The sequence below is a fragment of the Pseudoalteromonas sp. GB56 genome (genome assembly GCF_054923835.1).
On the sequence record NZ_JBPCHK010000001.1, the window covers coordinates 1,847,672 to 1,905,342 of the forward strand.

At 44.5% G+C, this 57,671-nt stretch carries 52 protein-coding genes, 2 pseudogenes and 1 riboswitch (2 of these 55 running past the window's edge); of the genes and pseudogenes, 26 read left to right on the forward strand and 28 right to left on the reverse strand.

Annotated features, from left to right (window positions below):
- Window positions 1–988, reverse strand: partial view of a DUF481 domain-containing protein gene (locus ACH19P_RS08785; RefSeq protein WP_462158213.1) — the 5' portion only. It extends 101 nt beyond the left edge of the window; the window shows 988 of its 1,089 coding nt (coding positions 1–988); its start codon is at window positions 986–988; its stop codon lies beyond the left edge, outside the window.
- Between the two features lie 211 nt (window positions 989–1,199).
- Window positions 1,200–2,492, reverse strand: a complete 1,293-nt coding sequence (locus ACH19P_RS08790) for an anti-phage deoxyguanosine triphosphatase (protein WP_462159331.1) — start codon at window positions 2,490–2,492, stop codon at window positions 1,200–1,202.
- A gap of 162 nt (window positions 2,493–2,654) precedes the next feature.
- Here ACH19P_RS08790 and ACH19P_RS08795 point away from each other — a divergent pair, with 162 nt between their 5' ends.
- On the forward strand, window positions 2,655–3,470 hold the full coding sequence (locus ACH19P_RS08795) for a glucosaminidase domain-containing protein (protein ID WP_462158214.1): 816 nt from the start codon (window positions 2,655–2,657) through the stop codon (window positions 3,468–3,470).
- A complete protein-coding gene (locus tag ACH19P_RS08800) occupies window positions 3,460–4,104 on the forward strand; it encodes a DUF2987 domain-containing protein (RefSeq protein ID WP_462158215.1) in 645 nt (214 codons plus the stop codon). The genes ACH19P_RS08795 and ACH19P_RS08800 overlap by 11 nt, the downstream gene beginning before the upstream one ends.
- Window positions 4,105–4,201: 97 nt before the next feature.
- On the opposite strand, the gene ttcA is transcribed toward ACH19P_RS08800, so the two are convergent.
- The 11 genes from ttcA to ccoN all read right to left on the reverse strand — a co-directional run bounded on the left by ttcA (window position 4,202) and on the right by ccoN (window position 14,045).
- A complete protein-coding gene (ttcA, locus tag ACH19P_RS08805; RefSeq protein WP_462158216.1) occupies window positions 4,202–5,074 on the reverse strand; it encodes a tRNA 2-thiocytidine(32) synthetase TtcA in 873 nt (290 codons plus the stop codon).
- Window positions 5,075–5,189: 115 nt separating this feature from the next.
- Window positions 5,190–6,113 carry a universal stress protein UspE gene (uspE, locus tag ACH19P_RS08810; RefSeq protein ID WP_462158217.1) on the reverse strand — a complete coding sequence of 308 codons (924 nt, stop codon included), beginning with the start codon at window positions 6,111–6,113 and terminating at the stop codon, window positions 5,190–5,192.
- A gap of 103 nt (window positions 6,114–6,216) precedes the next feature.
- Entirely contained in the window at window positions 6,217–6,972 is a 756-nt protein-coding gene (locus ACH19P_RS08815) for an FNR family transcription factor (RefSeq protein ID WP_462158218.1), read from the reverse strand.
- A gap of 36 nt (window positions 6,973–7,008) precedes the next feature.
- A complete protein-coding gene (locus tag ACH19P_RS08820; RefSeq protein ID WP_462159332.1) occupies window positions 7,009–7,680 on the reverse strand; it encodes a sulfite exporter TauE/SafE family protein in 672 nt (223 codons plus the stop codon).
- Window positions 7,667–7,840 carry a cbb3-type cytochrome oxidase assembly protein CcoS gene (gene ccoS / locus ACH19P_RS08825; protein WP_347391873.1) on the reverse strand — a complete coding sequence of 58 codons (174 nt, stop codon included), beginning with the start codon at window positions 7,838–7,840 and terminating at the stop codon, window positions 7,667–7,669. The genes ACH19P_RS08820 and ccoS overlap by 14 nt, the downstream gene beginning before the upstream one ends.
- On the reverse strand, window positions 7,837–10,215 hold the full coding sequence (locus ACH19P_RS08830) for a heavy metal translocating P-type ATPase (protein ID WP_462158220.1): 2,379 nt from the start codon (window positions 10,213–10,215) through the stop codon (window positions 7,837–7,839). Before ACH19P_RS08830 ends, ccoS begins: the two co-directional genes overlap by 4 nt.
- Complete coding sequence (locus tag ACH19P_RS08835; RefSeq protein ID WP_462158221.1) at window positions 10,216–10,710, reverse strand: FixH family protein; 495 nt, start codon at window positions 10,708–10,710, stop codon at window positions 10,216–10,218.
- 113 nt (window positions 10,711–10,823) lie between these two features.
- Window positions 10,824–11,792 (reverse strand): cytochrome-c oxidase, cbb3-type subunit III, encoded by a 969-nt coding sequence (gene ccoP / locus ACH19P_RS08840; RefSeq protein ID WP_462158222.1) that lies wholly within the window; start codon window positions 11,790–11,792, stop codon window positions 10,824–10,826.
- Entirely contained in the window at window positions 11,789–11,974 is a 186-nt protein-coding gene (locus ACH19P_RS08845; RefSeq protein ID WP_347391877.1) for a cbb3-type cytochrome oxidase subunit 3, read from the reverse strand. Before ACH19P_RS08845 ends, ccoP begins: the two co-directional genes overlap by 4 nt.
- A gap of 5 nt (window positions 11,975–11,979) precedes the next feature.
- The gene (gene ccoO / locus ACH19P_RS08850; RefSeq protein WP_462158223.1) at window positions 11,980–12,600 is read right to left on the reverse strand and encodes a cytochrome-c oxidase, cbb3-type subunit II; all 621 of its coding nucleotides are present in this window, start codon (window positions 12,598–12,600) and stop codon (window positions 11,980–11,982) included.
- Between the two features lie 11 nt (window positions 12,601–12,611).
- Complete coding sequence (gene ccoN, locus ACH19P_RS08855) at window positions 12,612–14,045, reverse strand: cytochrome-c oxidase, cbb3-type subunit I (RefSeq protein ID WP_347391879.1); 1,434 nt, start codon at window positions 14,043–14,045, stop codon at window positions 12,612–12,614.
- A gap of 314 nt (window positions 14,046–14,359) precedes the next feature.
- Between ccoN and ACH19P_RS08860 the strand changes: the two genes are divergently transcribed.
- The 3 genes and pseudogenes from ACH19P_RS08860 to ACH19P_RS08870 all read left to right on the forward strand — a co-directional run bounded on the left by ACH19P_RS08860 (window position 14,360) and on the right by ACH19P_RS08870 (window position 19,601).
- A complete protein-coding gene (locus ACH19P_RS08860; RefSeq protein WP_462158224.1) occupies window positions 14,360–14,803 on the forward strand; it encodes a hypothetical protein in 444 nt (147 codons plus the stop codon).
- Window positions 14,804–15,420: 617 nt separating this feature from the next.
- Entirely contained in the window at window positions 15,421–18,114 is a 2,694-nt protein-coding gene (locus ACH19P_RS08865; protein ID WP_462158225.1) for a TonB-dependent receptor, read from the forward strand.
- Between the two features lie 120 nt (window positions 18,115–18,234).
- A pseudogene (locus ACH19P_RS08870) lies at window positions 18,235–19,601 on the forward strand (hypothetical protein).
- Window positions 19,602–19,679: 78 nt separating this feature from the next.
- Here the strand turns inward: ACH19P_RS08870 and bamE are convergent.
- The 8 genes from bamE to ACH19P_RS08910 form a co-directional block, all read right to left on the reverse strand.
- Entirely contained in the window at window positions 19,680–19,931 is a 252-nt protein-coding gene (bamE, locus tag ACH19P_RS08875; protein ID WP_462158226.1) for an outer membrane protein assembly factor BamE domain-containing protein, read from the reverse strand.
- 14 nt (window positions 19,932–19,945) lie between these two features.
- Entirely contained in the window at window positions 19,946–20,812 is an 867-nt protein-coding gene (locus ACH19P_RS08880) for a CsiV family protein (RefSeq protein WP_462158227.1), read from the reverse strand.
- Window positions 20,812–24,285: a transcription-repair coupling factor gene (gene mfd / locus ACH19P_RS08885; protein WP_462158228.1), complete on the reverse strand. Its 3,474-nt coding sequence runs from the start codon at window positions 24,283–24,285 to the stop codon at window positions 20,812–20,814. The genes ACH19P_RS08880 and mfd overlap by 1 nt, the downstream gene beginning before the upstream one ends.
- A gap of 13 nt (window positions 24,286–24,298) precedes the next feature.
- Window positions 24,299–25,192: a carbon-nitrogen hydrolase gene (locus ACH19P_RS08890; protein ID WP_462158229.1), complete on the reverse strand. Its 894-nt coding sequence runs from the start codon at window positions 25,190–25,192 to the stop codon at window positions 24,299–24,301.
- Between the two features lie 2 nt (window positions 25,193–25,194).
- A complete protein-coding gene (locus ACH19P_RS08895; protein WP_462158230.1) occupies window positions 25,195–26,232 on the reverse strand; it encodes an agmatine deiminase family protein in 1,038 nt (345 codons plus the stop codon).
- A 109-nt stretch (window positions 26,233–26,341) separates the two neighbouring features.
- Window positions 26,342–26,938, reverse strand: a complete 597-nt coding sequence (locus ACH19P_RS08900) for a PilZ domain-containing protein (protein WP_462158231.1) — start codon at window positions 26,936–26,938, stop codon at window positions 26,342–26,344.
- Window positions 26,939–27,071: 133 nt separating this feature from the next.
- Window positions 27,072–30,245, reverse strand: a complete 3,174-nt coding sequence (locus ACH19P_RS08905; protein ID WP_462158232.1) for an efflux RND transporter permease subunit — start codon at window positions 30,243–30,245, stop codon at window positions 27,072–27,074.
- 7 nt (window positions 30,246–30,252) lie between these two features.
- Complete coding sequence (locus ACH19P_RS08910; RefSeq protein ID WP_462158233.1) at window positions 30,253–31,437, reverse strand: efflux RND transporter periplasmic adaptor subunit; 1,185 nt, start codon at window positions 31,435–31,437, stop codon at window positions 30,253–30,255.
- A gap of 329 nt (window positions 31,438–31,766) precedes the next feature.
- On the opposite strand from ACH19P_RS08910, the gene ACH19P_RS08915 reads away from it, so the two are divergent.
- Window positions 31,767–32,357, forward strand: a complete 591-nt coding sequence (locus ACH19P_RS08915; RefSeq protein ID WP_462158234.1) for a TetR/AcrR family transcriptional regulator — start codon at window positions 31,767–31,769, stop codon at window positions 32,355–32,357.
- On the opposite strand, the gene ACH19P_RS08920 is transcribed toward ACH19P_RS08915, so the two are convergent.
- The gene (locus ACH19P_RS08920) at window positions 32,339–33,625 is read right to left on the reverse strand and encodes a Glu/Leu/Phe/Val family dehydrogenase (RefSeq protein ID WP_462158235.1); all 1,287 of its coding nucleotides are present in this window, start codon (window positions 33,623–33,625) and stop codon (window positions 32,339–32,341) included. The two genes, ACH19P_RS08915 and ACH19P_RS08920, sit on opposite strands and share 19 nt — an antisense overlap.
- 169 nt (window positions 33,626–33,794) lie before the next feature.
- Between ACH19P_RS08920 and ACH19P_RS08925 the strand changes: the two genes are divergently transcribed.
- The 3 genes from ACH19P_RS08925 (at window position 33,795) to secF (ending at window position 37,106) form a co-directional block, all read left to right on the forward strand.
- The gene (locus ACH19P_RS08925; protein WP_462158236.1) at window positions 33,795–34,247 is read left to right on the forward strand and encodes a hypothetical protein; all 453 of its coding nucleotides are present in this window, start codon (window positions 33,795–33,797) and stop codon (window positions 34,245–34,247) included.
- A gap of 116 nt (window positions 34,248–34,363) precedes the next feature.
- Complete coding sequence (gene secD, locus ACH19P_RS08930) at window positions 34,364–36,214, forward strand: protein translocase subunit SecD (RefSeq protein WP_462158237.1); 1,851 nt, start codon at window positions 34,364–34,366, stop codon at window positions 36,212–36,214.
- Window positions 36,207–37,106, forward strand: coding sequence for a protein translocase subunit SecF (secF, locus tag ACH19P_RS08935; RefSeq protein WP_462158238.1), 900 nt, complete (start codon window positions 36,207–36,209; stop codon window positions 37,104–37,106). Before secD ends, secF begins: the two co-directional genes overlap by 8 nt.
- A gap of 70 nt (window positions 37,107–37,176) precedes the next feature.
- On the opposite strand, the gene ACH19P_RS08940 is transcribed toward secF, so the two are convergent.
- The 4 genes from ACH19P_RS08940 to ACH19P_RS08955 form a co-directional block, all read right to left on the reverse strand.
- Window positions 37,177–37,716 carry a cytochrome b gene (locus ACH19P_RS08940; protein ID WP_462158239.1) on the reverse strand — a complete coding sequence of 180 codons (540 nt, stop codon included), beginning with the start codon at window positions 37,714–37,716 and terminating at the stop codon, window positions 37,177–37,179.
- A 330-nt stretch (window positions 37,717–38,046) separates the two neighbouring features.
- Window positions 38,047–40,833 carry an ATPase gene (locus tag ACH19P_RS08945; RefSeq protein WP_462158240.1) on the reverse strand — a complete coding sequence of 929 codons (2,787 nt, stop codon included), beginning with the start codon at window positions 40,831–40,833 and terminating at the stop codon, window positions 38,047–38,049.
- The gene (locus tag ACH19P_RS08950) at window positions 40,834–41,388 is read right to left on the reverse strand and encodes a condensin complex protein MksE (protein ID WP_462158241.1); all 555 of its coding nucleotides are present in this window, start codon (window positions 41,386–41,388) and stop codon (window positions 40,834–40,836) included.
- Window positions 41,385–42,665 carry a hypothetical protein gene (locus ACH19P_RS08955; RefSeq protein WP_462158242.1) on the reverse strand — a complete coding sequence of 427 codons (1,281 nt, stop codon included), beginning with the start codon at window positions 42,663–42,665 and terminating at the stop codon, window positions 41,385–41,387. The genes ACH19P_RS08950 and ACH19P_RS08955 overlap by 4 nt, the downstream gene beginning before the upstream one ends.
- 308 nt (window positions 42,666–42,973) lie before the next feature.
- On the opposite strand from ACH19P_RS08955, the gene nhaD reads away from it, so the two are divergent.
- The 4 genes and pseudogenes from nhaD (at window position 42,974) to lysC (ending at window position 47,716) form a co-directional block, all read left to right on the forward strand.
- The gene (gene nhaD / locus ACH19P_RS08960) at window positions 42,974–44,221 is read left to right on the forward strand and encodes a sodium:proton antiporter NhaD (protein WP_462158244.1); all 1,248 of its coding nucleotides are present in this window, start codon (window positions 42,974–42,976) and stop codon (window positions 44,219–44,221) included.
- Window positions 44,222–44,379: 158 nt separating this feature from the next.
- The gene (locus ACH19P_RS08965) at window positions 44,380–44,832 is read left to right on the forward strand and encodes an energy transducer TonB (RefSeq protein ID WP_462158245.1); all 453 of its coding nucleotides are present in this window, start codon (window positions 44,380–44,382) and stop codon (window positions 44,830–44,832) included.
- Between the two features lie 170 nt (window positions 44,833–45,002).
- Window positions 45,003–45,985: pseudogene (locus tag ACH19P_RS08970) on the forward strand (2-dehydropantoate 2-reductase).
- A gap of 122 nt (window positions 45,986–46,107) precedes the next feature.
- A riboswitch (Lysine riboswitch) is annotated at window positions 46,108–46,281 on the forward strand.
- Between the two features lie 79 nt (window positions 46,282–46,360).
- Window positions 46,361–47,716, forward strand: a complete 1,356-nt coding sequence (gene lysC / locus ACH19P_RS08975; protein WP_462158246.1) for a lysine-sensitive aspartokinase 3 — start codon at window positions 46,361–46,363, stop codon at window positions 47,714–47,716.
- Here the strand turns inward: lysC and ACH19P_RS08980 are convergent.
- On the reverse strand, window positions 47,676–48,395 hold the full coding sequence (locus ACH19P_RS08980; protein ID WP_462158247.1) for a 4'-phosphopantetheinyl transferase family protein: 720 nt from the start codon (window positions 48,393–48,395) through the stop codon (window positions 47,676–47,678). The two genes, lysC and ACH19P_RS08980, sit on opposite strands and share 41 nt — an antisense overlap.
- A gap of 91 nt (window positions 48,396–48,486) precedes the next feature.
- Between ACH19P_RS08980 and ACH19P_RS08985 the strand changes: the two genes are divergently transcribed.
- Window positions 48,487–49,809 (forward strand): sodium-dependent transporter, encoded by a 1,323-nt coding sequence (locus ACH19P_RS08985; protein WP_462158248.1) that lies wholly within the window; start codon window positions 48,487–48,489, stop codon window positions 49,807–49,809.
- Between the two features lie 105 nt (window positions 49,810–49,914).
- Here ACH19P_RS08985 and ACH19P_RS08990 read toward each other — a convergent pair whose 3' ends face one another.
- Complete coding sequence (locus ACH19P_RS08990; protein WP_462158249.1) at window positions 49,915–50,901, reverse strand: integron integrase; 987 nt, start codon at window positions 50,899–50,901, stop codon at window positions 49,915–49,917.
- A 365-nt stretch (window positions 50,902–51,266) separates the two neighbouring features.
- Here ACH19P_RS08990 and ACH19P_RS08995 point away from each other — a divergent pair, with 365 nt between their 5' ends.
- The 12 genes from ACH19P_RS08995 to ACH19P_RS09050 all read left to right on the forward strand — a co-directional run.
- A complete protein-coding gene (locus tag ACH19P_RS08995; protein WP_462158250.1) occupies window positions 51,267–52,052 on the forward strand; it encodes a DUF2071 domain-containing protein in 786 nt (261 codons plus the stop codon).
- A 127-nt stretch (window positions 52,053–52,179) separates the two neighbouring features.
- The gene (locus ACH19P_RS09000) at window positions 52,180–52,917 is read left to right on the forward strand and encodes a TIR domain-containing protein (RefSeq protein ID WP_462158251.1); all 738 of its coding nucleotides are present in this window, start codon (window positions 52,180–52,182) and stop codon (window positions 52,915–52,917) included.
- 109 nt (window positions 52,918–53,026) lie between these two features.
- The gene (locus ACH19P_RS09005; RefSeq protein ID WP_462158252.1) at window positions 53,027–53,395 is read left to right on the forward strand and encodes a DUF6869 domain-containing protein; all 369 of its coding nucleotides are present in this window, start codon (window positions 53,027–53,029) and stop codon (window positions 53,393–53,395) included.
- A 123-nt stretch (window positions 53,396–53,518) separates the two neighbouring features.
- A complete protein-coding gene (locus tag ACH19P_RS09010) occupies window positions 53,519–54,124 on the forward strand; it encodes a DUF2314 domain-containing protein (RefSeq protein WP_462158253.1) in 606 nt (201 codons plus the stop codon).
- Between the two features lie 90 nt (window positions 54,125–54,214).
- A complete protein-coding gene (locus ACH19P_RS09015) occupies window positions 54,215–54,574 on the forward strand; it encodes a hypothetical protein (protein WP_462158254.1) in 360 nt (119 codons plus the stop codon).
- Between the two features lie 143 nt (window positions 54,575–54,717).
- A complete protein-coding gene (locus ACH19P_RS09020; RefSeq protein ID WP_462158255.1) occupies window positions 54,718–55,086 on the forward strand; it encodes a hypothetical protein in 369 nt (122 codons plus the stop codon).
- Window positions 55,087–55,195: 109 nt separating this feature from the next.
- Entirely contained in the window at window positions 55,196–55,513 is a 318-nt protein-coding gene (locus ACH19P_RS09025) for a hypothetical protein (protein WP_462158256.1), read from the forward strand.
- A 110-nt stretch (window positions 55,514–55,623) separates the two neighbouring features.
- Window positions 55,624–55,842, forward strand: coding sequence for an Imm27 family immunity protein (locus tag ACH19P_RS09030; RefSeq protein ID WP_182396567.1), 219 nt, complete (start codon window positions 55,624–55,626; stop codon window positions 55,840–55,842).
- 124 nt (window positions 55,843–55,966) lie between these two features.
- Entirely contained in the window at window positions 55,967–56,428 is a 462-nt protein-coding gene (locus ACH19P_RS09035; protein WP_462158257.1) for a hypothetical protein, read from the forward strand.
- Window positions 56,429–56,535: 107 nt separating this feature from the next.
- Window positions 56,536–56,730 (forward strand): hypothetical protein, encoded by a 195-nt coding sequence (locus ACH19P_RS09040; protein WP_462158258.1) that lies wholly within the window; start codon window positions 56,536–56,538, stop codon window positions 56,728–56,730.
- Window positions 56,731–56,866: 136 nt separating this feature from the next.
- A complete protein-coding gene (locus ACH19P_RS09045) occupies window positions 56,867–57,208 on the forward strand; it encodes a hypothetical protein (protein WP_462158259.1) in 342 nt (113 codons plus the stop codon).
- 121 nt (window positions 57,209–57,329) lie between these two features.
- On the forward strand, window positions 57,330–57,671 hold the 5' portion of the coding sequence (locus ACH19P_RS09050) for a hypothetical protein (RefSeq protein ID WP_462158261.1). The gene runs 222 nt beyond the window's last position; only the first 342 of its 564 coding nucleotides appear in the window; it begins with the start codon at window positions 57,330–57,332; the stop codon falls past the right edge of the window.

A 57,671-nucleotide genomic window follows, 5' to 3' on the forward strand; every position in this document is an offset into this window, starting at 1 on the left:
ATGAGATATCAAAGTCTATGTCTTTGGTGATATCTATTGAGGCGCCTGCCAGGGCATGTTGAGCATTGCCCCCAGCTTCTTCTTGCGCGAAAGTGAATCGGTAATCGAATGTCAGGTCGATGTCTGATGTGAGCTCATAATCTAAATTAGAAGCAATGTAAAAAGAGACCGATGAATTGGTATCGTCTTCACCCGGTGCGACTGTGTCAAAGTCAGTGCGTTGATAAGCAGGGCCCGCACCTACGTCCCATTCAAGTTTGTCGGTATCAATTACGTAATAACCCAGACCTGCACCGAGTGTGTATTTATTGGCGATGTTTTGAAATGGGTCGCGATAATATTCGAAGAATACTGGGCGAAAATACAATCTTTGCGTATAAAACCAGTCAAAAGTACCGTTAGCACGGATATTATTCTCTGTAACTTCTTCATCATTGGAAGTGCGTGCAGCTAGGGCGTTGATTAACAATCGATTGGTCGCTGTTCGTCTTTTAATATCCACCGTCGCAGAATATTCAGTTTGTTCCGTGTTTCCCCTACTCAGATTGGCACCGAGCCCTACTTTGGCGTACCATGCGCCACCTTCGTCTTTGGCGCTAGGTGCGATAGAAACAATATCATTTGGAATAAAATCGGTTTTATTATCTGAGATGGACACTGTTTCTGGGCCAATCATCAAGTTGCCTTCGCGTACAGTGCCATCGTTAAAGCGAATACTTAACACTTTTTTAGATATCAGCATCTGTACGTCATCTCTGTCGATGAACAAGGTGTCGAGTATATCACTTTCAAACTCGACATTTTTGTCATACATGGCTTTGAACTCGCCTTTCAACCACTCACCTGAAGTCAAGCGTAACCAATCAAACTCGTCGTTGGCTTTGATCAAAACATCACGTTCGTTCTCATACAAAGTGGACGAGGATTGGCTAATAGCGCAGGCACTAAATAGTAGAGATAAAAATAGAGTTAAATACACAGCGGGCATATGAATTTCCTTTGCACATATGTTGAATTTAAAAACAATTTAGGTCATTCATTCTTAAACATAGTCGATGACATGACCGATACCAAGAAACAGCGTACAACAGTCCTTTTGAAGGTCTCGCCGAAGAGTGTCACCAGTTTGGTGTTATATCTGTTGGTACGTTGATTTTACACAACAGCGTCCAGATTTTGTATAGGTTTTAGGTTCATAATTAATACGCATTGCTGCTAAATAGACGTTGATGCGTGCGATACGCATATTCATCGGTCATGCCACTTAGATAATCACATAATACGCGATAAGTGCTATGTCCATTGTGTTCTGCTTCACGCAAGGCAACTGCTGTTGTTTCCGGAAGTAACCTCAGCGGATCACTGGCAAATGCCTCGAACAGCTCAATAATGAGCTTTTGACCATTGAACTCGATTTGTTGCATGTGTGGCGCGCGAATAAGGCGGTTATAGATAAAACCTTTGAGTACATCGAGAAGCTCTTGATACGGAGTAGGTAACACTACTTGATAGCGTAATATATCGCACTCGAATTGCGGGTCTGTCGCCGTCAATTGAGTCTGAGTAATAAAGAGGTTAACAAGCTCGCCGATGATATCTTTTCGGTCTGCTTCGCTTTTGAAGAATAATCGATTCGCCATATCCGCGTGTTGTAACCATGGACACTGCAATTGCACTAACATTGGCTCTGCGTGCGACTGCCAATCATGGATCGTTATTTGTTCAGTAGCGATAGCGTCTTCAAGGTCATGAACGGCATAAGCAATGTCGTCCGCCAATTCCATAATTGACGCGTCAACGGATTTGAATCGTGTTTTTGAACGAAAGCTGTCGTAGCTTTGATAACTTTGGAATAATATTCGGTCAGCATCACTCAAAGGCTCCATGATCCAGTCAACTAGGCTGCGATCATCATCATATAAGCCCTTAGCAGGGCGCCATTCATTAGCTCGAATGTATCTTTGTTGCGCCGGAACAGAAGGTTTTGTGTGCCACAACTCATCAAGCATCGCCGGGTATTTAATAAAGCCAAGTAACGTACGTCGAGTTAAGTTCATGCCGAAGCCATGGGTATAAGGTTCTAACTTGGCGACTATTCGCAGTGTCTGGGCATTGCCTTCAAAGCCACCATGTTCACGCATCATATAGTTCAGCGCGATTTCACCTCCGTGTCCAAAAGGCGGATGGCCAATATCGTGCGCGAGACACAAGGTCTCTAATAATGATTCATCAGGTAGGCAATTTACTTCCGGATGTTGCCTTAGTAAATGGCGCAGTAAGCCACTGCCGATTTGAGAGACCTCAAGAGAATGAGTGAGGCGAGTTCGGTGAAAATCATTGAGACCGATCCCCATAATTTGTGTTTTTGCTTGTAGGCGCCTGAATGCGGCGGCATGAATAATTCTGGAGCGGTCAATTTGCCATGAAGAACGATTGTCATTAGGTCTGAATTTGTCTTCACCAGTACGTCGTTGTTGCCAGATATTACTCATAAACTGCTTACCTTCCACATTGCGCTCCTCTCAGTGTAAACAATAAATAAATCATTGTCTTGTCAGCGAGGATTGAATTAGGAACAAGTCATTTTTCAAAGCGACTTGTTCGCGATATAATACCCCGTTTATTTGACTGCCAAGTGTTCTGGTGGAGGCATTATGATGAAAAAATTAGGACTGTTGTTTGTTGTCGTCCTAAGTGTAGCCGGGTTACTTTACCCCTTTATGTGGGGCCAAGGTGATGTAGAGGAAACACCTGAAATAGCAAAGAAGTTACCGGTTAAAAAGCAGGTTGTTGAGAAGCCTTTGCACAATGTAAATCTTCCACAATTTGCAAAAATTAAAGATGTGAAAGAGAAGAAAAGTCGTTTCTTTGATTTTATTCGCGGACCGGTAGAACGCGCTAATGCGCGGGTAAGGGACCAACGTGCGAGTTTAGAAATTGCGCAGATGATGCTGCAATATCAACAGCCTTTGTCACAAACACAAGAAGACAAAGTGACAGACATTTTTGCAGCATATGGGCTCGAAGACGAGGAGATCAGTGAACTGTCTCTGATGCATGCACTGCGCCGTGTTGATGTTATTCCAAAAGAGCTGGTCATGATGCAAGCAGCAAATGAGTCTGCGTGGGGGACATCTCGTTTTGCTCGCATCGGCCTAAACTTCTTCGGGCAATGGTGCTTTAGCGAAGGGTGTGGTCTTGTACCGAATAGAAGAAATGACGGTGCAAAACATGAGGTGGCAGTGTATCAGTCTGTACAAGAAGCGGTTGATTCGTATTTCTATAACATTAATACCCACAATGCGTATCGCGAATTACGTGATATCCGAGCGTCGTTGCGAGAAGCACAACAACCTTTGAGTGCTAAAGAATTGGCGTATGGTTTGATGTCTTATTCAGAGCGCGGAGAAGCGTATATAGAAGAATTGCATGCAATGATGGATCATAATGAGGCCTATTTTGAAGAGTAAATTTTTTGCATTGATGGCATTGAGCCTTCCGTTAAGCGTAGTTGCTGAACCAGTGGTGATGTCATACGACGGTTTTTATGACCGCATGGAGGTTATCAACGATGGCGAGTACCAATACGCGCGTGTTGGTTTTTATTTAAAAACCTTTGAAGGTGCAAAGGACTGTCCGCTTGAAAGTGGCAAAATCATGACCGAAAAGCAAACGTACCCGTTGACTTATAATGAGCATGGGCAGTTGTTTTTACCCTTTGACAAGGAATTAGATACGCACAAAGCAGTGGTGGTTGCTACGCCTAAATCAGCTGCTGGCTGTCAACTCAGTATGCAAATAGAAGCAAAAATGCCACAGCAGCCAATCACAGCTGCTCAGCTGTATAAAGTGCATCAAGAATTTGAAGAGTTGCTCCCTGATCTTTCAGGTTTCTTTGTTGGCAAGTTGATGTCGTTTTTATTGCCTGATCAAGAAGGTATTCAACTGCATTTTAACACTGCAGTACCGATAGATGTTCCGTCTGACTGGCAGTGTGTTGAGATGCGCTGTAAAGTAAAAATTGACGATAATTGGCCAGTGAACGACAGCAAGCTGGTCGATGGCAATAAGCTGGCTCGCATCACGCCTTGGATAGCCAAATAAAACGATTACAATTATAGAAAAAGGCGCCTATTGGCGCCTTTTTCGATTCAATTAAATTTAGTTCAACTCAATTGCTTGGATGTTGACTACATTGTCGTCATCTTGCGACTCCAGTACAGGCGTGTCGAACTCTGGTTGATTCCATCGCGATATCACCACCGTCGATCACTTCTCCTGTTTGCAAGTCTGCAAAGTTAAAAATCTGTGTGTCTGCAAGGTGTGATGGGACTACGTTCTGCATAGCAGTAAAAATACTTTCGATTCGACCCGGGTGTAGTTTGTGCCATTGTTGTAGCATCGCCTTCACGTTTTGACGTTGAAGGTTTTCCTGAGACCCGCACAGGTTACACGGAATGATAGGAAATTCTTTTTGCATGGCATATGCTTCGATATCAACTTCTTTGCAGTAGGCAAGCGGGCGAATAACCATGTGTTGACCATCATCACTCATTAGCTTGGCAGGCATGCCTTTAAGCTTGCCACCGTGGAACATGTTTAGAAACATGGTTTCAATCATGTCATCGCGATGGTGACCTAGCGCGATTTTCGTTGCGCCCATTTCTTTTGCTGTACGATACAATATGCCTCGGCGTAAACGTGAACACAACGAGCATGTCGTTTTACCCTCAGGAATTTTATCTTTAACGATAGAGTAGGTATCTTCTTCAACAATCTTGTATTCGATGCCCAGCGTATCTAAATACTGAGGAAGAATATGCTCAGGGAATCCTGGCTGCTTTTGGTCCAAGTTAACAGCAAATAGCTCAAAATTCACAGGCGCAGAACGTTGAAGGTTTTGCAAAATATCGAGCATGGTATAGCTGTCTTTGCCACCCGATAAGCACACCATGATACGGTCGCCTTCTTCAATCATGCTAAAATCGGCAATGGCTTGACCCGTGCTACGGCGTAAACGCTTTTGCAGTTTATTGAAGTTGTATTGCGCTTTGGCTTGGACTGAATGCGACACCTGTGCACCTATGTTGCGGCTAAATTAAAGGCGCGTATTATAGGCGTACATGCTAATAGCATCAAGAAAAAGGCAGCGAAGGCTGCCTTGGTTCTGTTTATCTACAATTGATACGTTAGTTATCGAGAGGGCTCTTATAGCCATCTGGCTTGAGCGCCAACACATCACAATCCAAACGGTCTATAACATGCTCAGCGGTATTACCCATCAATGCCGCGCTTAGGCCTGTACGTCCAACTGTGCCAATGACGACCAGTTCACTATCAAGTTTTTTTGCGATTCGGGGTAGTACGTCTTCCGGCAGGCCTTCTTCTACGTGGAGGTGGTCATGATCTATGCCAAATTGTTCACTTAACTGGTGTGTGGAAGTAATGTGGTGATCTCGCACCGTCTCATTGTACTGAGTGGGGTTGAACTCGGGTATCTCAATCGCAATGTTCACGGGCGTTGCAGGGTAGGCATTCACTAAATGTAAGTCGCCATGTGCCATATTCGCAATAAACTTAGCATCTTTGATAATGCGTTGGCTGAGTGCTTGATGTTGTTCATCATCACTGGAGGCATTCACTGCCGCGATGATTGCGCCACCTTCTAACCATTTATGGTCTTTGACTAATAATAGTGGTGTAGGGCATTTGCGAATAAGGTGCCAATCTGTAGGGGTAAAGATGACAGACTTCAACGTATCATGTTGATGAGTACCTTTAATGACTATGTCATATTTATCGGTGAGCACTTCGCGAATAATTGCTTCAAATGGACGGTTGTGCCACACCACCTTAGTGTCAAATTCGATGTTATCTGAACTCTTCGCCAAGGAGGTTAACCATTTTTCTTTATCGGCCAAGACCGCATTACGCATTGCTTCACGCTCGTCGGCACTGAGCATGGTCGTCATTTCATATGAAAAGTCATAAATGGATAGAAACGCGGTAATTTTCGCGCCCGTCGCTTTTGCTATTTCAATAGCGCGAGAGAGACTTTGCTGTTCCTCTGCGGATGGGTCAATAACAGCGAGTATTCGTTTAATTTTATCCATGATGCGCCTCCATGATACCTTTAGTGAGAGTATAGATTACACATTTGAGTGTAACCTATATCTTTGATACTTAAAGGCGCATTTAATTAAAGTTTGAGTGAGATCAAGAGGTTGGCAAAGACATCGCCGCTGCTTGAGCAAGCTCTTCGTGGTTATTAATCGTGATGAATTTACCATCAACACTAATAAACCCAGCTTTTTGGAAGCGGCTCAATAGACGGCTGATGGTTTCAACAGTCAAACCTAAGTAATTACCTATCTCTCCACGCGTCATGGTAAGACGGAACTCACGTGATGAGAAGCCACGCTCACTGAAGCGACGAGAAAGTGAGAATAAGAATGAAGCCAATCGCTGCTCGGCCGTTTTTTTATTCAATAACAGTAACATTTCTTGATCGTAGTTAATCTCGTTACTCATTAATCGCATGATTTGTTGGCGCAATTTAGGTAGGCGACCAGCAAGTTCATCAAGTGTTTCGAATGGAATTTCACACACCATCGACGTTTCCATCGCTTGCGCAAAGCTCTGATGTTGAAAATTGTGAATACCGTCAAAGCCAACCAAATCGCCTGCAAGATGAAAGCCCGTGATCTGTTCTTCACCTTGTTCAGATAAAGTGAAGGACTTAAATGAACCACTGCGAACTGCGAAAATTGATTTCAGTTTGTTACCTGATTCGAATAGGTAATCACCTTTATGCAGAGGCTTTTTTCGTTCAATGATTTCATCAAGGCGGTCCATTTCATCGCCATTTAAGCTGTAAGGCAGGCACAACTGAGAGATAGAGCAGTTGGTACAGCTGATAGTGCAATTTGATTTGCCTGCAAATTTACCAGAAAGTTTTGTTTTTACGTCCATCGTACATTCCAAGGTAAGCAATGAATGGGGTTAAATCTACGTGTTTAGGGATACAGTTGCAATAACTAAACTATACAGACCATACCAAAGTAATAGATTGCCGAGCACAAGCCTGACCCATGGATAGTTCATCGTACGTTTAACTGCATTGACACCCAGTCCTAAAGCGAGCAATGCCGGCATCGTTCCCACAGCGAATAATGCCATAAATAGGGCACCTTGAGCAGCACTTTGGCTTAATATAGACCACGTTAATGCACTGTATACAAGCCCACATGGTAACCAACCCCATAAAGCGCCGTATAGCAGAGCTTTGGGGTAGGAGTTGACTGGCATTACGTGCTTATTTAGTTTTACTAAGTGTCGCCAGATAGCCCAGTTTCCGAGCTTCTCTACTTTAGCTAGGGTATTGAAAACCCGCATGACGTATAGTCCTACCAGCACCATAAACACTGCGCTGACAACACTTAAAATTTGGCTGATCATTGTACTTTGCTTGGCGAAAACGGCACTGAGACCGCCCACCAACGCGCCCGCAGCGACATAACTGCTTAGACGACCAATATTATATGCAAAGGCACCACCAATAGGAGAGAGCTCTTTACTGGCGAGTTGGAAACTACCAGCAATACCTCCACACATGGCAACGCAATGCCCACTACCAGCTAGACCCATTAACAAGGCAGCGACAAAATTAATCTCGTTCATTGCTCTTGTCATGTTCCTCTTTGTCATCTTCAAAGAGAATGCTGTGTCCTTGCTTTTCTAAATCAGAAAACTGCTCGCTACGTACTGCCCAAAAAAAGATGCCAATGGCTATCAGCACAAACAAAATAGCAATTGGGATCAGAACAAAGATGATACTCATATGCGTAACAACCTTAATGAATTCGTAATAACGATGATAGAACTGGCAGACATACCAATTACCGCCATCCAAGGTGCGACCCAACCCATTGCTGCCAATGGTAAAATTGCACCGTTATAGCATAAGGATAACGCTAAGTTTTGGCGAATGATACGACGAGTTTGTTTGGCTACGATGATCAACTGCGATACGGAGCGTAAATCGCTGTTAAGGAGGACCACATCGGCTGTGTTCTTTGAAATATCAGCGCCACTGTCCATGGCGATTGACAAGTGTGCAGCGTTAAATACTGGGCTGTCATTAACACCATCACCGACCATGGCACACACTTCACCTTGGTCATGCCACTGTTGCATCAAGTGGAGTTTGTCCTGAGGAAGCAGCGCGGTGTGACACGCATCAAGTGAGAGTTCTCCAGCAAGCTTTTCACCAGCCTGAGACGGATCGCCCGTTAACATGATGCGTTTTAGACCTTGAGAGTGTAACGATGTTTGGAGTTCTTGGGCATGGTCGCGAACTTGGTCTTGCAAATAGAACGCACAGACAGGCTTTTCATCGATAAATAAAACAGCTTGGGCATTGAGGTTCAAATCATTGGCAAACCAATTTGCTTTGCCAATGTGTACAGTGTGATTTTGCCACGTACCAATAACGCCAAACCCTGTGATCACTTCGACATTCTCAGGCAATGGATGAATTTGCGTGATATTCGAAAATGCTTTGGCGATAGGGTGTTCCGAGTAGCGCTCTAGACTTGCAGCAAGGCTGGTCATTTGCTCGATGTCAAAGTCATCATTGAGCAGTTCTTTGTTACTGATAGCGAAGCGACCGAGTGTCAAGGTCCCAGTTTTATCAAAACCAACGGTGGTGAGTTTGGTTGCTGTCTCCAGTACGTGTGCTTCTTTGATCAGTACGCCGCGTTTAGTGAGATTCGCAACAGCACATGTAAGCGCGGTAGGGATCGCCAAACTCAGCGCACAAGGACAGGTAGCCACAAGCACAGCTATGGTGATCCAGAATGCATGCTCTGGGTCAATTTGATACCAGGACAGGGCGGTAATAGATGCAAAAACTAATAAGCAGGCAACGAACCACTGCGCGACTTTGTCGGTGATTTGTGCGATGCGTGGGCGTTTACTCAACGCGTTATGTTGTAGGCGAATAATTTGATTTACTAAGGTATTCTGGCCAACTTTGTTAACACGTATAGTGAGTACGCCATCATGGTTGACTGTGCCGGCATGAACTTGTGAGCCAACGACTTTGCCAACTGGGTGGTGTTCACCCGTCATCATTGATTCATCAACGCTTGAGCGACCCTCAATCACTTCACCGTCTGCTGCGATTGTTTCTCCCGCTTTGATCCGCACCACATCGTCAAGTTTTAGTAATTTAGCGCTGATCAGCTGCTCTTCGCCATCGTTCACCACGCGAGCAGTGAGTGGCAGCAGTTGTTGTAAGTTTGCAGTAAATTCACTCGCTTTTAGGCGGGCTCTGAATTCCAAATACTTACCGAGTAATAACAAAAAGGTAAACATACAAATGGATTCAAAATATACCTCGCCGGTACCTGTCAGCGTGGCATAACAACTTGCAAAGTAGGCGCCGAAAATAGCCAAAGACACGGGCACATCCATGTTTAACTGCTTGGCTTTTAGCCCTGTTATGGCGTTACTTAGAAAGGGCAGTGCTGAGTAGAAAATCACAGGTGTTGCGAGGGTGAGACTGATCCATCTGAAGTATTCCTCAAATCCCTCTTCCATCCCCGAAAACATGCCAAAGTACATGGCAAATGCAAACATCATGACCTGCATAGTCATCAAGCCGGCAACACCCAAACGACGGATGAAACTTTTTGCTTGGACTTGCTTTTGCGCTGCTTCGTTGTCCGCTTGGAATGGATAGCTCTTGTAGCCTATTTCTGCCAAACTTTGAATAAGTGCACTGAGTTTAACCTGTGCGTCATCCCAGACAATCATGGCGCGATGCGTGGAAGTATTTACATCAACACGTTTAACGCCTGCATGAGCGAGGAGCTGCTTTTCAATGAGCCAAGCACACGCAGCGCAACTGATCCCTTCAACGCTCAGCAACACTTCTTTGTCTTCGCCATGGTGGGAGATAAATTCTTGCTGGATCGTCTCGTTGTCGTAACTTTTGATTAATGCGAGTTGTTCAGGAACGAGTTGCTGTACCTTGCCAGCGGATTCGGTGCGATATTTGTAGTAGTCGCTCATGCCTTGAGCAATGATAGTTTCAGCGACCGCTTGGCAGCCGATGCAGCATACGGGTTGCGCGTTGTTGTTAAATTCTACAATTTCATTGAAGCCAGTAGGGACTGGCTCCAAACAATGAAAGCACTGCTTATTGCTCATTTATTTATACTCAGGACTCACTTTTACCAGACTAGAAAGCGGAAGCTGAATGTTTTCTTTTAACTTCCATGTGTCATCAAACGGAGTAATGAATACGGTATATGCTCCCACAGGCACAGGCTGATCAAGCAGGGTAGTGAACTGTCCGCGGGCATTTTTAGTTAAGCGAAATGCGATGTCTTTGTCGCTGATGGTACGGTGATATAAGCCAATGTTTAGGGCTGCAACTGCAGACGCATCGCCTTTAGTGAATGTAAACGTAATTCGCTCGTCGGAAATATCTAAGTCGCCGTGTAGATACAGCGCTTTCGCTTTATCGAATTTGGTCAGTTCGAGATTGATGGCTTTACCTTTTTTGTAATAGTCGTCGACGACCATGTCTGGGCCATTGCCCACGGCTAAGGTGATTAAACCGACACAGGCAATGATAGTTGCCAAAGGAAAGAAGAGAAGAAACCAGGGCCAAAACTGCTTATACCAGGGAGTTGCGTTCATAATACCAATTAAATTGCCGTAGTGTGGGCGACATTTTACGGCATTGAGGAACAAAAACCTAAAAAAAAGCCTCCAAATAGGAGGCTTTTTTGATTTCGATTAATATCGAGCGATTACTTGTCTTGAGACAGGCTGTAAACGTACGCAGTCAGTAGGTGAACTTTGTCTTCACCTAAGATGTCTTTCCACGCTGGCATCACACCAGCACGTCCATTACGTAGCGTTTCTTCAACCGCACGAGCTGAACCACTGCCGTATAACCACGTGTTATCAGTTAGGTTAGGTGCACCGAATGGTAGGTTGTGAGCCAGTGAACCTTTACCATCCATACCGTGACACGCTGCACACATCGCAAACTTAGCTTTACCTGCTTCGGCATCACGTTGGTTAACAGTACGACCAGATAAACTTAGTACATAAGCTGTCATCTCTTTGATACCTTGGTCGCCTAAAGCAGCTTCCCAGCTAGGCATCGCCGCGATACGACCATGAAGTAATGTTTCCTTGATTTTGTCTGGTGTACCACCGTACAACCAGTCTTTATCAGTTAGGTTAGGGAAGCCATCACCACCACGTGCATCTGAGCCGTGACATTGCGCACAGTTTTGCAGGAACAAACGTTGACCAATTTCAAGCGCTTGTTCGTCTGACGCTAGGTCTAGCACGTCACGCTTCGCAAATGACTCAAAGATTGGACCAAACTTTTCGTCTGCCGCGCGGTACTCGCCATCTAATTGGATGCGGTAACCGTTTGCATGCATGTCTTCAACTGCTTTTTTAGACTCTTCCAAAGATGTTACACCTTGGTTAGAGCTCTTCCATTTTAAAAACCCTTCAAAGTTACCTAAGCCAGGATACATGGCAAGGTAGTATACAGCCCAAACAAACGTTGCTAGGAACATGTATGTCCACCACTTAGGTAGTGGGTTGTTAACTTCTTCAATGCCATCGAACTCGTGGCCACAGCTCTCGCCTTCTTTAACACCAACGTAGTTCTTTAAGTTCCACATTAGTAGGCCGAAGATTAGAACTAGACAGGCCAAAGTTAAGACGATGACCCAAATACTCCAAAAGCTAGTCATTTCTCAGACTCCTTTTCCTCATTAGTGATTGTGTTTTGGTGTTTATTTTCGTCTTCAAACACTGCGTTTGCGGCATCGTCGAAGCGCTTTTTGCTACGCTTACTAAAAGCCCACAACACAATCACGATAAAAAGTACCATTATTACCAGAGTCAAAATGCCTCTGAATGTGCCGTAATCCATAATAATTACTTCAAGTGTGTACCAAGTTGCTGCAAGTAAGCGATAAGCGCTTGCATTTCAGTCTTACCTTTAACCGACTCTTGGGCGCCTTGGATTTGTTCATCCGTGTAAGGTACGCCGAAGTCGCGGAAGACTTCCATTTTCTTAGCAGTTAACTCGCCATCAAGTACGTTTTCATCCAACCAAGGAAAAGCTGGCATGTTTGACTCTGGAACCACTGCACGTGGGTCCATTAAGTGAGCGTAATGCCAATCGTCAGAATAACGTTCGCCAACACGAGCTAGGTCAGGACCTGTACGCTTAGAACCCCACTGGAATGGGTGATCCCATACGCTTTCACCCGCTACAGAGTAGTGGCCGTAACGCTCAACTTCGTCACGGAAAGGACGAATCATTTGTGAGTGACAGTTATAACAACCTTCGCGCACATAGATGTCGCGACCTTCAAGTTCTAACGCTGTAAGTGGGCGTAAGCCGTCTACTGGCTCAGTGGTGTCTTTTTGGAACATCAAAGGTGTGATTTCCACAAGTGCACCGAAGCTAATAGCGAACACAGTTAGAATAGCCATTAGGCCAACGTTCTTTTCAACAATTTCGTGTTTGTTAGTAGAGTTATTATTACTCATCATCCTACTCCTTACGCTACTTGTGCTTGTGCATCGTCAGCAATTGAGCCTTTTTTAGCTGCAATAGTGCGATAGGTGTTGTAAGCCATTACAAGCATACCCGCTACGATGAATACACCGCCTAGGAAACGCATGATATAGAAAGGATGTGAAGCTTCTAGTGACTGTACGAAGCTGTACATTAACGTACCGTCTTCGTTTACTGCACGCCACATTAGACCTTGCATAACACCAGAAATCCACATAGCTACGATGTACAGAACAACACCCACTGTGTGTAACCAGAAGTGTGTGTTAACAAGTTTAACGCTGTACATACGGCTGTGACCGAATAGTGCAGGGATTAAGTGGTATGTCGCACCGATAGAAATCATTGCAACCCAACCTAGTGCACCTGAGTGTACGTGACCCACAGTCCAGTCAGTGTAGTGTGAAAGCGCATTTACTGACTTGATAGCCATCATCGGGCCTTCGAACGTAGACATACCGTAGAAAGACAGTGATACAACTAGGAAACGAAGTACTGGATCAGTACGTAGTTTGTGCCATGCGCCAGATAGCGTCATGATACCGTTGATCATACCACCCCAAGAAGGTACGAATAGAATCACTGACATAACCATACCTAGTGACTGAGTCCAGTCAGGTAGAGCTGTGTAGTGTAGGTGGTGAGGACCAGCCCAGATATAAAGAGAAACAAGCGCCCAGAAGTGAACGACTGATAAACGGTATGAATAAACCGGACGACCTGCTTGTTTCGGTACGAAGTAGTACATCATCCCAAGGAAACCCGCTGTAAGTAGGAAACCTACCGCGTTGTGGCCATACCACCACTGAACCATCGCATCAACCGCGCCCGCGTAGATAGAGTAAGACTTGGTCATCGATACAGGCACCGCCATGCTGTTTACAATGTGCAGAACAGCAACGGTAATGATGAAGCCCGCGTAGAACCAGTTTGCTACGTAGATGTGCGACACTTTACGTTTAATCAATGTGCCAAAGAATACTACAGCGTAAGAAACCCATACGACGGCGATTAAGATATCGATTGGCCACTCTAGCTCTGCATATTCTTTTGAGGTAGTGATACCCATAGGCAGAGTAATAGCTGCTAAAACGATAACAAGCTGCCAGCCCCAGAAGGTGAATGCTGCAAGTTTATCGGAGAAAAGGCGCGTTTGGCAGGTGCGCTGTACAACGTAGTAAGACGTTGCAAATAAGGCACTAGTACCGAATGCGAAGATAACTGCGTTCGTGTGTAACGGACGTAGTCGAGAGTAAGTTAGCCATGGGGTATCGAAGTTCAATGCTGGCCAGGCTAGCTGGGCAGCAATCAAAACACCAACACTCATGCCAACGATGCCCCAAATCACTGTCATAATAGCGAATTGGCGAACAACTTTATAGTTGTACTCAGTTTGTGATGCTACTGTTTGGCTCATTGTCAGGTTTCCGCTGCATTATTATGCGATTAGAAATGAAATACCTATCCTTGCGAATAGGGCCTACTGATGGTGTAAAAGCCGGCTACCTAAAACTCTCATATGACTAAGCGTTTCAGAAAGCAAACTCCATACACTCTTATTATTTGCGGTCGAAATGATAAAATTTTTGACCTTAAAAAGATAGCGCAAATGGCTAAAATAATGACTTCAATCAAATTATCAGCCGAAGTTGGAGATTTTTTAACTAATGCCTAGCCAGCTATCCAGCCATCCGTTAAGATCGACGTTCACTAAACGCTCAATAATCAAACATGTTACATTTCAAACATACTCGCTTGGCCGTTAAATCCTTACCTTATTTAACAGCGGCGTTTTTGCTAACTGCATGTGACGACGCAGCCATGAGTATAGACGATAATATGGTCGATGCGTGTTGCAGTTACTACCCTCAACATGATGAAAATGCAGAGTTTGCTCTGAGTAGACAAACAATTCATCCAGAGTCACCTTTCTTCGTGTCGATATCGATAGCAGAGGGAGCGCAAGTAGTTAGCGCGAGCATGAGCGGAGTGACGATGTATATGGGCTCAATTCCAGTGGTGTTTGAAAAGCAATCTCAAACTAAATGGGTTGCTCAAATCATGGTGGGTGCTTGCTCCGAGCCGACGATGATTTGGCATCTAGATGTTGATGTTGTCCAAGAAGGTATCCTTTCCCATTATATTTACCCTATTACTGTTACGCACCCTCTATAAACATCCTTCATTTGCAGTGTATTAACTAACACACGCCTAATTTGAATAGCAGACTACCCGCAGGGGGGGCTGCACATACGCATGTTCGTTTTGTTCTTTTGCTCTGTTTAGAGCTCAATTACCTCAAAGAGTATTCGGTGCACAGTGCCGAATATAAATTCATCAAATTGATTATTAATTAATCTCAACTTCGTGTTTCTTTTCCGTGGTGTGAACATCGACACAGCCATAACCTATTAATTTATCCTGTGTATTTTTAAATGTATCACTAACCGCCTGTGTATAAGTTGTAAATTTTAGTTTAAGTAAATCCTCTAACGCTTGATTACGTTTGATTACAAATATCGACACTATGGTTTCATGTATCAATTTGTGTGACATTTTATGTTTCCATAGTCGCTATTTATGCGTGTTGCAGACAGATACATTTATTACATTTATTTACATAGCTCAGCTATATATTCAGTGAAGCTATGTGGTGTTTTAATTTTAATCTACCATTCAGTTTTCATTCAGTTAATTCCGCCTAAGTTGCTGCTCGTTATGCAGAAGCTTCATATAAAAATGACCTGCATACCTACCTAAATAGGGTAAAAATTCAACAAGTAGGGTTTATTATGAAAAAGACACAACTAGGGCTAGCTGTATTAGCAGCATTGCCTATGTTCTCAAGTGTTCAAGCAATCGCTGCAGATTCTTCAGCTGAAGCGATTGAAAAAATTCAAGTAACTGGTTCACGCATCAAGCGTGCAGACATGGAAACTGCAAGCCCAGTAACTTTGATCGGTGCAGACGACATCAAAGCGATGGGCGCAACAAGTATCGACAGCGTTCTACAAAAAATGACTGCCACTGGCGGTGCGATGACCAACCCTGGTATCAATAACGGTTCTGGCGGTAACGCGCGTATCGACCTTCGTGGTCTTGGTGCTCAGCGTACGCTTGTACTAGTTAACGGCCGTCGTATGATCAACTCAGGTACTGGTGCAGCAGCAACAGTTGACCTTAACACTATCCCTGTTTCTATGATCAAACAGGTTGAAGTACTTAAAGACGGCGCATCAGCTGTTTACGGTACTGACGCTGTTGCAGGTGTTGTTAACATCATCCTTAAAGATGATTTCGAAGGTCTAGACATGAACGTTAACACGGCAATGTCTGGCGAAGGTGATGCAGAAGAAAGTTCATTCGACATCACTCTTGGTAGTTCTTTTGACCGTGGTAACGTAGTTATTGGTCTTCAGTACACTGACCGTGGCGATGCTTCTCAAGCAGACCGTGAATTCTCAAAATGTCCTCTAGCTGAAGGTGCAAACGGCCTTTACTGTGCGGGTTCTGCATACTCTGCAGGCGGCCACATCTGGAACGCTAACACAGGTAAAGTACTTGTTGACGGTGAAGAATCAACAACGGGTCTTGCTGTTGACGGCGGTATTTCAGGTCTAGGCGGCGATTATCACCGTTTCACTAACGCTGATCGTTACAACTACGCAGAAACTAGTTACCTATTCACTCCAATGGAGCGTATCAACCTAACTGGTCTTGCTAACTTCGAAATCAACAACAATACAAACTTGTTCTCTGAATTCACGTACACTAAGCGTTGGTCAGAGCAGCAGATGGCTCCACAGCCTGTATGGTTCGATTTCACATACACTGACGGCATGGACTCTTCACTATTGAGCCAAACTTATGACCGAGGTGTTGACGTAGATGGTGACGGTTACGTTGATCTAGATGCTGATGGCAACTTCGTTCAAACTGAAACTGTAAACTACGCTTACGGTGATGCAATCTCATACGGTCGTCGTATGACTGACACTGGTACTCGTAACTTCTCACAAACTGTTGATACAGTACGTGCAGTTATCGGTGTTGAAGGTTTCGTAGGCGACTACGCATGGGACGTATCTGCAAACTTCGGTCGTAACGACTCTGTAGACCGCCTTGAAAACCTACACAACATGGGTTCAATCCAAGATGCAATTACTGCTGGTAACTTCAATCCAGTAGCTCAGTCTTCTTGGCAGTACGACAACATGCAAGAGTACCTATACACTGAACAAAACTCAGGTGGTAGCCAACTATTCATTCTTGCAGCTTCACTATCTGGTGAAATGTTCGAAATGCCAGCTGGTTATGCAGGTTTCGCGGTAGGTATCGAGCGTCGTCAAGAAAAAGCATGGTACATTCCTGATTCACTAACAGCTCAAGGTCTTGCAAACGACCCTAAAGTTGAACCTACATCAGGCGGCTTCGACGTAAACGAAGCATATGTAGAATTCGCAATTCCTCTACTAGCTGACGCGCCATTTGCACAAAACGTAGACCTAAGCGCTGCAATCCGTGCATTTGACTACAGCACATTCGGTTCAGACGAGACGTGGAAAGTAGGTCTTACTTGGAAAGCAAACGACGAACTAATGTTCCGTAGCGTAGTGTCAACTGCGTTCCGTGCGCCAACTGTTGATGAGCTTTACTCAGGTAACTCACCATCATTCGAGCAAGTTACTTTCCCTGGTGCACAAGACCAAGCAGAAGTAACTGTTGGTGGTAACCAACTTCTTACTCCAGAAGAAGCTGACACGTTCACTGCTGGTATCGTATACGAGCCAGAGTGGTTTGAAGGTTTCAGCATGACAGTTGACTACTACGACATCGAAATCGAGAACGCGATTGCTTCTGTAAACGAGCAGTACATTGTTGACCAGTGTCTTGCTACTTCAGCAAACTCAGGTTCAGTTCTATGTCAATCAGCTAACATCAGCATGGACACAACAGGCCGTATCAAGTTCAACAACCAGCTTCAAAACATTGGTGCTGAGCAAACTTCAGGTGTTGATATCAACTTATCATACACATTCGAAGCTGCTGGCCTAAACTGGAGAGCAGGTCTTGATACTACTTACCTAGATGAGTACGTAGTAACTGTACTAGACAACACAACTGATTACTCAGGTCTTATCACAGCTGGTATCGGTGGTTACGCTGATATCAAGTCTAACTTCACGCTAAATGTTGCTGGCGAGAAGTGGGATGCACAGTACCAAGCGCGTTACATCGCAGGTATGGATAGCTACAACTGTATCGGCAAAACTAGCTGTCTTGCTCCTACAACGCCAAGCGTTGTTTACCATGACCTAAGCGGCTCTTACATCATCAATGACGCAGTGTCATTGACTGGTGGTGTGAACAACTTGTTCGACAAGCAGCCTCCTTACTACTCAGGTAACAACGACTCAAACACTGACCCGTACACATACGATGTACTTGGTCGTCGCTTCTTCGCAGGCGTGAACGTTAAGTTCTAAGTTATGCTTTAGCAAAAGTGTTAAAAGCCCATCAGTTTACTGATGGGCTTTTTTTTTTATCGCAACGAATGAGTTATACTTTTATTATCAACAAAATATAGGACATCATTTTTGCACGAAATTGCCACGCTCAAAATAGACGAAGGCTTACGATTGGCATTGAGCCAGTCTCTCTTACCCAAATCTCACACCCGCACTGAAATGTACTTTTGCATTCCCAACGAGATGGGAATTAACCCAAATACATTATCTGAAGAACACTTTTACTTTAACCATATAAAAAGTCGATTGGCTTACAATGCTAGCGGTATCCACTTACCTTTAGTACGCAGTCGTTACGTGAGCAAAGTACGTGGCAACGAACAAGAATATCGCCAGAATCTTAATTTGTATTGTTATCAAGTGCGCTTGGCGATGGATGCTGATATAGCAGAAGCGCAACAAATAAAAGCCGATGACGAATTTTATATTCGTGCTTTAGCGTTAATGCATGAAGCGCAGCGATTATTAAAGCGGTTGCGTCGTTATAAACCAAAACAAGAGAAGCTATTATCTTTCTACCAAAATGCCGATAACTTTTTAAGCTGGCATATAGAGCAAGGCATATTGCGTTTACTCGACAAGGCACCTAAATCGACAAGTTTTTCGCTCGAGCGCACTCAGCTATTACAATTTTGCGAAAGTGAAAGTACCCATCGCCAAAACAAACGTTATAACTCATCATCCACATTGGAAGATCCGAATCGCCTTGCTAATAAAATGCACTTATTACAACGCCTTATCGAATATGGTGTAGTGCTAAAGAAAGACAGTAAAAACCTCAATAGCGTATTAAAACGCTTTGTAAAAGGATTAGTCACTGCCGTTATTATGGCTTTTGTGATGGTTTTAGTGCTCAATGCGCGCACTAATTTCACGCAAGTTACCATAGGGCTTGTTGCCTTGCTGGGTACGATTTATGGATTGCGGGAAATATTTAAAGAAGATATTACACGTTTTATTTGGCGGAGAATTATTCGTGGGCGCGCAAAGTGGCAACACGTTTATTCTAATGCCACTACGCGTACTCGAGTAGCAAAAGAAAAAATATGGCTTGAGTATATCTCCCGAGGAGAATACCAAAAGATATAGCTGCAATATTCTCTAAGCGCCGACAACAAAATAAACAGGCCGCTCAGTGGTTGCATTTAATGTTTGATAATGAGGTGTCTGTGAATGCCTTTTTACCTGGATACGACGCTCTGAATCAGACCAATAGCATCAGTATGGCGCCTATGGTTCGTTATCTGCGCAAGGGTGAAGGAAGGGTTTATGAGTACACAGGTAAAAAAATACGTAAACACAGTGTGGAGCGACGCTATCAAATTAACGTTGTATTAGTGAGTCATACAACAGCAGGTGTTAAAAGTGCACAGCGCTACAAAATCACGCTTAATCGTTCACAAATTGTGGCTTTGGAGCCAATAGGCGAAGTGCAACAGTTGTAGGCTTTTGGTGAAGCTAAGGACTCGAATCGGTGTACACATAAACAAAAGGGTAAGCACAGAGCTTACCCTTTTGTTTGGTTATAAACCTTTTTCAGAATAGAGCGTAACTTTGTCCGACACTAACGTTACTTGGATATTCTTGCTGTCTGATCCCCATACGCAGTTAGTATGAAGGGTTTTTTCTTCACATGCTGAAGGGCTGCCTAGTAACGCTTCAACTTCTGTTCGGTCCATGCCGACTTCCAGCTGTTGATAGTTTTCTAAAGTAACTTTAGAACAAGCAGTTAAAGTAAGTGCCGCAGCAATTCCAATAAATAGTGACTTTTTCATATTTTATTATTCCGTTAGTGGTTAAACCGTCTAATTTGCACCAGCATGCCTATTTGCGGGTGGTCAAAATAGTGGATTTCGCCTGAAATTACACGACGAAATTGAGAAAACTCAGCGCTAACCTCTGTATCTGTGTCTCCAGAGTGCCGAGTGATTAGGTTTGATGTAATGTACAAATAGTGGTTTAGATGCACCTTCAAGAAACCATCGAGCTCCCACACAGGATTATACGTGGTTTGTTTGTTTTCAAAAAAGGTATTTTGAGAATTAAATACATCAGCAACACTAAATTCATTGGTTTGTTCAGACACATTTGATTCTAGTGCGTCATCAGGCTGCGCGCTGAGAGCGACTGAATTGCCGCCAAAAAGTCGGTAACTTGGCGCGTTACGCTTTGATTCGCCTGGGAATCGCCACCCCGTATGAAGTATTACTTTTCTACCATTGCGAGCGAGTTCGGCGCGTTTATCGGTGAATTGCAATTGACTCGGGCTGAGTAGATAAGGAGCATCGGTGTGTTCTTGCTCTGGCACGTTAACTTCTATTGGTAAACGCGATTGTTGTGCTAAATCAGACACGGAGAAGTCACAGGTGTTTGAGTGAGGAATTGTATTGTCCGAGAAAATACCTGATGACTCTGTTTTTGGCGCCGTGATTTCTCCATTTAAACAACGTTCTGTGTAAGTTGATAAATAAGCGGAGGTCAGCAAATCTTTTGTATAGTCGTATTTGCTTAAATCCGTCTCTTCATTACGTAATGTTTCTGTGGAACCATCAGCAGGTTGATTGAACACGATCACTTCAATCTCAAACCATCGTCCATCGGCGTAACTGTTGCAACTCATTGCTGCTGCCAACATGACTAATATTGTTCTTATCATTAACTTCCTACCTTGGTTTCGAATTCTTTGATCATTGCAGTCACGAGTTTCAAGCGCTCTTTTCCATTGGCTTCACTTATCATAAAGCGTAACCGATTCGCGCCTTCCATTCTATAGTGTTGTGGGTCTGCTTGAATAAGCCCGATAATAAACATAGGACTGACTTTCGTGGTTTCACTAAATTCAAAGTAGCCACCCTTAGGGTTCGCTTCGATTTTAGCGATGCCAATCGCTCCGGCCCTAATTTTCAATTGTTGTAGTGCAAAAAGGTGTTTGGTGGCATCGGGTAACAGCCCAAAGCGGTCTATCAATTCGACTTGGAGTTCATCCAATGTTTCAAAATCATTGGCGCTGGCAATTCGTTTGTACAGCCCAAGGCGAAGATTGACATCATTGATGTAATCATTAGGTAGTAGGGCAGGTAACTTGAGGTCGACCTCTGTGTGTGATTTCAGCAGTTTATCAAGCGTGGGCTCTTGGCCATTTTTGAGTGCTTCAACAGCTTGTTCAAGCATGTCCATATACATGCTAAAGCCGATTGTTTGGATTTGTCCGCTTTGCTCGTCACCGAGCAATTCACCGGCTCCACGAATTTCAAGGTCGTGCGTTGCAAGGGTAAAGCCTGCACCTAAATCTTCAAGAGATTCAATGGCTTCAAGGCGTTTTTGAGCATCTTTGGACATTGCCTTAGGCCCAGGCGTTAGTAAGTAGGCATAGGCTTGGTGATGGCTTCGGCCAACTCGACCACGCAACTGGTGGAGCTGTGCAAGGCCAAGTCTGTCTGCTCTGTCCATGATGATGGTGTTGGCACTGGGGATGTCGATACCGGTTTCGATAATCGTAGTACACACCAAAACGTTGAATCGTTGATGATAAAAATCACTCATCAAACTTTCAAGATCTCGTTCACGCATCTGCCCATGGGCCACAGCAACGGTTGCTTCAGGTACTATCGCACGAATATCTTCAGCTGTGCGCTCAATGGTCTCAACATTGTTATGTAAGAAGTATACTTGACCCCCGCGTTTGATTTCACGCAACACGGCTTCACGGATCATGTCGTCGTCACGTTGGCGCACGAAGGTTTTCACCGCGAGACGCTTTGCTGGCGGTGTGGCGATGATGGATAAATCGCGCATGCCACTCATGGCCATATTCAAGGTACGTGGAATCGGGGTCGCGGTGAGCGTAAGGATATCGACGTCTGCGCGCAGCGATTTTATCTTCTCTTTTTGGCGCACCCCAAAGCGGTGTTCCTCATCGACGATAAGCAGGCCTAAATCAGAAAATTCGATATTTTCTTGAAGAAGTTTATGCGTACCAATGACGATATCGACTTGGCCTTCCTTAATTTGTGCCAGCGTCTGATTTTGCTCTTTGGTTGATTTAAATCGAGATAGCACATCTACAGTCACTGGGAAATCAGCAAAACGGTCGCGGAAGTTTTCAAAATGTTGTTGCGCGAGCAGGGTGGTAGGCACCAGTACTGCTACCTGCTTGCCATCAGCCACAGCCACATACGCAGCACGCATAGCAACTTCTGTTTTACCGAAGCCGACATCACCACACACCAAACGATCCATGGCGTTTTTACTTTGCATATCAAAGAGTACAGCATTAATCGCGTTTTGCTGGTCTTCCGTTTCTTCAAACACAAAATGGTCGCTAAACTGGCGATAACCCGCATCATCCATGGCAAATTTATAACCCGGTTTTGCTTGGCGTTTGGCATAGATATCGAGTAGCTCTGCGGCTACATCCCTAACTTTTTCTGCAGCGCGTTTTTTCGCTTTTTCCCACGCGTCAGAGCCTAACTTGTGCAGTGGTGCGCTTGCTTCTTCCGCCCCCGAGTAGCGGCTGAGCATGTGCAGTGCCGCCACTGGCACATAAAGTTTCGCCTCGTTGGCGTACATAATGGTGACAAACTCGGTGGCGACGCCCGCAGCATCAAGTGTTTCCAAGCCGATGTAGCGACCGACACCATGATCCAAATGCACAATCGGCTGGCCCTCTTTAAGCTCAGCTAGGTTACGAATGAGGGCATCGCTACTTGCTTGGTGTTTGTGCTTCCTACGCCGACGCTGTGAAACACGAATACCGAGTAACTCTTGCTCGGTGATAAGGCTCACGCGTCCTTTGGCTGTTAACACCACGCTTTGTTCAAATGGCGCAACGATGAGACCGATATCCGCGGAACCGCCGAGGACTTGGTCGAGGTTGTCAAACTGCGTAATTTTCAAACCACTGGGTTTGAGCAAGGTTAACAAAGCTTCTCGGCGACCATCAGACTCAACACTGAGAACGATTCGCGCATGTTGTTGCTTTTGCTCCAACGCATACGCCAAAAACGCATCAAATGGTGGTTGCTTCGCATGGTCAATGCGCACCTCTGGCAGTAACTCGCAGGCAAGATTGTGGTGTCCGGCCTTGGTTGGCAAGGTCGCTTGCGACAATTCAATACGCGGATAATGCTTGAAGTGGCTGTTAAGCTCTTCGATTGGTAAATAAAGGCGATTGGGTTCCAGTAGTGGTCGTAAAGGGTCAACTCGGCGATTTTCATAACGTGTATGTACGTCATCCAAAAAGCGCTGGGCGCTGTGTTGTAAGTCACCGATATTCATAAACACGGCATCTTGCGGCAGGTAATCAAATAGCGTGTCGAGGGTGTCAAAAAACAGCGGTAAATAATACTCGATACCCGGAGGTAAAGAGCCTTTGCTCACCTGCATATAAATCGAATCTTGTTCGCTGGATGCGCCAAAGACTTCACGATATTGAATACGAAAGCGCTCAATGTCTGTATCTGTAGTGCCAAATTCATGGGCGGGTAGCAGATTGATTTGCTCGATTTTGTCAGTGGAACGTTGGCTATCAACGTCGAAGTGACTCATTGTGTCGATTTCGTCATCGAACAAGTCAAATCTCACCGGGGCATTTTGTCCCATGGCAAATAAGTCGACAACAGAGCCGCGCACAGCATACTCGCCATGCGCCATAACTTGCTGGGTGTGAATGTAACCCGCGTCATCAAGCTGTTTACGCAGTTTATCGATATTGAGCGTGTCGCCAACACTGTAAACAATGGCATTACCATAGATAAATTGCTTAGGTGCGGCGCGTAACATCAGCGTGGCCACAGGGACGATGAGTACGCCGTGTTGCGAATCTTTTAAGCGACTCAGGGTACTTAAACGTGTGGAGACGATGTCTTGATGCGGGGAGAAGTGATCATATGGCAGTGTTTCCCAGTCAGGAAACACCATCACATCTTTACGCGGCAGTAGCGCATGAAGTTCATGTTCAAGCTTGAGTGCGCTTGGGGTATCGGGCGTGACCAACACAACCAGTTGTTGATGCTGGTTAACTGCCTCGCCAACGGCGAGTGTCATTGCACTGCCGCTCAGTTGGCCCCACTTAATTTTATCTTGTTGCGTCTTTACCCAAGGCAATTCAAGGAACTGCGCTAACTGCATGGAACTCTCCGTTTTAATCGCGATAAAGTTTAGTTAAATCACCGTAGTGGTCGATACGACGGTCACGTAGGTACGGCCAAATTCTGCGTACATTTTCACCTCGTGCTAAATCAAGCGTCGCGCTTAGCACTTCCACTTCATCATTGCTTGCCTTTGCCAGAAATTCACCTTGTGGACCGGCAATAAATGAATGGCCCCAGAACTGAATCCCAGCGCTGTGACCTGTTGGATCGGCTTCAAAGCCGGTGCGGTTAGCACTGATCACGTACACGCCATTCGCCACAGCGTGTGCACGTTGCGAAATCACCCACGCATCTTGTTGGCGAGCTTGTTCATCAGCATCATCATTAGGATCCCAGCCGATAGCGGTTGGGTAAATCAGGATTTCTGCGCCCTTGGTTGCCATAAGGCGAGCCGCTTCAGGGAACCATTGATCCCAACATACCAAAACGCCCAACGTACCCACTGAGGTTTTGATTGGTTCAAAGCCAATATCGCCTGGAGTGAAGTAAAATTTCTCATAAAATCCAGGGTCATCTGGAATGTGCATCTTACGGTATTTACCGGCAATGCTGCCGTCACACTCCAGCACAACAGCGGTATTGTGGTACAAACCAGCAGCGCGGCGCTCGAATAATGATGCCACGATCACAATATTTAATTCTTTTGCCAATGCGCCCAGCGTGTCGGTGCTTGGCCCAGGGATTGTCTCTGCCAAATCAAATTGATTCACATCTTCACTTTGGCAAAAGTACAAGCCAGTGTGTAGCTCCTGCAACACAACCAGTTTCGCCCCCTTGGCCACGGCATCACGAATGCCCTTAATTGAATTTGCGAGGTTGTATTCGCGATCGTCTGTATTTTTTTGCTGCACTAATGCAACTGGAAGGGATGTGTTTGCAGACATGATTAATTCTCCAAAAAACCGTGAGGCAACTGCATGGTGATACAATGTAAACTACCAAATTGTTCAATAAGTGCACGGCAATCAACACCGATGATTTCGCGTCCTGGGTAGGCCTTGGCTACTTGCTTTAACGCAACGTGATCATGTTCGTCATTGTAAGTAGGCACTAGAACAGCATCATTGATAATCAAATAGTTGGCATACGTTGCAGGAAGGCGGTCACCTTCATCATTAAACACCGCTTTTGGCCAAGGCAAGGCGATAAGCTCATAGGCTTCATCTTGTGTGCCGCGAAGTGTAACCAACTCCTCGGCCATTCTACCAAGTTCGTGGTAGTGCTCATCGTCTGGATCATCACAACGTACATACACGAGCGTGTTGTTTGGTGCAAAACGCACTAAAGTGTCGATATGAGAATCAGTGTCGTCACCTGCAAGATAACCGTGATTCAACCACAAGATTTTTTCAGCACCCAACAAGGATGCCAGTGTTGCGTCAATCTCGGCAGCACTGAGTTCATTATTACGATTTTTGTTGTGAACGCAGGCACGTGTACTTAACAAAACCCCATGCTCATTGATTTCAATGGCACCACCTTCAAGAATAAAGTCACTTTGCGCCGTGAGGGCACGTTTGTTTAATGCTTGGGCGAACAAATGGCCGTTTATGGCGTTGTCTTTATCTGCTTGGTATTTACCGCCCCACGCCGTGAATTGGCAATCGAGGGCTTTTAGTTGCTCACCGTCACTTAAAGTCAGTGGGCCATGGTCTCTTGCCCATGTATCGTTACACGGTGCATCTACAAAAATGATGTTGTCTAAATTTGCTTCGTGTTTCGCTAAGCGCTCTTTGATTGCGTGTTTAAGCGCTTCATTGTCGGCAACGATAACAAGCTTTTGGCGTTTGCTAATATGCTGGCTTAATTCAACGTAAACGTCTTCAACAGCACTTAAATTAGGCGCCCAATCGGTGTCTTTGTGAGGCCATGTTAGCATCACGGCATCTTGTTGATGCCACTCTGGAAGTAATCTAAAAGTCATCGCAGATAATCACTGAAAAACAAGCCGCTAGTTTAGCATTTATGAATTGAATGTCAGCTAAATATGCCTGCTTTAATGTCTGCACCGTGATTTTTTAAGAAGCATGACCTTAGGTGGTACTGTCCTCGTCTTGCTGCTTTTCATGACGCTTTTTAAGCTGACGGGTTTGCGCATGTAAACTCGAACGCACCAATAATTCTTGGTCTTGATCGCGAAGCACAGAAAACAATAATTTATGACTGTAATGTTCATCTTTGGCGGTGACGTCGATTACCTCTGCGTAGCAATAAATGGCAGCGGCTTCTTGTTGCAGGAATAATTTACAACGCACAAAGTCACCTTTATCCATCGCTTGTTCGCGCTTCAGCGTAAAGCCTGAACCACCATAACTTTGCGTTTTCTCGGTGGGTTGGTCGGTGTTTTCCTGCATGAGTATATGACTTAGGATCAGGTCAATCTTGCGTGATTGCAACGATAAATAGTGGGCAAGTTCTCCGGCTGTCTCGCCCAATAGGCGCAGAGGCCTAAGCGCACTTTGCTCGAGCGTGTTTACTTCGTTAGCAAGTTTATAAAGCGCTGGAATATCGCGTTCCAGCTCCTCAGCGCTAGCAGGAACATCATCTTTAGAGACGGGTTCTACAACGACACTAATTCTTTCTTGGATTTGAAAAAATTCACCGAATAACTCTTCTTTGTTCCTAGCCATAACCATCTCGTAAACCGCTGATTTCTCAATATTAGCTGTCATCTTCTGATTTTAAAAGGATTTTGGGCTTTTTAGCGGGTACAAAAAAGGCGCCGAAGGCGCCTTTTTTACTTGCAGATTGCTTGGCTGTGAATCACACAATCCCTTCTTTGCAATCGACGTTTTCTTTCTTGTGATGCTCTGCGATTTCATCGGCAAGCTCTTTACGTGAGCGAGATTCACCCAGACGTCGTTGCGTTAGCCAATAGAAAAATAGAGGCACAAAGAACACGGCTAAGAAAGTCGCCGCCATCATGCCGCCCATGACACCCGTGCCCACACTGTGACGTGCACCTGCACCTGCACCCGAGCTCAATACCAGAGGTACTACGCCAAGAATAAACGCAAGTGAGGTCATGATAATGGGACGAAAACGTAAGCGTGCCGCCTCAAGAGCTGCTGTAGCCGCACTCCAACCTTGTTGGTGTTTGAGTAGCGCATATTCAACAATCAAGATAGCATTTTTACCAGCAAGGCCCAGTAGGGTAACCAAACCAATTTGGAAGTAGACGTCATTGGTCATCCCTGCAATCCAGATTGAAATAAGCGCACCGAACGTACCAAATGGCAGCGCCAACATCACAGATAATGGCAAAGACCACCGCTCGTATAGCGCAGCGAGGATCAAAAATACCATGATTACAGCAAGACCCAATGCCATACCCGTGGTACCTGAGCTACGTTTTTCTTGGAACGCAGTACCTGTCCAATCGTACGTCATATCCGCTGGCAGTACTTGCTTGGCGATACGCTCGATTTCGGCAATTGCTTGACCTGAGCTATAGCCTGGCGCTGCTTCGCCTAACAATTTTACCGCTGGCAAATTGTTGTAACGCGAGAGGCTGTCAGGGCCACGGGTAAACTCAACAGTGGTGAATGCTGACATGGGCACCATTTCACCGGTGCTGCTTTTCACATAGATACGACCAATATCTTGCGGCTGCATGCGATATTGTGCTTCAGCAGACATCAGTACTTGCCATGCACGACCGAACTTATTGAAGTCGTTCACATAGTAGGTGCCTAAAGTACCCGCAAGCGTGTTGAACGCATCGTTAATGTTTACGCCCATAGCCCGTGCTTGTTCACGGTCAATATCAACCTTTAACTGCGGTGCATCTGGTCGCCAAAGTGTTTGTACGCTACCAACAATCGGGCTCTTTTGTGCTTCGGCCATGACCAACTGCATACCTTGTTGTAGCTTTTCAGGGCCACCAGCGCCTTTGTTCTGAATATAGAATTCAAATCCACCTGTGCTGCCTAAACCAAAGATAGCGGGTGGGTTGAATGCCAATACTAATGCTTCATTGATATGCGCAGTTTTACCAAATAGCTCGCCAACAAGTGCTTTGGTGTCAACTTCACGTTCATCCCAATGCTTTTGCGTTACGAACAAGGTTGCAGCGTTGTTTTTGAAGCCACCGCCGATGAAATCAAAACCCGTAAAAGCAGCAACGGCTTCGTTCGCAGGGTTTGATTTAACCGCAGCAACCACTTCGTCCACCACTTCTGCTGTACGCTCAAGGGAAGCACCATCCGGTAAGAAAATAGCCGTGATGTAGAAACCTTGGTCTTCGTCAGGGACGAGTGAACTAGGTGTCTTTTGCCAAATACCCACTGTGGCGCTGACCATTGCGATCATTAAGATCAGGCCCAATGCACCGCGGCGCACTATAAAGCCCACTGCACCCACGTATTTGTAGGTGATTGCTTCGAAGAACTTGTTGAACCATACAAAGAAGCGGGCTGTTTGCTTGTGCTCATGTTTCAGAATCATCACACACAACGCAGGTGTCATGGTGAGGGCAACAACACCCGATAGGCTCACCGCAATCGAAATCGTAATAGCAAATTGACGGAATAGTTCACCCGTTAGACCCCCTAAGAACGCGATTGGTACGAACACAGAACACAGCACCAGTACAATTGCGACTACAGGGCCTGACACTTCTTCCATGGCCTTAATCGCTGCTTCGCGGGCACTCACGTGTTCTTCATGCATGATACGCTCGACGTTCTCGAGTACCACGATGGCGTCATCGACGACAATACCAATGGACAACACCATACCGAACAGGGTGAGAGTATTGATTGAGTAACCAAGCATATACATGCCGGCGAATGTGCCCAGCAGTGATACTGGTACCGCAAGCGTAGGAATAAGCGTTGCACGCCAGTTTTGCAAGAATAAGTAGACTACCAGGAATACCAACACCATAGCTTCGCCGAGGGTGATCAGTACTTCGCGAATTGATACCTCAACAAAACGCGTTGTATCGTAAGAAACAACGTGTTCTAAACCTGCAGGGAACTGAGGTTTAAACTCATCCATCACGGCACCAACTTCTTCAGCTACTTCCAGTGCGTTAGCACCTGGCTGCAGGAAAATACCCATCAGCACAGCTTCTTTGCCGTTAAAGCTACCTTCAAAGTTGTAGTTTTGTGAACCCAGTTCAACGCGAGCTACATCTTTAAGTCGCAATGAGCTGCCATCAGCATTTGCGCGGATAATGATATTCTGAAACTCTTCTGGCTCAGACATACGGCCACGAGCAGTGACGCTGTAAACTAATGACTGAGGCGACTCTAGTGTCGGTGTTGCACCAATGTTACCGGCCGCATATTGCGAGTTTTGCTCGCGAATCGCACTGGTAATTTCATCAACTGTGACACCCAATTGGCTCATCAAATCAGGGCGCAGCCAAATACGCATGGCGTAATCTTTTGCACCAAAAATTTGCACGTTGGTGGTACCCGGAATGCGTTTAATACGGTCTAGGATGTTTAACGTCACGTAGTTTGACGTCCACAGTGCAGAGCGTGTGCCATCAGGAGAGTAAAAAGCGTGTACTTGCAGAAAGCTTGAAGAGCCTTTTTGAACCACGACACCTTGGCGACGTGTTTCTTCAGGTAAACGTGCTTCTACTTGTTTAACACGGTTATTCACATCCACAGCAGCTTGGTCGGCATCGGTACCAATTTCGAATGTGACTTCGATAGTTGTCGAACCTGCGCTGCTTGAGGTTGAAGACATGTACATCATGCCTTCAACACCCGTGATTGCGTTTTCAAGTGGTGCTGCAACGGTTTGTTCAAGTACCTGTGCAGATGCACCAGGGTAGTTTGCCGTTACTTGAACCACCGGCGGTGCAATCTCAGGGTATTGTGCAATCGGCAGGGCACGCATTGCTGCAAGGCCTGCGAGCACAATCACAATTGAGATCACAAACGCGAAAATTGGTCTGTCTATAAAATAGCGAGAAAACATAATGCGCTTATCCCTTCGCGTTGTTCACGGTGACAGGCATTCCTGGGAAGAAAATACGCGCCATGCCTTCAACAATAACTTGATCGCCTTGATTAAGTCCGCTGCGGATGATCCATAAATTTTCAACCTTGTCGCCATCTTGTTTACGGTACCATTCACCTACTTCAACAGGCGCTGGTCGGGCAATGGTCATGCCTTGCTCATTTTGACCAATCACATACACAAATTTGCCAGTACCATTGTCCAATACTGCGCGTTGAGGAACGGCAAATGTTCCTTTGCGCACTGCACCAATTAGCTCAACTTGCACAAATTGTCCTGGGCGCAGGCTAAAGTCAGGGTTTGGTACGATTGCCTGGAACTCGGAGGTACCTGTGTTGGCATTAATGCGTACATCGGTGAAGTTTACCTCGCCGACATGCTCATAAGCCGTGCCATCTTGTAGGCGAAGTTGTGTTTGCCATTTACCATCGGCTGGCAGCGTTAATAAACCACGCTTTTGCTCTTGGCGCATAGTCAGTTGCTCACGCTCTGATAAGCCAAAGCGCACGCGTACTGGGTCAAACGCAGTCATTTGCGTAAGCAATACTTCTGGTCCTGATACATACGTACCTTCTGAAACTTGCTCACGACCCATGATGCCGCTAACAGGCGCTTTAACTTGCGCGTAATCCAAGTTCAGCTTGGCTTCACGCAGTTGTGATTGACTAGCGCTTAAATCAGCTTTGGCAATATCTACACTGGATAGGGCATTGTCATAATCACGTTGTGATACAGATCTGTCTTCACGAAGTTTTGCTAGACGTTTGCTTTCACGTTGGGCTTGCTCTAATCGTGCTTGCGCAGCTTCGACAGCTGCTTGAGCTTGCTCATAAGCCAGTTTATACGGAGCAAAATCAATCGTGAATAATGATTCACCCGCTGCTACTTTTTGGCCTTCAGAGAAGTTGCGAGATTCCATCACACCGCTGACTCGGGCGCGGATCTCAACTTCTTTCGAACCAGACACTGTTGCTGGTAATGAAATTACAAACGGAGCGTCAACAGGTGTTGCTTCGAGGATTTCTACTTGCGCAGGGGGCATTGAGTGACCCTGCTGAGGTGCTTGCTCGGAACACGCACTCAAAGTAAGTACACCCATTAAGGTGAACATGGTAGTGCGAGAAGACAAGTTAAATAAGTTACGGCGCATAATATAAGCGTTTCCCTGAGCTAATTAAGTCGTATTGTAGCCATAACGGCTGACCCTGCTAATGATCTTGGGTGGTAGCCGTGCTTGTTTAAGGGCCTGAAGATCTGTGCGTTATTCACAGTGAATTCCACATAAATCAACACGCTCTAGTATAGATTACAAGACTCAGTGTGGTTAGGAAGGTGGGTAACTGTAATCAATGTAACCCAACTGTCACTGAGTAAACGACAGTGTATACTTTTTTTTAATTTAGGTATACTTTTTCGTTTACCTCGTGTCATTTTTTTTGACTTTCGTTATACTTCATCGTGTTAGCAAAGAGGCAAGAAATGAGTAGTTCTAAACAACAAGCAATTATGGCCGCGGCAATCGCCCTGTTTGCCCAACGCGGCTTAGCAGGTACAACGATGGAAGCCGTTGCGACTAAAGCAAAAGTATCCAAGCGCACCTTATACAAATATTACAGTGCTAAAGAGCAACTATTTGATGGGGTGGTGGATTTATTGCTTGAGCGTATTCGGCCGCTGCATGACAATTCGTATTGTCCGACAACACCAATCAAAGAACAGTTACAAAAACTTGCCGACACGTCACTCAAGCTGACGCAAGACAAAGACTACTTAACGCTTTCGCGTATTATCATCATTGAGTCATTGCGCTCTAAAAAACGTGCGGGTTTGCTCGAAGAGCGCTTTAAAAACTGCGAGCAGGGCATTAACGATTGGTTTGATCAAGCTCAGGCCGCGGGCGCGTTGCATGACATTCCTGCTGACATTGCAGCTACCGTATTCTTCGGTAGTTTGAAAAAGCTGGCGTTTTGGGAGCAGCTGATCAAATGGCAACAACCCGCTGAAAAAGAAAAGCTCGATCAACTTGTTGAGCTAACGAGTCGCTTGTTCACTCAACCGCCATTAAAGTAATCAGGTGTGCCGTGCGCTTCAATGGCGCTACTTAAGCGTGCTAAAGCAACGGCATATACCGCATCACGAAAATCTAACCCTTTTTCTTGAACCAGTGTGTTAGCGCGTTTAAATGCCTTCGTCATTACGTCTTTCAACTCTTCGTGCACTTTTGTTTGATTCCAGTGATAGCCCGTCCTATTTTGCACCCATTCGAAATAACTCACTGTCACACCGCCTGCATTGGCGAGGATATCGGGTATCACAATCACACCGAGGTCTTTCAAAATGGCATCCGCATCGCTGGTGACCGGCCCGTTGGCGATTTCGATTATGTAGCGCGCTTGTATCTTTGTGGCGTTGTCTTGGGTGATGACACTATCAAGCGCCGCGGGAATGAGAATATCGACATCAAGGGTCAGTAATTCTGCATTGGACAAAGTGTCGTGCTCAACCGATTCACAAACTGAGCCGTCGCAGTAGACAGCTTTGAGTTCTTTATGCTCTTGTTTTTGTTGATAGACGCTTTTTACATCTAGTCCTTGTTGACGATAAATACCGCCTTGGGAATCGCTGATTGCTACCACCTTATAGCCGTCTTCTGCCAGCAGTCGTGCTACATGATAGCCGCCGTTACCAAAGCCCTGAACAGCAACAGTGGTTTCTTCAGGTGTCAGGCAGTCCCGTTGCTCGAGCGCTTTAATACACAAATAGGCGCCGCGGCCTGTGGCATCATCACGACCTAAACTGCCTCCAAGAGCGATGGGTTTACCGGTGATCACCGCCGGATTTTTCACTCGAGTAATCTTTTCATACTCGTCCATCATCCACCCCATGATTCGGGCGTTGGTGTACACATCCGGTGCAGGAATATCTCGTTCAGGGCCAATAAAATCTGCCATGGCGCGTACGTATGCTCTACTTAATCGCTCTAATTCCATCGGCGACAGTGCTTTTGGGTCAACACTCACGCCGCCTTTAGCACCGCCAAAAGGAATATCCACCACGGCGCATTTCAATGTCATCCACAGTGCCAGTGCTTGCACCTCTTGGGCGCCAACATCGGGGTGAAAGCGAATCCCCCCTTTGGTCGGGCCAAGAATATTATTGTGTTGGCAACGGTAACCTGGGAAATAACGGGTATGGCCATCATCCATGCGTACTTCAACATGCACGTTTAGCATCGCATTAGCGTGACAAAGTGCGTCAATCACCAATTTTGAACATCCGGTTTGTTCGCCAATACGTGTTAGGCGCGAAACGGCGTCTTCAAACACTGCGCTACTCATTTATCCTCCTTTCGATATCGACGTTAGGTTGTAGGGAGAAATCACTGCTATTTGAAATATTTATTACGTAGCGAATTGAAATTTCGATTTTTGTACGCATATAGACTAGGCGGCAAAGTGCAAAATTTACACTTTTGCTGTTGTTAATTTCTATTTGGGGATGGGTTTAGTGCGATTTTGGCTTGTAGTTTTGGTGGCTGCGTTCACTCTACTGTGTGGTAGTGCGAGTGCCCATGTGCCAAATTCGAGCAAGGCGAATGCGCAAGTGTGTCATACACAAGATTCAATTAAGAAATTGAATTGTTTGCTAATAGACACAAGCGTACAGGTTGCACAAAAACACCATGCCCCTACACCCACACCTGTATACATGCCAGAACGGGCGATGCGCTCGCACCCTAGTTATTTCTTGCATCCACAGCAACAAGCGCTCTATTTGCTAGCTTACACACTTGCGCAAGATGCGCCTTTGTATGCGCGAACCTGGGTGCATGAGCAATCTATTGTGCATGTCCCTTGGTTTATGGTTAACGCTCAGCCCAATTCGGGGTTAGTCGACAACTATAAACCTGCCAATCTCACTTATCGAAGCCGATTGCTCTACGAGCACCTTCCTGCTTAGTCACGTCACTTTACAAACCTGTTAGTGACTTTTCGCACATCGTAAGTTTTTTGCCAACACCTTGTTGTGATTGGCGCGATTTACGCGCTCGTGTAGGCGAGCGCTGAGTAGGAATTATGAATAACAAAATAAATCTGACGCCCCTGAGCGCGTCACCCACACCTAAGGACAAGCGTGCCAGACGCAGTGCTAGCTCGTTGATTAAGTTATGTAGCGTGATAGTGCTTATCTTCGTACTGTCCATCAGTGCGCTCGGTAATCTATACCCCAATACCAATGTCATCACTTTGTCATTGAGTGATAGCCAGATTAGTGTTGCTAACGTGCGACACACATTATTAGCAAGCGGATATGAGGTCAGCCAGATTGTGGACACCGGTGCTGCCGAGATGAAAGTGCAACTTGAACGTCCTGCACTGAGTGCACCCGCGGCCAGCTTGCTGAGACAGAATTATCCACTTGCCGAGGTGAAAGTAAGCAAACACGCTACGACGCCTCTTTGGATGCAGCGCTTAGCGATTGCACCCATCGATTTAGGACTGGATCTTGGTGGTGGCGTACTGTTTGTGTTGCAAGTGGACACGCAAAAGGCAATGGAGCATCGAATTAACGCGGTGTATGAGCAAGTAAACAGCTTACGCATTGAAAAGCGCTTACGCGGTGTAACTGTACACAAAGAGCAAGGAGGCGTGATTGTTCGTGCTCAAAAGGCTTTTGAGGATAATGCGACTAAGCTAAGTAACGAATTAGCGACACTTTTTCCACAAGTCTCTGTGGTCGCTGAGTCAAACAGTGCCTTATATCAGCAGCGTTTTTTCTATAACACCCAGCAGCAAACGCATTTCGCCAAAGCGGATATGGAACAAGCCATATCAACACTTAGACAGCGAATCGAAGAGCTTGGGATCACTGAAGCGTTAGTACAGCGCCAAGGCGAATTTGGCATTCGCATCGAACTACCCGGTGTACAAGACCCGAGCGAAGCCAAACGTATTATTGGTGCGACCGCACGTTTATCATTTCACGGTTTGGCTGAAATTGGGGGCAAGCGAGTTGCAAATGAAGATGGTGGGGTGGTTAACATTGATGCCAAAGCCATCTTTACAGGCAATGATATTACAGGGGCGCAGGCTGGTCGCGATGAAATGGGTCAGCCTATGGTGCAATTACAGTTGTCTCAATCTGGTGGTGAGAAAATAAATCGCTTTTCGCGCAGCCATATTGGTCAACCCATAGCGACTTTGTACAGCGAGTACGTGGCGGATGCCACTGGCGCAGTACAAATGCGCGAGGAAGTGATATCAGTTGCGACTATCAACGAAGCGTTGGGCACACGTTTCAGTATCACAGGCTTAGGCAATTGGCAGCGTGCGCAAGATCTTGCTTTGGTGTTACGTGCTGGCTCTCTTGAAGCGCCAATTAAAATTAATAAAGAGCAGACCATAACACCGACTCTGGGTGCGCAAAATATCACCAATGGATTTCAAGCCTTGTTGTTAGGATTGGGCATGACCCTTGGTTTTATGTTGCTTTGGTATCGCCGGTTAGGTGTGGTGGCTAACATAGCGTTAGCTGTGAATTTGATATGTTTAGTCGGTTTAATGTCTTTATTACCTGGAGTGGTGTTGACCTTACCTGGCATTGCTGGCTTGGTGTTGACCATAGGCATGGCGGTGGATACCAATGTGATCATTTTTGAGCGTGTGAAAGATGAGATTCGATTAGGTCGCTCACGAACACACGCGTTGCAACAGGGCTACCAACAAGCAATGAGCAGCATTATTGATGCAAACCTAACCACATTTATATGTGCTTTGGTCCTCATTGGTATCGGTTATGGCCCAGTGAAGGGGTTTGCTATTACCCTCGCACTTGGGATCATGACCAGTGTTTTTAGCGGTGTGATTGTATCGTCTTATCTCTCTTCTTGGTTTTACAAAACAAACAAGGAGGTGCGTCATGCGTAATTCAATGAATATAGTGCGCCGTGTCGGTCTGGCTATCAGTGCCTTGATCATGCTCGTCAGTGCAGGAGTCATTGCCGTTGATGGTGTAAACCTTGGGCAAGATTTTACGGGTGGCTACGTTAGTGAATTCACAGTGACACAGCCCATAGGCCACGATGAACTTACGGCGCAACTTAATGATTATATTCATCATCCCTATAGTTTGAGTGAGCGTAGCCAAAATCAATGGCAAGTATACCAAACCCCCGAAAATGGTCTGGCAGACGCAGATTGGTTTGCACAATGGTTGGCGCAATCAGAGGCTATTAAACTCGACAGCAGTTTTTTAGGCGCAGCGGCAGGAGACGAACTCATCGAACAGGGCAGTTTGGCTTTGTTGTTCGCAACCATCGCGGTGATGCTCTATCTTGCGGTGCGTTTTGAATGGCGACTAAGCATTGCTGCAACCGTGGCACTTGTTCACGATGTGTTGTTAACGCTTGCGGTGTTGAGCTTTTTCGATATTGAATTCACCCTCACTGTGCTTGCTGCTGTGCTGGCGATAATAGGGTATTCACTGAATGATTCAATCGTCATTGGTGACAAGATTCGTGAACTCATTCAAGCTCATCCGAGTCGTAAAGTGGCGCAGATGATCAATGAGGCCATTGCCGCATCTATGAGCAGAACCCTCATTACTTCCTTAACAACCTTAGGCACGATTGTCAGTATCTGGTGGCTTGCAGGCGCACCGTTGCGTGGTTTTGCGATTACCTTATTTACTGGTGTGTTGGTGGGTACGTGGTCATCCATTTTTATTAGTGCAACCTTGCCGCAGTTTTTGGGTTTGAGTAGCCAAAACTACACTCGTGATGACTCTGAGGAGGTTAAGCGTCAATTAGCACAGCCATAACAATGGAATCGAAAAGGGAGCCTGTAGGCTCCCTTGTTACACATTAAACTTTGAATGAAGCGGCAAATTATTAATCAGATTTTACTTTTGCGCCTAGCATACGACTGAGGGTACCATCTTTGTCTAAAAACTGATGTTTCAATGCACCGATAACATGCAACAGCAAGGCTGCAATTAACACCCACGCAGCGGGTCCATGAATATCGTGGCCTAGATTGCCCATCCACTCAATTTTGTCTGCTTTAACGAATACTTCAAATCCAAATACTGACAAGCCATGGCCACCTCCTACGCTCATCATAATTCCCGAAATAGGCATCAGTAAGGTGCCGATAAGTAAGAGCATATGCGTGCCTTTGGCGAGGATGTCTTGCCATGGCGTTAATTTAGCAACGTGGGAAATTTCGCCTTCGAATAATCGCCAAAACAGCCGCACGATCGCAATCATTAACACCGTAAAACCAAATGACTTATGCAGCGCCAACATTTCAAATTTCTCGGGTCCGCGAGGCATTTCTTCGACATACAACCCAAATGCCAAAACGCCAATAAACAACAGCCCTGTAAGCCAGTGCAGAATAATGGTTGGTTTAGAAAGAGACTTATTCATTGGCTAACTCCTTATTTCTATATTAGGAACCAGTATGCGCAATCTTGGAAACAATATCGAGATATAAAACAGTAAAGAAATGCAAATTTCTATGTGCAAATATGTGTCAGGCATGCTCAATGGGTGATTGGGAACATCTGCATTTGAGCACGCACAACAGGCTTATTTGCTCAGTTGTTTTTTGTTGGAAAGGTCTTTCATTCACAGTTAAATAACGACTGCGATGACATGAAACAAAAGAGTGAACACAAACCACAATGCGGGTAATTAGCAATAAAAAAGCCGTGAAGAGTATTCACGGCTCAATTCATAACTAACTAGGTCAGGGGGTTAAACCAGCTCTTCGTTCTCGACGCGGATCCAGTCTTTTTCATCCACCCAGTTTTGTTTACCATCGCCAAGCGTGCGAATCGGTACGATGTAATCACAGCTAATTTGTGGCTTCACCGAGGCAAATATCGGCACAAAACCAAAGCTCAATGCGGTTTCGATAATCGCTTGTTGGTTTTGTGGGTCGATATCAGCCGCTTCATCGATGTACAGCGGCACGCGGTACTGGCTCTTTTCTTTGTCGGATAGCAAATGGCGAATAAACAACATGCCACACAGTAGTTTAATGGTGATACGCGTGCCATTGGAGCCAGCAGAGTCGATTTTGTCGAAATATTCCGTTTCGCCAGCACGGTTTATAACCTCAAAGCGAATATCGAATAGATCGCTGAGGGTTAAGCCTGCTTTTTCAGAGGCTAATTTAATTAACTGATCTTTGGCCTCATTGACTTCGCTTTCACGCACGTCTTGCTCGGCGAGCAAATCAAGCGAGTCGCCTTGCTCATATAAATCAGACGTAGCCAAGATGGTATCAATGCTTTGCACCAACATATGGCGTGGCACAACATCAATTTTAAAGCCTTGTAAGTTAGAGATTTTATGCTCACCAATGCCATTGTTAAAGAGGCGCATTTCTGAGGTTAGGCGGTTTAAATCTTGGCGTAAGCCCTTGATGGTCGCGGCAACATCGGTCAATGCCACACGCGCTTGACGGTTAACCGCCTCGCGCTCGTTATCAATGTTGTGGTATGCGCTGATAAGCTTCTGGTATTTGCTGAGTTCATCGTTTTCATTATCAAACTTGGTAATACCCGCATTGTAGATATGCAAATAGGTATTGCGGACGTTGATATCGAAATTACGCAACTCTTGGCAGTCTTTATTAAAGCTGTGAATGGTGTCAGCTAGGGCATCCAGATCGACATTGATATCGATAAGATACGGCGTCACCTTGCCTGAGATGAAATCGAGCGTGTGGTCCAAACGCTCGCTCTTCACCTGCGCTAGACGGGCTTTTTGGCGCTCTAATGCATCCTTTTTAGAGTTGATGATTGCACGTCTGTCAGCAATGCCAGCGGCATTTTGTTGCACTTCATTCAGGTGCGCGTCCACTTCTTCTTGTTCGCCCACAAGCGATTCTTGCAGGGCTTGCTGAGCTTCAACACTGCGTTGCATCACCTGATATTGCTCAAAGCGTTTCAACGCCGCTTCTTGGCTCATTAATTGGTCATACAAGGCGTCACGCTCAGCTTGCTTGCCAGCCACATCAGCCGCCACATCACGCTGCGCTTTTAAGTCCGCTAATGAACGCTCGAGCGACTGCAATTGCTCGCTCAGTTGCGCCTTATCTGCGCCGCTTTGCATTTGCACCACAGGCAATTTCTTTAACGAGATGGTGGCACCTGGCAGCACCAACTCGGCACCGCGAACCGCTTGGCTAAGCAAAGAGAGGAAATCACCAAAGGCATCTTCATCGTCGATAGTAATTTCACCGCCGCTGGTGGTCGCAAATGACAGTAAATCAGGATTGAGAATTCGGGAAATTTCTTCTACTTCCTTGAGCGACAAATCTTCGCGCATACGCGTGAAGAGATTGTACTCTAGGTTCTTCAATTGCAGTTTGAGGCTCTTGATCTGCTTTTGCGTTTCTTTGATTCGAAAATCAAGGGTATGCAGACTTTGCCCTTCCGCACTTTTGAGTGAGTGCGTCAGCGTTTCGTATTCATGTTTAAGCGCTTTGAGTTCACTTTGCAATGTCGCTGAATCGGCAAGTTCAAACTCATGATGCAGGGCATCATAATCCGCAAACCACGCATTGAGCTCAGTTAGTTTGCGTTCAATGTCGCGAGATTGCTGCACATACAAACGTTGTTTTTGTTCAAATTCTTCTTTCTCAGCGCTTATCTCTTCTAGATGCTCGTTAAGCGTCGCATTTTGGTCATCGTAATAAGCGTCGAAATCGGCCAGCGCCAAGTCGATTTTCGGCGCAAATGCGCCAAGCTTGCCTTTGAGTGCACTTTGGTGCTCTAGCATGCTCTCAAGTGCGGCGATGGGCTCTTGCATGGTTTCTAGGGCATTGAGTTCACGGCGTGCACGATTAACCTTATCAAACGCACGTTGCCACACTTCATAGAAATCAACGTTGGCATTGGACATGTGGCGCTCAAACACGCGCAACATAAAGCGTTTTACATCCGGTGCACCGAGCTTATGCAGGTTCAACATGCGTCGAAAAATTTCTTTATAGGTAGGTGCATCGCTCACGTTGTTGAGCGGGATCATGCGCAAATTAATATCGCCATCAAATGGCGTTGCACCGCCAATGAGTAGGGCATTGAGTTCTTGCGCTTTGAGCTCAATTGGGTTGAAGCCTTTGTCTTTAAGGTGGTTAAACAAGCGAGTGAATTTAACAATACGCTTGTTGTCGGTGTAATCGTCGAGATTTAACGCGCCGTTGTAACAAAAGAACTGGTGGCCGTAACCGGCAATTTTGCCCAATCCAGCAACCCCAATTACCACCTTACCGTGAGGTAAGTCTGCTTCAAGCAAGATGTAAGACTGGTCAGAATTGAAGTAAAACTTGCGCGTTTCTTCTAAATCATGGCCATCCCATTCGGTAAGACGTAAGTCATTGATCAGCGGAAATTGCAGGGCATTAATCACCGAGCTTTTGCCGGTGTTATTCGGCGCACAAATCGAGCTGCTTTTATCAAGCGGGATCACACATTTGGCATAGCCTGCAGTGTTTAATAGCGCGAGCTTACTCAGTCCATGTAACTGTTGCATTTATACTTCCTCCGCGCTTTCAAAAGCGTCGTCGTTTACTTCAAGTAGTGCGTCTAAATAGCGATGAATCGGCGCAAGAAGGCGGAACACACTGTCTTTATCCTTGGCTTTAGCCATACCCAAACGCACCATACGCATCAGCACATCTTTACGCAGGTCGGAGCCTGAGAAAATTTCTAGTTGATCAAACAAGGCTTTGTTATTGAGCACCAGCTCTTGGCAAATTTCTAAATCAACGTCTTTGTCGAACAAAGCGCGCATTGGGTCTTGGCCCTTATTCGCGTAGTGCTCGATAAGGGTGTAAATGAATAAAGCGATAGCGCGGGAAATTTTCCCCATATTCGCCGTACCCTCGTCGGTGGCAAAATAGAAAAAGCCGCGGGCGTCATGCACCAAGGTATTTCCCATTGCGCTGAATAGAGCGTCGTATTGCTCTTGATGCTGATCCAATTCCTGCCATGCAAGGTTATCTTGCTCACTAATGTGATAGCCGCTAACTAGTTTTTTATTGATGTATTGCAGCTGCGTGAGCTGAGTTAAATCGATTGTGCTCATAGCGCGTTGTCACTCTTATTTTGTTTATTGTCACTGGCATCAACGAAGGGATACAAGGAGAAGCGTTTACCAGCGAGGGTTTTATACTCTGGTGCGTCACTTTGTGACAAGGTCATTGTTGGGTCATTAATAAGTTTTTGATAGAGATACAATAACTCATCTGATTCAAGGTCAGGGTAGTGGTCATTGAGCACGTCAATGACTTGCTGCTTCGCGGCTTTATCCTTGGCTTTGCGTGGTTTAAATAGTGCGCGAACATCTTTAAAGCTTGGAATATGCGGCGCGTGATATGGCACAGCTGCATCGGCATCCGGCATTTCAAATTCATGTTCTTCAAATTCACTTAATCCCGCCATATAAGACACAAGTTGAGCATTGCTGCCAAGTTGGTGGTGCTGTGGCTCAGAGACAAAGAAGGGCTGATGCGTGCTCATCACGTTATCCAAGCCGCGTTTGCGTATTAAGCTCAACACTTTCGCTGCTTGGCGAGTAATGAGGGTGTTTTGTCTTAGCTCTTCTCGCAGCGGCATGAGCATGTCGGCGCTTTGGCGTAAGCTTTCGCGGCCAATATGGTGCATATCCAAAATACGTGTGCGTAGCTGCTCAAGCATGCGAATGGTGGTGCTACTGCGGCCCGTTTGTTTAAGCTCAATCAGATGTTCAGTGAGGCGAGCCTCGATGCTATCAAAGCACACTTGAAACGCGCCATTAATTGCCAGCATCTCCAACATGGGCTCAATATATTCATCGAATGCCTCAATGACAGCCTTATAACGTTTAGCCAGTGACATACTGGAGTTGTTCGATTTAGCTTGCTCGACCAAGTTATAAATGGCGTTTTCGTTGTGCTGATAAAGCTTAACGATTTTACGCACCCGTTCATCCATAATGCGGCTGTAACGACTGATATCGCCATAGTCGTTATCGACAACGGCGTCTTCGAGCTTGTTGCTCAAGCGGTCTAAGTCGTCTACCAGCACATTTATCTCACCAGCAACTCCTAAACTTTCATCTTGAAGTAGGTAAGCGGCAAAATCACTGATTGCACGGTTTATCTCTAATTGTGACGATTTCGCAAGGGGAACCAAAATATCTTGGTTCATGAGGCGATTGGTTTCTTTGTAGATTTGGGCGCCAGAATAATGCGGAAAATGCTGTTTAATTACGCTTTGCACTTCCTTGATGCTGAAATCCCCCATTTTGAAGCGTTTCATCAGTGTTTCCAACACTGGCCACAGCTCGTTGAGGGTATTAAGCACGCGTTTCGCTATTATCATTATGTTAGTTCTTTGTGCTTGGCAATAGGGCACGATTATAACGAAAGGGACAAGGTGGTAAAATAGCTTTTCAGTTGTTGCCTGAGCTTTACACTTTAAATGTAAAAAAAATGTCATTTACCACGAATGGGTAATAGCCGCGAAGACCATGTGGTGATAGAATTCGCGCCGCTTGCAGGCTGTAACGGTCTGTTAATAACTCATGGTGCCACTAAGTTTGTTATTTGTACACCTGTGTGTGTTCGGGTGCGGTCAATAAACTTAGCTGTACATTTTTAGTTCGCTCGTCGCAAGGAATTTAACCCAAAATGGTCAGTGCGCTCATATTGACGCTCATTGCCGTGGCATTCGTGCTTATTGTTGTGGAAGACGTCATCCATGTAAATAAAGCCAAAACCACGCTGTTTTTCGGTACTCTGTGCTGGATTATCCTCTTTATCTCGCCGCTCCACGGTCATTCTGTTGACCACATCAAGCATGAATTGAATGAAAACATATTAGAAATAGCGACCTTGTGGCTGTTTTTAATGGCGGCAATGACTTTTGTTGCCTACCTCAACTCAAAAGGCTTTATTCAAAACTTGGTGCAGCGTGTACTTCCAAGCGCAATCAGTGAGCGTAAGCTTATGTTCCTTATTGCTGGCTTCGCTTTCTTATTCTCGTCAATTTCAGACAATATCACGGCAACGCTGGTGTCTTTAGCCGTTGTAATGTCATTAAAATTGGATGGTAGAAAGCTGGTTAAATACGCCACACTGATTATTTTTGCGGTCAACTCAGGTGGTGTGTCGTTGATCACCGGTGATGTAACAACCTTGATGATTTTCCTCGCAGATAAAGTCACCATTGGCAACTTGTTGTTACTGGTTGCCCCGGCTGCATTTAGTGTAATTATTTTGGCGACTTTACTGTCAATGAAGATGAAAGGCACTGTTACTTTTGCTCTGGGTGAGAAAAAGCGCATTGAGAAAACGGACATCACCATTGCTACGATTTTCTTATCGACCATCGTCGGCACACTGACCCTCAGTGTGCTGTATCAAATACCGCCGTTACTGACGTTTTTATTTGGTTTATCACTCATGTTCTTAACAGCGCAGTTTTTGATGCGCAAAAAGGACGTCAATAAGAAGATCATCGACTTCATTCGTGAGATTGAATACGACACCTTATTGTTCTTTGTAGGCGTGTTGTTACTTGTTGGTGCGCTAAAAGAAGTGGGTGTGCTGGCGCAATTTACCCATTTGTATGAAGTGTTGGCACCGAATCAAGCAAACTACTTAATGGGGATTCTATCCGCTGCGGTCGATAATGTACCTTTGACAGCCGCTTTGCTTAAAGCCGACATCCAAATGGATACGCAAAACTGGCTTGCGTTTACTTACGCGACAGGTGTGGGTGGGTCGATGCTGGTTATTGGTTCTGCCGCGGGTATTATCGCAATGAGTAAAGTTCGCGACCTTACATTCGGCAGCTACTTACGTAATACCTTTTACTTGCTGATTGCTTATTCAGTCGGGTATGTAGGCTCGTACGCGATGGGTTCATTTGTGTAAAAATACTCTGTCGCCCGCAATAGAAGAGCCACTGGGATTTGATTCCTCAGTGGCTTTTTTGTGGGTACTACCGAGTACGCTTTTCGCCTAGTTTGCATTTAACCATTTGTTTGTTATTGTAAATTCAATAAAAAATAAGTGATAAATTAAGGATGATTATGCAACGACCTTTACTTTTTGGTTGCGTGCTTTTACTTGCCACGAGTGGTGCGCACGCAGCTAAAGTTAATTATGCCGACGTTAAACTTACCCATTTGGACCCGATCAAAGAAGACGCGATTTGGGTGCGTACAAAGCAAGTGAGTCCACTGTATCCATTAGAACTAGCAAAAATTGGCGCCTCAGGTTGTGCGATATTGGATGTTGAAGTTGATGATAAAGGTCACACTGAGCATGTCCATTTAGTTTCTTCCGTTCCGGATAAAAAACGCCTGATGTCTAAGCCGACGAAAAAAGTCGTGAATATGTTCAAATGGCAAAATCAAACAGGTGGGCAAGACCGTGCTGAAACCAAGCGAATTCGTTTAGATTTTTGCATGGGGGGCGAGTCCCTAGAAGAAGCGGCTGCTTTGTGTGAACTACAAGCGCAAAAACCGTGTGCCGCTGACTAACTAATTTACTGTTTGCAGCAGAGTCAGTGAATTACTCTGCTGCCCATCCTGATTTGTCTGTGGGGATAAAACCAACACAAATTAATACAATCCTACCTTGTATCCACATTGATAAGACTTTGCGATTGACGCACTATAATACCCATTAACACGTTGATTAAGATTGAATTATGCGAATTGCTGTATTTGGTGCAGGCTCCACCGGTTGTTACTTAGCCGCTTTACTCAGTGCGGCCAATTTATCAACGTCGATTGTGTGCAGAGAACGCATAAAAAGCGCCATTGAGCAAAACAACGGCATCCACATTACCGACTATCAAGGGCTCGATAAACGAATTATGCCTGACGCCCTGCTGACTGATACCACTGGCCAGCAGTTTGATGTGGTGTTTGTTACTGTTAAATGTCACCAATTACCTGAAGTAGCACAGCAGTTGTTACGTATCACGCATGCTCAATCAGAACTTATTTTTATGCAAAATGGGTTAGGCTGTTTCGATGCTATTGAGACGCAAATGGCACAGCGTAGGTGTATGTTTGGTATTACCCCCTTTAACGTGTTGCAAAACGGCGCGCACTTTCATAAAGGAACGCAAGGCGAGTTTTGCTTTGAGCAAAGTGATAACACGCAATTCATTGCTCAGACACTTCAAGACAGTGGTTTTGGCTGTCATATATATGATGATATGAAACCTATCGTGTTCGGCAAGCTGCTTTTAAATCTCAATAATGCGCTCAACGCTATTGCCGATATGCCGATTAAAGCTGAGCTTGAGAATCACGCGATTCGCCGCTTGCTTGCAGGCGCGATGCGCGAATGGATTGCAGTAGCGAAGGCGATGGATTGTGAATTAGCGCAGTTTACCAAGGTGAAGCCTGCAAAAGTGCCGGTGATTTTAAGTTTACCTAATTGGCTATTTAAACGGGTGGCATCGGCGATGCTAGACATAGACCCCAAAGCGCGCTCTTCGATGTGGGAAGATATTCAAGTGGGTAGAAAACAGAAGTTGAGTTCCTCAATGGTGCCGTAGTTAAACTTGGCGCTCAGCATAATGTGCCCACTCCAATCAACCAAGCTATTGTTCAGAGCATCCATAAGCTAGAGCGCGGCGAAACGGTAGATATAACCCGACTCGCTGTTATGAAATCGTAACAAATAAGTTCATGACAAGTGCTTTTGCACAATTGACATCCAGCCATCCAAACGTTACATTGCATGCTCGTTCTGGCGCATGCTCGCTAGAATGCAGTATCAATGCTTTTAAAAGTATTGGTATCAACAGAAGAGGTGCGATAGCTAGGTAGTAAACGCGAGGCAGACGAATGCCGATGACCGTTTATGAGGGAGACTATCGCCGAGGGAGTGCATTGTTCGTCGCAATGGCTCTCGGTTCTTGAGGCTGAATCCTCGGAACTGTCACCTGTTTTGGGTGGAGGGCTTCTGGCAATGGACACACTTCTTTTATCGTCTTGCCAAGTTCTCCTGATTGTATTTGAAAAATAAACTATTTTTCATCTCGGAGAGAAAATGAATCAGGAATTTTCCGTCGCTAAGTTTGGCGGCACTTCAGTTGCAGATCACCAAGCGATGCTGCGTTGTGCAGATATCATTGCAGCTGATAACCATGTTCGTATTGTCGTCGTAAGCGCCAGTGCCGGCGTTACAAATCACCTTGTGGCGCTTTGCCAAAGTAATATTGATGACGAAACACGTGAGCAACACGTCGACGGTGTGGTTGCAATTCAATTAAATATCCTCGAATACCTCAGCCTTGATGCTGATTTAGCGCATGGCTTTGAAAACACGCTCAATGCGTTTCGCAGTGCGGCGTTAAAGCCAGTTCAAACAAATGCACAACGTGACGAACTACTCAGCTTTGGTGAGCGTTTATCTTCTTACTTATTTACGCAAGTGCTCCGTGATAAGGGCGTATCGTCGACGCGTTTCGATATTCGTTCAGTACTTAAAACCGACAGCCAATTTTCCAAAGCATCCCCGGATGTAGCGCAAACACGCACCCGCGCTCAAGCTGAGCTGGTGCCGCTACTCAATGATTATGTGGTTGTTACGCAGGGCTTTATTGGTAGTGATGAATACGGCGATACAACAACGCTAGGCCGCGGTGGTTCAGACTACAGTGCGGCTTTAATTGCCGAGGCCACTGGCGCAAATGCTATCTATATTTGGACAGACGTTGTAGGCATTTACAGCACTGACCCACGTGTATGTGAAAAGGCACGCCCGATTGCTCATCTCACGTTCGATGAGGCAGCAGAAATGGCGACCTTTGGCGCCAAAGTATTGCACCCAGCGACTATCTTACCAGCAGCACGCAGCAGTATTGGCGTATTTGTGGGTTCAAGTAAAGACCCCCAAGGTGGCGGTACCTGGATTGAAAAAGTTCCCAGTGCAGAGATTATCGCGGGGGTACGAGCGGTCACCCAACGTAAAAATCAAATATTATTAACACTAAAAAGCCCTGAAATGCTGTTAGCGAGTGGTTTCTTAGCTCGCGTATTCACTATTTTGAGCGAATATAAGATTTCCGTTGATTTGGTCACCACGTCTGAAATCAGTGTTGCTGTAACGTTGGATAATGCGCCTAATGCAAGCCGACCAGAGCTTGACCAAGAAGCACTGGATAGACTCGGCGAGTTCTGCCATGTAACGGTTGAAAATAACTTAGCATTAGTAGGGTTAATTGGCTCAGAAATTCAGCTACGCCAAAGCGAGTTGAATCTGATGAAAGTGTTGTCTGGCTTTGATATTCGCTTAATTTGTCATGGTGCGTCAAAGCATAACTTGTGCTTCTTGGTGGATCAATCGCAATCAGACGACGTGGTTAAAGCGATTCACCAACAGTTGTTGGAGCAAGGTCAATAAATTGAACTCGCTCGGTGGCAGTGATTAACGAGACATCGAATTGCTGCCATTGTTCGCATAACACCTGCGCGTGTATGTTCTCTAACAAGGGCAAAATGGGTTGGCTAAGTAGGGTGCTAATACTTTGCTTAGCCGCTTTGGCATAGGCTTCTTTGAGCGTCCATACGCGAAAGAAAATATCTACGTTATCACCAATCTCGGTTGCTTCCTGCTTTGGATAAAAATGCGCTGCGAGCTTTTGAAATGGGCGCTTCTCGTCAATTTTTTCGATGTCTAAGCCTAATACGGTTTGGGCATTCAACGTTGCCGCAACACCCACATGCTGATGTGAGTGGCTAATAACCACGTTGATATCCAGTAGGTCGTTGTTAGCATAGACCTGAAGCTGTTTTACTTGTTCGTTAAAGCGTGTTTCTAACTGATTGTGGGGCAGCGACGCGTATTCTGGCTTTAATATTTTAACCAATTCTTTGATACACCAACGACTTACCAAATATTCTTGCTGTGCTTTAGGTTGTTTTCGACGCGCTAGCACGGCTAATTCGTTCTCATGCAAATGGCTGTTATGCATGTCTTTCGCCTGCGTCAGGGTCAATAAAGTGGAGCTGGTCTTGAGTGACTGGCTCTTAATACTTTGACCGATTGGTAAAGGTTGAAATTGATAGTCTGGATGTAGCATAAAATCTTGGTTCGATATCCGTCGCAGCGACTACTTTGTTCACAGTAAGTGTGGTTTAATAGTCGCAAAACAATAACAGAAATTCCTGCTAATGACGACTAAGCGTGACGGCTTCCAAAGCCGTATTGGATTTGTGCTGGCAGCTGCCGGCGCAGCAGTAGGCCTTGGAAATATATGGGGTTTTCCTACTCAAGCGGCTAACCACGGTGGTGGTGCCTTTTTACTCGTATACTTTATCGTAATATTTGCTCTTGCACTGCCAGCGCTCTTCACTGAGTTGTACATTGGTTACAGTGCACAGGCGAATCCGGTAGTGGCCCTTAAGCGTGCTTGGCAAGACAAAGCCCCCAAACTTGGAGCAGGTGCAGGCTACTTGGGTTTGGCTGGGGCGATTGTGATGCTCAGCTTCTACTCCATTGTTGCTGGTTGGATGTTATCGCATGCCTTAGCACCAATTGCTCAGTTAGCGGGGATGCAAGATGCGGCAAACTTCCTCAGTAGTGATTCAACTACGCGCAACCTTATTTTTACGCCATTGATGCTGTTGCTCACGGCCAGCATTATCCTTAAAGGCGTGAAGTCGGGTATTGAAACCTGGTCTCGTCGTTTGATGCCTTTGTTACTCGTACTTTTAATTGGCCTGATCTTTTATATTGGTTCTCTAGATGGTGCCAGCGAAGGCTTCGCAAATTACCTTAAGCCTGATTTCACCAAAGTATGGGATGCAGACTTGATCATCGCCGCCATGGGCCAAGCGTTCTTCTCATTGTCGCTCGGTGTGGGCTGTATGATGATTTATGGCTCCTATCTTCAACCCGGTGCAAACTTGGGCAAGTTGACCCTAAGCGTCGCAGCACTTGATACCTCTGTGGCGTTCTTGGCAGGCTTGTTAATCGTGCCTGCGATATTTGTGGCCAACCACAACGGCGTGCAGGTATTTTCCGACGGCAAGTTGATAGGCGAGGGGCAATTGATTTTCGCTGTATTGCCACAATTATTCGAAGCTATGGGTTCTATTGGTTTGTTTGTGGCGTTGGCGTTTTTCGTGTTGATGTCGATAGCATCAGTGACTTCAACGATTTCATCCACTGAAATTCCCGTGGCATTTTTAGTCGAAAACCACGGTCTGAGCCGTAAGCTATCTACTTGGTTGGTAACGCTGGTTGTATTTATAGCTTCAGCGACCATTATCGCCAACTTCGATTGGTTATTTGGTTTGGTGATTCAAGTGTTCACCCAGTACCAACTGCCGCTGATGGGGCTTTTCTATTTCCTCACCTTGGGTTGGGTGTGGAATCGAGGTAACAAACTCGCGCAATCAGAGCACAAAGGTATCAAGCTATTACTTTGGTACATCCGCATTGTGTGCCCGATACTGATGAGCGCTGTGTTTATTAATGTGGCTATCACATAGTGGTGATGAAATAGCGGCAATCAAATAACTACGTTGACTAAATAAAGAGAAAGGGCTGTTTTTACAGCCCTTTTTGATGCGTATCAGGGCATTGAGTCACTATCTTCAGGCATTGTCTAAATGGGTTTTAATTATTTCTCGATCAACTGGGCTGATGGTGTTGCAAAATCTCGAACCCACTACATGAGTGTATATCTCAGTTGTTTTTAAATCTGTGTGCCCTAGCAACTCTTGATCTGTTCTAATATCGCAGCCATGCAATAATAATTCAGTCGCAAACGAATGCCTAAAAGTGTGTGCTTTAACACGTTTTGGGATATCCGCCGATATAACTGCTTTTCTCAAATTCTTTCTAAAGGCAGATTCGTGAATATGATGACGACATATATAGCCATCGTATGGGTGAACGCATCGCGTTGTCGAAGGAAATAGGTATTGCCAAGAAAAGTCCTTAATCGCATTACCATATTTGCGCATTAAAGATGGAGGCAATGAGGTAAGTCCGAAACCTTGGCTCAAGTCAAAAGAATGGAGGTCTTTTACTTTTTCTATCTGTCTTTTTATTGGCTCATTGAGTGATTTCGGCAAAATTGAGTACCTATCTTTTTGGCCTTTCCCTCTAAAAACAAACACAGTATTGTTGGAAAGGTTTACATCTTTAACTCTTAAACTGAGTGCTTCATTTATTCTTAGCCCACTACCATATAATATGGATGCGATTAGCCAATGGATCCCACTCATATTAGCAAGCACTCGAACAGCTTCTTGATGTGAAAGCACCGTTGGCATACTTTGTTCCTTTTTCGTAAGGGAATAATTGAGCCCTTTAACCTCTTGCTTGATCACATAGCGATATAGAAATATAAGTGCACACAAAGCTTGGTTTTGTGTAGCGGGACTGACTTGTCGATTCATTGCCAAATGGTTTAAAAAACGTTCTATCTCTCGGTTTCCCATGTTATTGGGATGTCTTTTATCGTTAAATAAAATAAACGACCTAATCCAACTGAGATACACCTTTTCAGTTTTTAGGCTATAGCGCCGAGTCCTGAGCTCCGCTCGGACTGTTTCTATAAATGGTGAATGGCCCATTATGCTTTCCTTGATGGGTGCTGTATATATATACAGTTATATGTAGTCGTCTGCTATTTTGCAAGCAAATGGCACGTTATGTGATGAGTTATTTTGGCACGATTATGTAGCTCTCATTTGTAATTAATTGATTATATAAATAAATTTTTACGAAACTGAATAGTTTAACGAGCCTAGTATGGCTCGAATAAGTAATGGCTCGTTTTTATCGAACGTTTATTAGCTTGCTCAACAACAAACCACTTGATAACTTATTGCTATTATTAAATAAAAAACTTATTTGTTAAGAGTTTTGGGCCTGTGGATAACTTCCTTTATCCGAAATTCGCACTAATAAGCTGTTATATTTCAAGGAAGACTCAGCGTTGGATTCATTAAAGTTAAAAGATTTTCTTCACCCAAGACCAACTCCAAAAGGGATTGATGTTCTCTGTAAATTACAACATTTTGCGATCATCACATACGCAGTAGCCCCTTCGAGGTTTGATGGACTTTTTCCAAAACGGTTTAAACTAGATACTTTAATGATTAATGGTGAAGAAAAAGCATTAATCTCTGTTGTTCCTTTTATCGATATTGACTTTACGTCAGCAGTTTTCCCATTTCCTAAGTTCACAATGGGACAAACCAATTACCGAATATATATTGTTGATACAGAAACAAATGAGCGTTGCGTTTGGTTTTTAGGCACCACTTTAGATTCATGGACACTTGCAGTGCCAAGGTATTGTTGGAATTTACCATGGTATAGCGGTGAGGTTAAATTTGATTGTGAATTCGATGAATCACAACAAATATACAGTAAATATAAAATGACTACTGAAGCCACATGGGCTCCGGCTAGTGTGGAGTTATCTCAAACTGAAGACACTCCTTTAGAGTTATCTGGGTTTCCTGATCCTGAAACTGGACTTGTATATTTGACTCATCCACTGGCAGGTTTTTATCATCGTCGTGATGGCAAACTTGGGACTTATCGCGTTTGGCACAAGCAATTAGAGGTTTCTCCCGCAAACCTTATATCTGCAAATTTTGGTTTATTAAATCGATTAGGTTTAGTAACTCTTGAAGAGCAGCAAGTTGCGCATAGCGTACTTATTGAGCCTATTAATGAATTTACTATTTATTTACCGCCTAAAGTGGTGAAATAGAAATATAACAAGCAAATTATGTGGGACTGCTAAAGCTTGGCTCGGTTCCGCTTCGCTACACAAGTTTAGCCAAGCTTTATCAGCCCCATATTCGGGCGTTATAAATCATGTCTAATCGAGGTGTTAATTGAAACCAAAAGTATTTGTTGCTTCGTCAGTTGAAGGACTAGATGTTGCATACCCATTGCAAGTAAACCTTCAGCATGAAGCAGATATTACAATATGGAGCCAAGGTGTTTTTTCTTTATCAATAACTCCACTTGATTCTATAACTGAAGCACTTGACTCGTCTGACTTTGGAATATTTGTTTTTAGCCCTGATGATGAAACTAAAATGCGAGGAACTGTGAGTGATACAGTTCGAGATAATGTTATTTTTGAGCTGGGCTTGTTTATTGGAAAGTTGGGTAAACGAAGATGTTTTATTGTCATGCCAGACAATGTTGATTTACATATACCAACAGATTTAGTTGGTGTTACCCCTGCAAAATACTCTGGAGAAAGAGATAAAGCAGAAATAGCAGCTTCGCTGGGCCCTGCTTGTCATGAAATCAGACAAGCTATGAAGTTACAGGGGAATTTTAATACTAAAAGTGAAGAATCAGGAAAAATACCTGCTAATGATCACGATAATTACGATGAAAATGACAAGGTAGTTTTATTGGAATCTTGGTTAATAAATGAAGCTATTGAAGGTGATGCTATTAAATATCTAGATGTTGATAATCACTTAAAACTAGAACTTGGCTCTGCTAAAAAACTATTACCTCAGGTGTTCGCAAGAAATACGGCTTATAAGGTAAATGCTTCAGGTGGAAATGTTTTTAAGTTTCATACTGAGTTTGAAAATCCATATATCGTGTAATAGATTTATAACAAGGCACTTAAACGGAACTAAAACAGTGGGTTACGTTTCGCTTCGCTCCACAGTATAACCCACAATTTTAGCCCGCTTAGTGCGGCGTTAGCAGAATATGGAAATTACAGAAAAATTTATACTCGACTGGATAGAATATAATAATTCAGACAGGGAAGACTCAGAAGAAAATCATTACACAGATGATTTTCTTATCGATTTGGTATTAGATAGACGCCACGCAGAATTATGGGATTTTGTTATACGAACATACGATCGTGATTTAACAGATACTGCATTGGCTGTTTTAGCCGCGGGAGCACTAGAAGACGCACTAAGTATGCGAGGCGAGTTATATATTTCACAGGTTGAAGAATTGTGTAAAACGCAGCCAAGATTTAAAAAGCTTCTCGCCGGAGTGTGGAGAAACAATATTTCTCAAGATGTTTGGGATCGTATGTCTAAAGTAAAAGGCGAACCTTGGTAAAATTCAGCTAACAAGGCAATTATAAATGGGACGTCTAAAGCTTGGCTGGCGCTCATTCTTCGCTAATTTTAGCCAAGCGTAATCCGCCCATTAACAGGGCGTTAGGCGAAAGAGAAAAACACAATGAAGCTTGTAATTGTAGCGATTATTTCTTTGATTTCGCTGTTCCCATTTTTAATGTTTACTACCGAAGTTTGCGGTTTAAATGATAATGTAGGTGCTATAGTTTCAGTTATTCTAGGCTGGGTTATTTTACCTTCAATAATGCTTAGTTTTTGGAAAGGACGTCCTGATCCATCGGTGATTCCTGTTGACATAAATGACCCGATAATTCAGGAACTTATAGCCCGATCACGTGCAGAATTGAATAGATTCGTTGAGGCATTAGACGAAGGAAAAAAAGAAGCGTACATAAAATTTCCTTATGATTTCGGCGGTGAGACTGAGCACGTTTGGGGGTTGGCACACTCATTAAAAGATGGAAATGTTATTGTGTCGCTAGAATCCAATCCGGTTGGAGAAGTACCCGAAGATGTCTATGAACGCTTAAGTATTGATTTAGAGAGTGTCGAGGATTGGATGCTAGTTGATCGTTTAGGGAAAACTTATGGTGGGTATAGTATTTTAGGTCTTGCTAAAATTTATACGCGAGATTACGGAAAGCTTCCTAAAGGGTATGTCCGTGATCTTGAGAGGTTTGTAGATTTTACTTGGCCAGAAAATGCCTAACAAGGCAAGCCAAAATCGTAGCACTTCGTGCTACTGGACTCGCGCAAGCGCTCGCCTTTGCTTGCGGCGTTAACCCTAAAAGAGGTGTAAATGGATTTTTTTGATATTTTTCAGCAGTTTCGTATCGAGAAAGACAAAGCTGAAATGATGGAGCGCACCAGTTCTGTAAATAGTAAAGCGATTAATAATCAAGCTGATATTACTCAACTCCAGAGTAAAGTTGATCACCTATCTCTTGTTTGTATGTCGATGTGCGAGTTGCTCGAAGAAGTTGGCATAAGCAAAGAGTTACTTCTTGCAAAAATGAAAGAAATCGACCTTAGGGATGGGAAACAAGATGGTGCCTTTGCTCCTGCCAATAAGTGCGAAAAGTGCAATAGAGTTGTTTCTGCTCGCCACTACACATGCTTGTATTGTGGAACAAAGGTTAAAAAAACAAGTGCATTTTAGGGTTAACAAGCGCATTAAGAGGCGGACACAAAAAGCTTGGCTTGTGCTCGTTCCTCGCAAATTATAGCCAAGCGTTTTGGTCCGCTTATGCGGGCGTTATATTTTTATCGAATTTTGGCACGTATAAATAAAAGGAAGTATTAATGAACTACGATGTTATTGCGTTAGCATGTGAGCAATTGGATTACAGAGATAAACTCCGACTTGCTCAGCTACTAATTCAAACTGCGCGTAAAGAAGAGGAAAATTCTAACCCTCAAAAACGAGCAGAGCCTCCTACAAAGAAAGCACCTCAAAAAATAGTTGAAGAAGCTGAAGTAGATAATATTTCTTATGTTACGGAGCGACTATCAAAGTTAAAGCCCGTAAAGGTTAAGTCTTTGACAAACTCTATTAAATCAATGTTTCAGTTTCAAGGTGGTATTTCTGACTCTGATGTTGATAAAATTATTAAAGAACTTCAAAAACAGAAGTACATAAAACTAGATAATAACAATGTCAGTTATGTGTAATTAAAAATATAACAAGGCGCTTAAACGGAAAAATTACAGTTGGCTTGCGCTCGTGCCTCGCACATTATAGCCCACTGCATTTTTCCGCTTAGCTTAGCGTTATATACCTATGGAAGCATCGAAGAAATCAGCATTTGTAGCAGGTGGAATTATCGTAATTAGCGGAGTGCTAATCGAATCATTGTCACTTCCATTTTCTTGGGCGTTAAGTGCTCTCGTATTTTTCCCCACAATCTTTTATCTTGTCATAGGTAAAGAGATTCATCGAGAATATAAACGAGGAGTCCATATTAGTAATGGCTTTTATAAAGGGCCTAAAGATGCCGAAGGTAAGCGTATATATGGTCGGGTCTTTTTACGTATGTTAATTTGGTTTTTAGGCGCTGTTGTAACTAGTTTTTTAATCGCTGTAATAAGCGGTATATAACAAGCCAATTAAGCGCGGGACTGCTAAAGCTTGGCTCGGTTCCGTTTCGCTACACAAGTTTAGCCAAGCATTTATCAGCCCCTTATTGGGGCGTTAGGTGTAAAGGAAGTATGAGTGAAATTTCAGGGATTGATGCAATAGAAAGCTATATCAATTCAAACCTAGAAAAAGTCAAAACCGACGAAACTGGTTGGGACACTCTTTACTTCAATAAAGCCACAAAACAATACTGGGTGCATTGCTACCCAAATTCTGAAGTTCATGGTGGAGGTCAACCTCAGCTTAAACAAATTTCAGAAGCCTGTGCGCAAACTAAGTTCGGTGTGTAATTTACACCTAACAAGTTACTCAAAAGGACGCAAAACGCTTGGCTTGTGCTCCTTCGTCGCTAATTTTAGCCAAGCATTTATGCGCCCATTAGTAAGGCGTTATATTGCTTTATAAGGTCAAGCGTTGAATAAAAAAGAAAGCAAGGAAAGTGGTATCTTATATGCGGTGTTCATTACCGTGCTGTTGTATTTCTTTTTTAAAATTACTTTGATCTTCTCAATAGTATCAGGCAGAGATTTTACTTGTTTAAGCTCTATTTGGAGTAACTCCTATAATGTAATAACTCCATTCTCTACATTTTTTATTGTGGCGATATTTGGCTGCATTTGGTTTTTTTATTGCGGGATAAAGTACAAACAAAAAGCAGGTAAATCTGTATATCTACTGTTAGCTGTCGGAGCTGTGTTCTATTACTTTTGGTTCAAAGGTTTTTACGGCCTCTGGCAACTAATGAGCTACGAGCAAAAGGAAATTACATTACAAGAGTTTTTTGAAAAAACAGGTGGTACAGAAAGGTTAAAGCTGTATGGTAGCGGCGCTAATCAAAATGTATTGTGTAAATCGCAATATAACAAAGCAAATTAAAAGTGCGGACAAAAAACAGCGGGCTTTGTTCGTACCTCACAAATTATAGCCCACTATTTTTAGCCGTTTATTTGCGGCGTTATGTGCTTTTGTTGGGTTAATGTTAAATGGAAAACTTAAACGGAATGACCGTAAACGAGCGATTGTTTGCGTTAAAGAAACTTAACGCATTTGACGAAGCTATTAAGGCAAAAAATACAGAGCTGTCTATACAAATTCTTGAAGCTACTGGTTTATCTCATTTAGCGGCAGTCGAAACCGTTGCTATGATATTTAAAAATCCAAGCAATTATGGTTATTAAGATGCAGTGTAGAGTTTGTGCACATCGCACATAACAAAGCAATAATTAAACGGACGCAAAAAGCTTGGCTGCGTCACTTCGTTCCTATTTTAGCCAAGCTTTTGTGCGCACCATATTGCGGCGTTAGGCGTACTCGATGATTCAGTTTAATAAAAATAGAATCGAGATAAACGGAAACACTATTGAGTTACAGCACTCAATATTGGATGCCAAGGAACTGAATCAAAGAATCTATGTTATTTTGGACTATATGGAGTTTGACCAATACTCTGTTGCGCGCAACTTGCAGTGTCTAAACCCAGATGGCTCAGTCACCTGGGTTGCGGAAAATCCAACAACGCAAAGTTCCGATGCGTACGTCAATTTCTCTGATTTTGATTTGGTTAACAATTTCGTAGTCGCTAACAACTTTGCTGGCTTTAAATGTTATATAGAACTGGCAACGGGTAAGCTATTGAAAAGCGAGTTTACAAAGTAGCGCCTAACAAGCTGTTGAATAGTGGACAAAATTCAGTTGGCTGATTTCGCTCCGCTCAAGATTATAGCCAACTAAATTTTGCCCATTAACAGGGCGTTAGCTTTCTAATCGAATCGAGCGTATGGAAACAGTCTACCAAATTTCTTTTTTACCTAGTTTTGAACAAGTGAAAGTCTTTTTAATATTTTCAGTGTTAGGACCAGCGACACTGTTTTATGCATATAAAAATAAAAATTATGCGAAAAGACGTTTTATTATGTTTTGGGGTGGTACAGTTTCAGTTATGGCTCCAATTATTTTGCTTTATATCATTATTAATCATGTTTCAACCTACATGTCTTTTCAGTCAAAAGAGTTTGAGATCATAAGAGGAAAAGTTAGTGTGCTACGCACCCAACCAAAAGAAGGACATGCTCCTGGCGATTTGATTAAAATAGCTAACAAAGAAATAGAAATTGATTAT

Bases quoted from the DNA above. Each gene is read 5' to 3' on its own strand.
- ACH19P_RS09030 (WP_182396567.1), top strand. From the start codon at position 55,624: ATGAGTGAAATTTCAGGGATTGATGCAATAGAAAGCTATATCAATTCA.
- ACH19P_RS09010 (WP_462158253.1), top strand. From the start codon at position 53,519: ATGAAGCTTGTAATTGTAGCGATTATTTCTTTGATTTCGCTGTTCCCA.
- ACH19P_RS08990 (WP_462158249.1), bottom strand. From the start codon at position 50,901: ATGGGCCATTCACCATTTATAGAAACAGTCCGAGCGGAGCTCAGGACT.
- ACH19P_RS08965 (WP_462158245.1), top strand. From the start codon at position 44,380: ATGCAACGACCTTTACTTTTTGGTTGCGTGCTTTTACTTGCCACGAGT.
- ccoN (WP_347391879.1), bottom strand. From the start codon at position 14,045: ATGAGCCAAACAGTAGCATCACAAACTGAGTACAACTATAAAGTTGTT.
- ACH19P_RS09045 (WP_462158259.1), top strand. From the start codon at position 56,867: ATGATTCAGTTTAATAAAAATAGAATCGAGATAAACGGAAACACTATT.
- ACH19P_RS08955 (WP_462158242.1), bottom strand. From the start codon at position 42,665: ATGATAATAGCGAAACGCGTGCTTAATACCCTCAACGAGCTGTGGCCA.
- uspE (WP_462158217.1), bottom strand. From the start codon at position 6,113: ATGGATAAAATTAAACGAATACTCGCTGTTATTGACCCATCCGCAGAG.
- ACH19P_RS09040 (WP_462158258.1), top strand. From the start codon at position 56,536: ATGGAAAACTTAAACGGAATGACCGTAAACGAGCGATTGTTTGCGTTA.
- ACH19P_RS08980 (WP_462158247.1), bottom strand. From the start codon at position 48,395: ATGCTACATCCAGACTATCAATTTCAACCTTTACCAATCGGTCAAAGT.
- ACH19P_RS08905 (WP_462158232.1), bottom strand. From the start codon at position 30,245: ATGTTTTCTCGCTATTTTATAGACAGACCAATTTTCGCGTTTGTGATC.
- ccoP (WP_462158222.1), bottom strand. From the start codon at position 11,792: ATGACTAGCTTTTGGAGTATTTGGGTCATCGTCTTAACTTTGGCCTGT.
- ACH19P_RS08950 (WP_462158241.1), bottom strand. From the start codon at position 41,388: ATGAGCACAATCGATTTAACTCAGCTCACGCAGCTGCAATACATCAAT.
- ACH19P_RS08820 (WP_462159332.1), bottom strand. From the start codon at position 7,680: ATGAACGAGATTAATTTTGTCGCTGCCTTGTTAATGGGTCTAGCTGGT.
- secD (WP_462158237.1), top strand. From the start codon at position 34,364: ATGAATAACAAAATAAATCTGACGCCCCTGAGCGCGTCACCCACACCT.
- nhaD (WP_462158244.1), top strand. From the start codon at position 42,974: ATGGTCAGTGCGCTCATATTGACGCTCATTGCCGTGGCATTCGTGCTT.
- ACH19P_RS08880 (WP_462158227.1), bottom strand. From the start codon at position 20,812: ATGATAAGAACAATATTAGTCATGTTGGCAGCAGCAATGAGTTGCAAC.
- ACH19P_RS08865 (WP_462158225.1), top strand. From the start codon at position 15,421: ATGAAAAAGACACAACTAGGGCTAGCTGTATTAGCAGCATTGCCTATG.
- ACH19P_RS08940 (WP_462158239.1), bottom strand. From the start codon at position 37,716: ATGAATAAGTCTCTTTCTAAACCAACCATTATTCTGCACTGGCTTACA.
- ACH19P_RS08945 (WP_462158240.1), bottom strand. From the start codon at position 40,833: ATGCAACAGTTACATGGACTGAGTAAGCTCGCGCTATTAAACACTGCA.
- ACH19P_RS09025 (WP_462158256.1), top strand. From the start codon at position 55,196: ATGGAAGCATCGAAGAAATCAGCATTTGTAGCAGGTGGAATTATCGTA.
- ACH19P_RS09005 (WP_462158252.1), top strand. From the start codon at position 53,027: ATGGAAATTACAGAAAAATTTATACTCGACTGGATAGAATATAATAAT.
- ACH19P_RS08795 (WP_462158214.1), top strand. From the start codon at position 2,655: ATGATGAAAAAATTAGGACTGTTGTTTGTTGTCGTCCTAAGTGTAGCC.
- ACH19P_RS08790 (WP_462159331.1), bottom strand. From the start codon at position 2,492: ATGAGTAATATCTGGCAACAACGACGTACTGGTGAAGACAAATTCAGA.
- lysC (WP_462158246.1), top strand. From the start codon at position 46,361: ATGAATCAGGAATTTTCCGTCGCTAAGTTTGGCGGCACTTCAGTTGCA.
- ACH19P_RS08900 (WP_462158231.1), bottom strand. From the start codon at position 26,938: ATGGCTAGGAACAAAGAAGAGTTATTCGGTGAATTTTTTCAAATCCAA.
- ACH19P_RS08830 (WP_462158220.1), bottom strand. From the start codon at position 10,215: ATGAGCAATAAGCAGTGCTTTCATTGTTTGGAGCCAGTCCCTACTGGC.
- ccoO (WP_462158223.1), bottom strand. From the start codon at position 12,600: ATGAGTAATAATAACTCTACTAACAAACACGAAATTGTTGAAAAGAAC.
- ccoS (WP_347391873.1), bottom strand. From the start codon at position 7,840: ATGAGTATCATCTTTGTTCTGATCCCAATTGCTATTTTGTTTGTGCTG.
- ACH19P_RS08985 (WP_462158248.1), top strand. From the start codon at position 48,487: ATGACGACTAAGCGTGACGGCTTCCAAAGCCGTATTGGATTTGTGCTG.
- mfd (WP_462158228.1), bottom strand. From the start codon at position 24,285: ATGCAGTTAGCGCAGTTCCTTGAATTGCCTTGGGTAAAGACGCAACAA.
- ACH19P_RS08920 (WP_462158235.1), bottom strand. From the start codon at position 33,625: ATGAGTAGCGCAGTGTTTGAAGACGCCGTTTCGCGCCTAACACGTATT.
- ACH19P_RS08845 (WP_347391877.1), bottom strand. From the start codon at position 11,974: ATGGATTACGGCACATTCAGAGGCATTTTGACTCTGGTAATAATGGTA.
- ACH19P_RS08860 (WP_462158224.1), top strand. From the start codon at position 14,360: ATGTTACATTTCAAACATACTCGCTTGGCCGTTAAATCCTTACCTTAT.
- ACH19P_RS09020 (WP_462158255.1), top strand. From the start codon at position 54,718: ATGAACTACGATGTTATTGCGTTAGCATGTGAGCAATTGGATTACAGA.
- ACH19P_RS08910 (WP_462158233.1), bottom strand. From the start codon at position 31,437: ATGCGCCGTAACTTATTTAACTTGTCTTCTCGCACTACCATGTTCACC.
- secF (WP_462158238.1), top strand. From the start codon at position 36,207: ATGCGTAATTCAATGAATATAGTGCGCCGTGTCGGTCTGGCTATCAGT.
- ACH19P_RS08835 (WP_462158221.1), bottom strand. From the start codon at position 10,710: ATGAACGCAACTCCCTGGTATAAGCAGTTTTGGCCCTGGTTTCTTCTC.
- ACH19P_RS08890 (WP_462158229.1), bottom strand. From the start codon at position 25,192: ATGTCTGCAAACACATCCCTTCCAGTTGCATTAGTGCAGCAAAAAAAT.
- ACH19P_RS08815 (WP_462158218.1), bottom strand. From the start codon at position 6,972: ATGGACGTAAAAACAAAACTTTCTGGTAAATTTGCAGGCAAATCAAAT.
- ACH19P_RS08895 (WP_462158230.1), bottom strand. From the start codon at position 26,232: ATGACTTTTAGATTACTTCCAGAGTGGCATCAACAAGATGCCGTGATG.
- ACH19P_RS08915 (WP_462158234.1), top strand. From the start codon at position 31,767: ATGAGTAGTTCTAAACAACAAGCAATTATGGCCGCGGCAATCGCCCTG.
- ACH19P_RS09015 (WP_462158254.1), top strand. From the start codon at position 54,215: ATGGATTTTTTTGATATTTTTCAGCAGTTTCGTATCGAGAAAGACAAA.
- bamE (WP_462158226.1), bottom strand. From the start codon at position 19,931: ATGAAAAAGTCACTATTTATTGGAATTGCTGCGGCACTTACTTTAACT.